General features: G+C 64.9%; 55 protein-coding genes and 1 pseudogene (1 of these 56 running past the window's edge). 22 read left to right on the top strand and 34 right to left on the bottom strand.

What is annotated here, in order from left to right; translation table 11 throughout:
• From dapD to K6301_RS00265, 4 genes are all read left to right on the top strand, one after another.
• Nucleotides 1-72: the final stretch of a 2,3,4,5-tetrahydropyridine-2,6-dicarboxylate N-succinyltransferase gene (gene dapD, locus K6301_RS00280; protein ID WP_247218522.1), read on the top strand. It extends 786 nt beyond the left edge of the window; the window shows 72 of its 858 coding nt (coding positions 787-858); its start codon lies off the left edge, out of view; its stop codon occupies nt 70-72.
• 6 nt (nt 73-78) lie between these two features.
• Nucleotides 79-462, top strand: coding sequence for a DUF805 domain-containing protein (locus K6301_RS00275; RefSeq protein ID WP_247218520.1), 384 nt, complete (start codon nt 79-81; stop codon nt 460-462).
• An 88-nt stretch (nt 463-550) separates the two neighbouring features.
• A complete protein-coding gene (gene dapE / locus K6301_RS00270; protein ID WP_247218518.1) occupies nt 551-1,744 on the top strand; it encodes a succinyl-diaminopimelate desuccinylase in 1,194 nt (397 codons plus the stop codon).
• Entirely contained in the window at nt 1,731-2,327 is a 597-nt protein-coding gene (locus tag K6301_RS00265; RefSeq protein WP_247218516.1) for a hypothetical protein, read from the top strand. Before dapE ends, K6301_RS00265 begins: the two co-directional genes overlap by 14 nt.
• On the opposite strand, the gene truA is transcribed toward K6301_RS00265, so the two are convergent.
• The 3 genes from truA to def all read right to left on the bottom strand — a co-directional run bounded on the left by truA (nt 2,328) and on the right by def (nt 4,625).
• Nucleotides 2,328-3,071, bottom strand: a complete 744-nt coding sequence (truA, locus tag K6301_RS00260) for a tRNA pseudouridine(38-40) synthase TruA (RefSeq protein ID WP_247218513.1) — start codon at nt 3,069-3,071, stop codon at nt 2,328-2,330.
• Entirely contained in the window at nt 3,071-4,012 is a 942-nt protein-coding gene (gene fmt, locus K6301_RS00255; protein ID WP_247218511.1) for a methionyl-tRNA formyltransferase, read from the bottom strand. The genes truA and fmt overlap by 1 nt, the downstream gene beginning before the upstream one ends.
• Before the next feature lie 88 nt (nt 4,013-4,100).
• Nucleotides 4,101-4,625, bottom strand: coding sequence for a peptide deformylase (def, locus tag K6301_RS00250; protein ID WP_134647991.1), 525 nt, complete (start codon nt 4,623-4,625; stop codon nt 4,101-4,103).
• 111 nt (nt 4,626-4,736) lie between these two features.
• Between def and K6301_RS00245 the strand changes: the two genes are divergently transcribed.
• The 3 genes from K6301_RS00245 (at nt 4,737) to K6301_RS00235 (ending at nt 9,502) form a co-directional block, all read left to right on the top strand.
• Nucleotides 4,737-5,930 (top strand): DNA recombination protein RmuC, encoded by a 1,194-nt coding sequence (locus K6301_RS00245; RefSeq protein WP_247218509.1) that lies wholly within the window; start codon nt 4,737-4,739, stop codon nt 5,928-5,930.
• Nucleotides 5,931-5,974: 44 nt separating this feature from the next.
• Nucleotides 5,975-6,874 (top strand): ribokinase, encoded by a 900-nt coding sequence (locus tag K6301_RS00240; protein WP_247218507.1) that lies wholly within the window; start codon nt 5,975-5,977, stop codon nt 6,872-6,874.
• A gap of 291 nt (nt 6,875-7,165) precedes the next feature.
• Entirely contained in the window at nt 7,166-9,502 is a 2,337-nt protein-coding gene (locus K6301_RS00235) for a methyl-accepting chemotaxis protein (RefSeq protein WP_247218505.1), read from the top strand.
• 70 nt (nt 9,503-9,572) lie between these two features.
• Here K6301_RS00235 and K6301_RS00230 read toward each other — a convergent pair whose 3' ends face one another.
• On the bottom strand, nt 9,573-9,932 hold the full coding sequence (locus tag K6301_RS00230) for a hypothetical protein (RefSeq protein ID WP_247218503.1): 360 nt from the start codon (nt 9,930-9,932) through the stop codon (nt 9,573-9,575).
• Nucleotides 9,932-10,873 carry a nucleoside hydrolase gene (locus K6301_RS00225; RefSeq protein WP_247218500.1) on the bottom strand — a complete coding sequence of 314 codons (942 nt, stop codon included), beginning with the start codon at nt 10,871-10,873 and terminating at the stop codon, nt 9,932-9,934. The genes K6301_RS00230 and K6301_RS00225 overlap by 1 nt, the downstream gene beginning before the upstream one ends.
• A 181-nt stretch (nt 10,874-11,054) precedes the next feature.
• On the opposite strand from K6301_RS00225, the gene K6301_RS00220 reads away from it, so the two are divergent.
• Nucleotides 11,055-11,486: an Hsp20 family protein gene (locus tag K6301_RS00220; RefSeq protein ID WP_134648003.1), complete on the top strand. Its 432-nt coding sequence runs from the start codon at nt 11,055-11,057 to the stop codon at nt 11,484-11,486.
• Nucleotides 11,487-11,618: 132 nt separating this feature from the next.
• Nucleotides 11,619-11,876: a BQ00720 family protein gene (locus K6301_RS00215; protein WP_134648220.1), complete on the top strand. Its 258-nt coding sequence runs from the start codon at nt 11,619-11,621 to the stop codon at nt 11,874-11,876.
• A 21-nt stretch (nt 11,877-11,897) separates the two neighbouring features.
• On the opposite strand, the gene trmB is transcribed toward K6301_RS00215, so the two are convergent.
• From trmB to trpS, 15 genes are all read right to left on the bottom strand, one after another.
• Nucleotides 11,898-12,599: a tRNA (guanosine(46)-N7)-methyltransferase TrmB gene (gene trmB / locus K6301_RS00210; RefSeq protein WP_247218498.1), complete on the bottom strand. Its 702-nt coding sequence runs from the start codon at nt 12,597-12,599 to the stop codon at nt 11,898-11,900.
• Between the two features lie 7 nt (nt 12,600-12,606).
• On the bottom strand, nt 12,607-13,845 hold the full coding sequence (gene metK, locus K6301_RS00205; RefSeq protein WP_247218496.1) for a methionine adenosyltransferase: 1,239 nt from the start codon (nt 13,843-13,845) through the stop codon (nt 12,607-12,609).
• Between the two features lie 170 nt (nt 13,846-14,015).
• Nucleotides 14,016-14,435, bottom strand: a complete 420-nt coding sequence (locus tag K6301_RS00200) for a helix-turn-helix domain-containing protein (protein ID WP_134648009.1) — start codon at nt 14,433-14,435, stop codon at nt 14,016-14,018.
• Nucleotides 14,436-14,583: 148 nt separating this feature from the next.
• On the bottom strand, nt 14,584-16,167 hold the full coding sequence (gene lnt, locus K6301_RS00195) for an apolipoprotein N-acyltransferase (protein WP_247218494.1): 1,584 nt from the start codon (nt 16,165-16,167) through the stop codon (nt 14,584-14,586).
• Between the two features lie 121 nt (nt 16,168-16,288).
• Complete coding sequence (locus K6301_RS00190; RefSeq protein ID WP_247218492.1) at nt 16,289-17,440, bottom strand: hemolysin family protein; 1,152 nt, start codon at nt 17,438-17,440, stop codon at nt 16,289-16,291.
• 13 nt (nt 17,441-17,453) lie between these two features.
• Entirely contained in the window at nt 17,454-17,960 is a 507-nt protein-coding gene (ybeY, locus tag K6301_RS00185; RefSeq protein ID WP_247218490.1) for an rRNA maturation RNase YbeY, read from the bottom strand.
• A 14-nt stretch (nt 17,961-17,974) separates the two neighbouring features.
• Entirely contained in the window at nt 17,975-19,027 is a 1,053-nt protein-coding gene (locus K6301_RS00180; protein ID WP_134648017.1) for a PhoH family protein, read from the bottom strand.
• Nucleotides 19,028-19,054: 27 nt separating this feature from the next.
• Nucleotides 19,055-20,446 carry a tRNA (N6-isopentenyl adenosine(37)-C2)-methylthiotransferase MiaB gene (gene miaB, locus K6301_RS00175; protein ID WP_247218488.1) on the bottom strand — a complete coding sequence of 464 codons (1,392 nt, stop codon included), beginning with the start codon at nt 20,444-20,446 and terminating at the stop codon, nt 19,055-19,057.
• Nucleotides 20,447-20,515: 69 nt separating this feature from the next.
• Nucleotides 20,516-21,304, bottom strand: coding sequence for a lyso-ornithine lipid O-acyltransferase (gene olsA, locus K6301_RS00170; protein WP_247218486.1), 789 nt, complete (start codon nt 21,302-21,304; stop codon nt 20,516-20,518).
• 57 nt (nt 21,305-21,361) lie between these two features.
• On the bottom strand, nt 21,362-21,787 hold the full coding sequence (locus K6301_RS00165; protein WP_134648023.1) for a Fur family transcriptional regulator: 426 nt from the start codon (nt 21,785-21,787) through the stop codon (nt 21,362-21,364).
• A gap of 38 nt (nt 21,788-21,825) precedes the next feature.
• Nucleotides 21,826-22,320: a GNAT family N-acetyltransferase gene (locus tag K6301_RS00160; protein ID WP_160870210.1), complete on the bottom strand. Its 495-nt coding sequence runs from the start codon at nt 22,318-22,320 to the stop codon at nt 21,826-21,828.
• Nucleotides 22,321-22,962 carry a tRNA (adenosine(37)-N6)-threonylcarbamoyltransferase complex dimerization subunit type 1 TsaB gene (gene tsaB, locus K6301_RS00155; RefSeq protein ID WP_247218484.1) on the bottom strand — a complete coding sequence of 214 codons (642 nt, stop codon included), beginning with the start codon at nt 22,960-22,962 and terminating at the stop codon, nt 22,321-22,323.
• 30 nt (nt 22,963-22,992) lie between these two features.
• Nucleotides 22,993-23,562, bottom strand: a complete 570-nt coding sequence (locus K6301_RS00150; protein WP_134648029.1) for a NifU family protein — start codon at nt 23,560-23,562, stop codon at nt 22,993-22,995.
• 97 nt (nt 23,563-23,659) lie between these two features.
• Nucleotides 23,660-24,151 carry a universal stress protein gene (locus tag K6301_RS00145; RefSeq protein WP_134648031.1) on the bottom strand — a complete coding sequence of 164 codons (492 nt, stop codon included), beginning with the start codon at nt 24,149-24,151 and terminating at the stop codon, nt 23,660-23,662.
• A 37-nt stretch (nt 24,152-24,188) separates the two neighbouring features.
• Nucleotides 24,189-25,256: a tryptophan--tRNA ligase gene (gene trpS, locus K6301_RS00140; protein WP_247218483.1), complete on the bottom strand. Its 1,068-nt coding sequence runs from the start codon at nt 25,254-25,256 to the stop codon at nt 24,189-24,191.
• Nucleotides 25,257-25,525: 269 nt separating this feature from the next.
• Between trpS and K6301_RS00135 the strand changes: the two genes are divergently transcribed.
• Nucleotides 25,526-26,005, top strand: a complete 480-nt coding sequence (locus tag K6301_RS00135) for a YcbK family protein (protein WP_370340561.1) — start codon at nt 25,526-25,528, stop codon at nt 26,003-26,005.
• Nucleotides 26,006-26,011: 6 nt separating this feature from the next.
• Here K6301_RS00135 and murJ read toward each other — a convergent pair whose 3' ends face one another.
• From murJ to mutS, 3 genes are all read right to left on the bottom strand, one after another.
• Nucleotides 26,012-27,604 carry a murein biosynthesis integral membrane protein MurJ gene (gene murJ / locus K6301_RS00130; RefSeq protein WP_247218482.1) on the bottom strand — a complete coding sequence of 531 codons (1,593 nt, stop codon included), beginning with the start codon at nt 27,602-27,604 and terminating at the stop codon, nt 26,012-26,014.
• Nucleotides 27,601-30,444, bottom strand: a complete 2,844-nt coding sequence (locus K6301_RS00125) for a [protein-PII] uridylyltransferase (protein WP_247220642.1) — start codon at nt 30,442-30,444, stop codon at nt 27,601-27,603. The genes murJ and K6301_RS00125 overlap by 4 nt, the downstream gene beginning before the upstream one ends.
• A gap of 94 nt (nt 30,445-30,538) precedes the next feature.
• Nucleotides 30,539-33,277 carry a DNA mismatch repair protein MutS gene (gene mutS, locus K6301_RS00120; RefSeq protein WP_247218481.1) on the bottom strand — a complete coding sequence of 913 codons (2,739 nt, stop codon included), beginning with the start codon at nt 33,275-33,277 and terminating at the stop codon, nt 30,539-30,541.
• Between the two features lie 115 nt (nt 33,278-33,392).
• Between mutS and K6301_RS00115 the strand changes: the two genes are divergently transcribed.
• Nucleotides 33,393-35,678, top strand: a complete 2,286-nt coding sequence (locus K6301_RS00115; RefSeq protein WP_247218480.1) for an NADP-dependent malic enzyme — start codon at nt 33,393-33,395, stop codon at nt 35,676-35,678.
• A gap of 81 nt (nt 35,679-35,759) precedes the next feature.
• On the opposite strand, the gene olsB is transcribed toward K6301_RS00115, so the two are convergent.
• The 5 genes from olsB to K6301_RS00090 form a co-directional block, all read right to left on the bottom strand.
• The gene (gene olsB / locus K6301_RS00110) at nt 35,760-36,638 is read right to left on the bottom strand and encodes a l-ornithine N(alpha)-acyltransferase (RefSeq protein ID WP_247218479.1); all 879 of its coding nucleotides are present in this window, start codon (nt 36,636-36,638) and stop codon (nt 35,760-35,762) included.
• 114 nt (nt 36,639-36,752) lie between these two features.
• Nucleotides 36,753-39,023 (bottom strand): hybrid sensor histidine kinase/response regulator, encoded by a 2,271-nt coding sequence (locus K6301_RS00105; protein ID WP_247218478.1) that lies wholly within the window; start codon nt 39,021-39,023, stop codon nt 36,753-36,755.
• Nucleotides 39,024-39,078: 55 nt separating this feature from the next.
• Nucleotides 39,079-39,570 carry a signal peptidase II gene (gene lspA / locus K6301_RS00100; protein WP_247218477.1) on the bottom strand — a complete coding sequence of 164 codons (492 nt, stop codon included), beginning with the start codon at nt 39,568-39,570 and terminating at the stop codon, nt 39,079-39,081.
• Nucleotides 39,567-40,421, bottom strand: a complete 855-nt coding sequence (locus K6301_RS00095) for a TrmH family RNA methyltransferase (RefSeq protein ID WP_247218475.1) — start codon at nt 40,419-40,421, stop codon at nt 39,567-39,569. Before K6301_RS00095 ends, lspA begins: the two co-directional genes overlap by 4 nt.
• Nucleotides 40,418-41,446, bottom strand: a complete 1,029-nt coding sequence (locus tag K6301_RS00090; RefSeq protein WP_247220641.1) for a class I SAM-dependent methyltransferase — start codon at nt 41,444-41,446, stop codon at nt 40,418-40,420. The genes K6301_RS00095 and K6301_RS00090 overlap by 4 nt, the downstream gene beginning before the upstream one ends.
• Nucleotides 41,447-41,649: 203 nt before the next feature.
• Here K6301_RS00090 and K6301_RS00085 point away from each other — a divergent pair, with 203 nt between their 5' ends.
• A complete protein-coding gene (locus tag K6301_RS00085) occupies nt 41,650-42,099 on the top strand; it encodes an SRPBCC family protein (RefSeq protein ID WP_247218473.1) in 450 nt (149 codons plus the stop codon).
• Nucleotide 42,100: 1 nt separating this feature from the next.
• On the opposite strand, the gene K6301_RS00080 is transcribed toward K6301_RS00085, so the two are convergent.
• The 3 genes and pseudogenes from K6301_RS00080 to sppA all read right to left on the bottom strand — a co-directional run bounded on the left by K6301_RS00080 (nt 42,101) and on the right by sppA (nt 43,816).
• Complete coding sequence (locus K6301_RS00080) at nt 42,101-42,445, bottom strand: LapA family protein (RefSeq protein WP_134648049.1); 345 nt, start codon at nt 42,443-42,445, stop codon at nt 42,101-42,103.
• A gap of 93 nt (nt 42,446-42,538) precedes the next feature.
• Nucleotides 42,539-42,847 (bottom strand): annotated as a pseudogene (locus K6301_RS00075) (integration host factor subunit beta); the annotation flags it as partial.
• Between the two features lie 18 nt (nt 42,848-42,865).
• Nucleotides 42,866-43,816, bottom strand: coding sequence for a signal peptide peptidase SppA (sppA, locus tag K6301_RS00070; RefSeq protein ID WP_247218471.1), 951 nt, complete (start codon nt 43,814-43,816; stop codon nt 42,866-42,868).
• A 196-nt stretch (nt 43,817-44,012) separates the two neighbouring features.
• Between sppA and lptC the strand changes: the two genes are divergently transcribed.
• From lptC to ptsN, 6 genes are all read left to right on the top strand, one after another.
• A complete protein-coding gene (gene lptC / locus K6301_RS00065; RefSeq protein WP_247218468.1) occupies nt 44,013-44,681 on the top strand; it encodes an LPS export ABC transporter periplasmic protein LptC in 669 nt (222 codons plus the stop codon).
• 7 nt (nt 44,682-44,688) lie between these two features.
• The gene (locus tag K6301_RS00060) at nt 44,689-45,246 is read left to right on the top strand and encodes an LptA/OstA family protein (RefSeq protein WP_246665537.1); all 558 of its coding nucleotides are present in this window, start codon (nt 44,689-44,691) and stop codon (nt 45,244-45,246) included.
• Between the two features lie 40 nt (nt 45,247-45,286).
• Nucleotides 45,287-46,075: an LPS export ABC transporter ATP-binding protein gene (gene lptB, locus K6301_RS00055; protein ID WP_134648230.1), complete on the top strand. Its 789-nt coding sequence runs from the start codon at nt 45,287-45,289 to the stop codon at nt 46,073-46,075.
• Nucleotides 46,076-46,215: 140 nt separating this feature from the next.
• Nucleotides 46,216-47,769 carry an RNA polymerase factor sigma-54 gene (gene rpoN, locus K6301_RS00050; protein WP_247218466.1) on the top strand — a complete coding sequence of 518 codons (1,554 nt, stop codon included), beginning with the start codon at nt 46,216-46,218 and terminating at the stop codon, nt 47,767-47,769.
• Between the two features lie 248 nt (nt 47,770-48,017).
• A complete protein-coding gene (gene hpf / locus K6301_RS00045) occupies nt 48,018-48,593 on the top strand; it encodes a ribosome hibernation-promoting factor, HPF/YfiA family (protein ID WP_134648059.1) in 576 nt (191 codons plus the stop codon).
• Between the two features lie 73 nt (nt 48,594-48,666).
• A complete protein-coding gene (gene ptsN / locus K6301_RS00040) occupies nt 48,667-49,128 on the top strand; it encodes a PTS IIA-like nitrogen regulatory protein PtsN (RefSeq protein WP_134648061.1) in 462 nt (153 codons plus the stop codon).
• A 79-nt stretch (nt 49,129-49,207) separates the two neighbouring features.
• On the opposite strand, the gene grpE is transcribed toward ptsN, so the two are convergent.
• Nucleotides 49,208-49,825 (bottom strand): nucleotide exchange factor GrpE, encoded by a 618-nt coding sequence (gene grpE, locus K6301_RS00035; RefSeq protein WP_247218464.1) that lies wholly within the window; start codon nt 49,823-49,825, stop codon nt 49,208-49,210.
• A gap of 90 nt (nt 49,826-49,915) precedes the next feature.
• Nucleotides 49,916-50,995, bottom strand: coding sequence for a heat-inducible transcriptional repressor HrcA (gene hrcA, locus K6301_RS00030; protein ID WP_247218462.1), 1,080 nt, complete (start codon nt 50,993-50,995; stop codon nt 49,916-49,918).
• A 148-nt stretch (nt 50,996-51,143) separates the two neighbouring features.
• Between hrcA and rph the strand changes: the two genes are divergently transcribed.
• Genes rph through hemW form a run of 4 tightly spaced genes read left to right on the top strand, consistent with a single transcriptional unit; the run spans nt 51,144 to nt 54,145 of the window.
• Entirely contained in the window at nt 51,144-51,860 is a 717-nt protein-coding gene (gene rph / locus K6301_RS00025) for a ribonuclease PH (protein WP_134648067.1), read from the top strand.
• Nucleotides 51,861-51,873: 13 nt separating this feature from the next.
• Nucleotides 51,874-52,290, top strand: coding sequence for a VOC family protein (locus K6301_RS00020; RefSeq protein WP_247218460.1), 417 nt, complete (start codon nt 51,874-51,876; stop codon nt 52,288-52,290).
• A gap of 9 nt (nt 52,291-52,299) precedes the next feature.
• Nucleotides 52,300-52,944 (top strand): RdgB/HAM1 family non-canonical purine NTP pyrophosphatase, encoded by a 645-nt coding sequence (gene rdgB, locus K6301_RS00015; RefSeq protein WP_247218458.1) that lies wholly within the window; start codon nt 52,300-52,302, stop codon nt 52,942-52,944.
• Between the two features lie 7 nt (nt 52,945-52,951).
• Nucleotides 52,952-54,145, top strand: a complete 1,194-nt coding sequence (gene hemW, locus K6301_RS00010; protein ID WP_425475355.1) for a radical SAM family heme chaperone HemW — start codon at nt 52,952-52,954, stop codon at nt 54,143-54,145.
• A gap of 123 nt (nt 54,146-54,268) precedes the next feature.
• Here the strand turns inward: hemW and dnaA are convergent, their stop codons facing one another.
• On the bottom strand, nt 54,269-55,720 hold the full coding sequence (gene dnaA / locus K6301_RS00005; protein ID WP_425475354.1) for a chromosomal replication initiator protein DnaA: 1,452 nt from the start codon (nt 55,718-55,720) through the stop codon (nt 54,269-54,271).
• Nucleotides 55,721-55,931 lie beyond the last annotated feature (211 nt).

Here is a 55,931-nt window from a genome sequence, read left to right as displayed (position 1 = left end):
GCCGTCATCGTCAAGCGCGTGGATGCCCAGACCCGTTCGAAGACCGGCATCAACGAACTTCTCCGGGATTAATTCCCTATGGCCGTAGAAGAGCAGCGACCGCGTCTCGCCTGGCTCTTCTTCGGCTGGTCGGGTCGCCTCAGCCGCGCGCCGCATGCGCTCGGCTGGGCTTTCTGGCTGATGGTCCTGTCGGCCTCCTTCACCCGCGTCCTTGCCGTGCCGGAGGACCATCCGTCCTTCGTCCCGTGGGTTCTCGTCTTCTTGGCGCTGGCGGTCGTCTCGACGATCTCCTCGCTGATGCTTTCGGTCAAGCGGGTGCACGACATGAACCTGCCCGCCCCTCTCGTCCTCTGCCTCTTCGTTCCCGCGCTCTCGTTCTTCGCGCTCTTCGTGTTTCTCGTCTGGCCCGGCACCCAGGGGCCGAACGACTACGGACGCCTGTCTGACCATCCGAAGGACTGAGCGCCGCGCGCTCCGGCCACGCGTGACAGCTTGCGAGCGATGGGCTACATCTCGATTCCCTCTGTTTCCGTGCCGTGATCGCATGCCCATGACCTCTGCCGACCCGATTGCCAATCTCGCCACCCTGATCCGCTGCCCGTCCGTGACGCCCGCCGAAGGCGGCGCGCTGACAGCCCTTGCCGCCATGCTGGAGCCGCTCGGCTTCACCGTGGAGCGCATGGTGGCTCGCGAGCCCGGCATGCCCGATATCGAAAACCTCTATGCCCGCATCGGCGCGGACGGCCCGCATCTGATGTTTGCCGGCCATACCGACGTCGTGCCTGTCGGCGACGAGGCTGCCTGGACGCATGATCCGTTCGGCGCGGAGATCGCCGGCGGCGAGATGTTCGGCCGCGGCGCCGTGGACATGAAGGGCGGCATCGCCTGCTTCGTCGCCGCCGTCGCGCGCCACATCGAGAAGCACGGCCCGCCGAAGGGCTCCGTTTCCTTCCTCATCACCGGCGACGAGGAAGGCCCGGCCGTCAACGGCACGATCAAGCTGCTCGAATGGGCAGCCGCCCGCGGCGAGCGCTGGGATGCCTGCCTGGTGGGCGAGCCGACCAATCCCGACCAGCTCGGCGACATGATCAAGATCGGCCGGCGCGGCTCCGTCTCCGGCACCGTGACGGTGCACGGCGTGCAGGGTCATGCCGCCTATCCGCACCTTGCCGACAATGCCGTGCGCGGCATCGTCGCGCTGACGGACGCCCTGATGGACCCCCCTTTCGACGCCGGCACCGAAAACTTCCAGCCGTCGAACCTCGAAGTGACCACCATCGACATCGGCAACCGCGCCACCAATGTCGTGCCGGGCAAGGCGACCGCCAGCTTCAACATCCGCTTCAACGACACCTGGACGGCCGAGACCGTCATGGCCGAGATCGTGCGCCGGCTCGATGCCGCTGCCGCCGACGAGAGGCTGCGGCCCGGCCGCAGCCCCGTGCGCTACGATATCGCCTGGGCCGAACGCCCCAGCCATGTCTTCCTGACGCGCAACAACCAGCTGATCGCCTCGCTGTCGGGCGCGGTGGAAGCGGTGACCGGCCACGCGCCGAAGCTGTCGACGACCGGCGGCACGTCCGATGCCCGTTTCATCAAGGATTATTGCCCGGTCGTCGAGTTCGGCCTTGTCGGGCAGACCATGCATATGGTGGACGAGCGGGTGGCCGTCGCCGATCTCGAGACGCTGACGTCGATCTACGAGACCTTCATCGAACGCTGGTTCGACAATGCCCGGTCTTGACGAGGTCCTGCACTATCTCACCGGCGTCGTTCTGCTGCTGCGCCAGAAGCAGGAAGGCTTCGGCTGGCTGGACCTGACGATGCGCGGCTTCACGCGGTCGTTCTGGGCGATCGTGTGGTGCCTGCCGGCCTTTGCCGTGATCTGGGCGTCCTGGCGGCTCTATTATCTCGCCGCCATGCCCGCCGATACGCCCGCCGGCTTCAATTTCCTGGTGAAGCTCGCCATCATCGACGTCGTCGGCTGGATGCTGCCGCTCGCGTTGCTGGCGGTGCTCGCCGGCCCCTTGGGCTACGGCAAGTATCTCGCAACGCTGGTGACCGCCAGCAACTGGGTCGCGATCCCCTTCGCCTATGCGGCCGCCATTCCCTTCGCGCTGACGCTCGTGCTGCCCACAAGCGCGCCGTTCGCCGGCCTGCTTCTCTATGTCGTCTTCGGCGCCAGTGTCGTGCTGCAGTACCGGCTGGTCTGGATGTGCGTCGGCAGGCAGGGCCTTCTGGCCGCGGCCATCACTGCGATCTTCGTGCTGCCGCCGATGATCGTCGGACAGGAACTGCAGCGCCTTCTCGGCACGATGCCGGTCTGATCAGTAATCGACAGCCATGAAGTAAAGGCCATCCGGGGGCGCGACGGGGCCGCAGGCCTTGCGGTCGCGCGCCTCCAGCGCCGCGCGCACATCGCCGGCCGTCCACTTGCCCTCGCCGGCCAGCTTCAGCGTTCCGGCAAAGGAACGGATCTGGTTGTGCAGGAAGCTTTGCGCGGACACACGCATCTCGATGAGATCGCCGCTGCGCGTCACCTCCAGACGGTCGATGGTGCGCACCGGGCTGTTCGCCTGGCACTGGGCCGCGCGGAATGTCGTGAAGTCGTGTTTTCCCACCAGCATCTGGCCGGCTGCATGCATGGCCTCGTGATCGAGGTCCCTGGCGACGAACCAGGCGCGGTTCGCCTCCAGCGCCAGCGGCGCCTTGCGCGAGATGATGCGGTAGAGATAGTGTCGCTTCTTCGCGGAGAAGCGGGCATCGAAATCGTCGGGCGCCCGTGCCGCGTCGAGGATGGCCACCCGCTCGCCGGCCATGCCGAGATGGGCGTTGAGGGCGTTGCGGAGCGTATGTTCCTTCCAGTCGCGCGTCAGGTCGGCATGGGCGACCTGCCCCATGGCGTGCACGCCGGAATCCGTGCGCCCCGCCCCGCGGATCGAGACGGTCTCGCCGGTCAGCGACAGGATCGCGGCTTCGATGGCGCCCTGGACGGAGGGGCCATTGTCCTGCCGCTGCCAGCCCACATAGGGCGTGCCGTCATATTCGATCACGAGCTTGTAGCGCGGCATCAGGCCAGGACCTGACCGGGCGCGACCGCCGTGCCGCGCAGGAAATCGGCGGCATCGAGCGGCTTGCCGCCGGCCTTCTGCAAGCGCATCAGCCGGACGGCGCCCTTGCCGCAGGCGATGGTCAGCGCATCATCGAGAACCGTGCCGGCGGGATGCACGGCGCTTTCATCGACGAGCGCGCTTGCCAGCACCTTCACCCGTTCCGGCTTGCCGGCGACGGGCAATTCGAACCACGCACCGGGAAATGGCGAGAGGCCGCGGATATGGTTGTGCACATCCTTAGCCGGCTTCGAAAAGTCGATACGGGTTTCGGCCTTGTCGATCTTTGCGGCGTAGAACACGCCCTCCTCGGCCTGCCGCGTCAGCGGCAGGTTGCCGGCTTCCAGCTTCGCCATGGCCTCGACCATCAGCGCGCCGCCTTCCTGCATCAGCGCATCGTGCAGTTCCCCGGCAGTCATGGTCTCGCCGATCGCCACGCGGGCGGTGAGCGCGACGGGGCCGGTATCGAGGCCCTTGTCCATCTTCATGACCATCATGCCGGTCTCGGCATCGCCCGCCATGATCGCCCGCTGGATGGGGGCCGCCCCCCGCCAGCGCGGCAGGAGCGAGGCATGGCCGTTGTAGCAGCCGAGACGCGTGCCGGTGAGGATCGCTTCCGGCAGCAGCAGGCCGTAGGCCACGACGACGGCGACATCCGCCTTCAGGTCGCGGAACGCCTCGAGCTCCGCGTCCTCACGGAAATTGACGGGTGTGCGCACGGGAATGCCCAACCGCTCGGCCGCCTGATGCACAGGGGATTTGACCAGCTCGAGGCCGCGGCGGCCGGCCGGGCGCGGCGGCTGCGAATAGACGGCGACGATCTCGTGGCCCGCCGCGGCCAGTGCCGTCAAGGTCGGGACGGAGAAGTCCGGCGTGCCCATGAAGATGATGCGAAGGGCCATCGGTCAGCCTCCGTGAAAGCGGTTCGGCAACACCGCAAGGCGGTCTCGCGCCTTGAACCGCGTGAAAACGAAGCCGCAGCAATCGCGCTCAGAGCGCCTTGCTGCCGCGCAGCTTGGCGGCCTTGGTGAACTTGCGGATCACCATTTCGCGCTTCAGCTTGGAAATGTGGTCGATAAACAGCACGCCGTTCAGGTGATCGATCTCGTGCTGGAGGCAGGTCGCCAACAGGCCGTCGGCCTCCGTCAGCTGTTCCTTGCCGTCCCGGTCGAGATGCCTGACCTTGATTGCTGCCGGACGCTCGACTTCCGCGTAATAGTCGGGGATCGAAAGGCAGCCTTCCTCGTAAACCGAACGCGCATCCGTGGCGGAGACGATTTCCGGGTTGATGAAGACGAGCGGCTGCTTGTCCTCGCCGTCCTTCGACACGTCGAGCACCAGCATGCGGCGCGCAACGCCGATCTGGATGGCGGCAAGGCCGATGCCCGGCGCGTCATACATGGTTTCCAGCATGTCGTCGGCGAGCTTCTTGACCTCGCCATCCACTGTCTCGATGGGCTGCGAGACCTGGCGAAGGATCGGATCGGGAAGGATAATCAGCGGCTTGATGGTCATGCGCCTCCTTAACCTGCTTTTTTCGGGCTTTCAATCGGCTTGCGCGACCGGAAAGCGGCTTTGTTCACGGTATGATCTGGTTTTTGCCGTCATCCATGGTATGGTCGCGGCATGATCGATCCTGCCCTTGATACGCTTCTCACCTCCACGCTCGACCGGCTCGGCGGAACCGGGCCTGCGCTGGCCCTGCTTCTCGCCGTTCTGATCCTGGTTTTCGGCCTGCTTTCGGCCCGCCGCAGTCAGGCGCGCCAGCGCGAGGCGGCAAGCCTCGCGGAGCTGCGCTTCGCCGAACTGCTCAAGGCGCAGACGGAGATGCAGGGGCGCGTCGCCGCCATGGCCGAGGTCTTCGGCGCCAAGCAGTCCGAGACCAACCAGGCCATCAACATCCGGCTCGACGGGCTGACGCAGCGGCTCGGCCAGTCGATCTCCGAACAGACGCGCGCGACCCATGAGAACCTGCGCCGCCTGCAGGAGCGGCTCGCGGTGATCGACAACGCCCAGACCAACATCCAGTCTCTGGCCAAGGACGTGGTGGGGCTTCAGGCCATTCTCTCCAACAAGCAGACGCGCGGCGCCTTCGGCCAGTCGCGCATGGAGACCATCATCGCCGATGCGCTGCCGTCCGGCGCCTATCAGTTCCAGGCGCAGCTGGCGAGCGGGGTGCGGCCGGACTGCACGATCCGCATGCCGAACGGCCAGCCGCCGCTCGTCGTGGACGCGAAATTCCCGCTCGAAGCATGGAACGCGATGTCGGACGCGCGCTCGCCGGAGGCCGCAAAGATCGCCGCTCAGCAGTTCCGCCGCGACATGGAAGTCCACATCCGCGATATTTCGGAAAAATACCTGATCGCTGGCGAGACGCAGGACACGGCCTTTCTTTTCGTGCCGTCCGAATCGATCTTCGCCAGCATCCACGAGAATTTCGAGGCCGTCGTGCAGCGGGCGCACCGCGCCCGCGTCGTCATCGTCTCGCCCTCGCTGCTGATGCTGTCCGTGCAGGTGCTGCAGGCGCTGTTGAAGGACCAGCGCATGCGCGAGCAGGCCCACGTCATCCAGGGCGAGGTCGCACGGCTGATGGACGATTTGACGCGGCTCGACGACCGGGTGCGCAAGCTGCACGGCCATTTCACCGCCGCACAGAAGGATGTGGACCTGATTTTGACGTCGACGGAGAAGCTTACCCGGCGCGGCGCGCGCATCGGCGAGCTGGAATTCGAGACCGTCACCGCCCTTTCGGAGAGCGCCGATACGGTTGCGGAAGGACGAACGGCGCCGCCGCGGCTGAGGGTGGTTGACGAGGACTGACTGCCTCGGGCAGTGTCCTGCGGAAACGACAAAGGGCTATTTTCATGATCACCGTCTTCGGCTCCATCAACATGGACCTCATCGCCACGCCGGAACGCCTGCCGAGACCCGGCGAAACGGTGATGGGAACCAGCTTCACCACCGCTGCCGGCGGCAAGGGCGCCAACCAGGCGCTTGCCGCGCGCCGCGCCGGGGCAATGGTGCGCATGGCCGGTGCCGTGGGTGACGACCGCCTGGGCAGCCAGGCGCTGGCGCTGCTGGCCGATGCCGCCGTGGACCTCAACGCGGTGCGCTATCCCGCCGAGGCGACGGGCACCGCCCACATCCTTGTGGCCCCTGACGGCGAGAACATGATCGTCGTCGTTCCCGGCGCCAACGGCACCGTCAGCGACGAGGACGCCAAGCGCGCTATCGCGGCCATGTCGCGTGGCGATTACCTGATGCTGCAGTTCGAAATCCCGACCACCGCGATCGAGGCCGCGCTGGCCGCCGCCAAGCAGAAGGGCGTCATCTCGATCATCAACATCGCGCCGTTCAATGCCGAGGCCAAGCGGCTGGGTGGCGCGGCCGACATCCTCGTCGCCAATGAAACGGAATTCGATCTTTTCGCCGGCAAGGGCGAGCTCTCCGATGAGGAGCGGGAAGCGGTCATGCGTCGCATCCACGGCGAGAACGGCCAGACCATCATCGTCACGCTCGGCGCGGATGGCGTCGTCGCCATCCGCAAGAACGAGATCTACCGGGCCGCCGGCCTCAAGATCGAGCCCGTCGATACCGTCGGCGCGGGCGACACGTTCTGCGGCTACCTGGCCGCGTCGCTGGATGCCGGACTTGGCTTCAAGGACGCACTGCGCCGCGCGGCCGTCGCCGGTTCGCTCGCCTGCCTGAAGCCCGGCGCCCAGCCGTCCATCCCCTTCGCAAACGCCGTCGACGCGGAAGTCTGACGCCATCGCGCGGCCCCGTTGCGGAGACCTTCGCAACGGGGACACCGCGTGTCGCTTTGCCTGCGACGCCCGGCAATTCAGCGATCCCGTAGACACTAGGGATCGAAATTTGGCTCTTTATTAATATTCTACAGAGTATTGAAATCCTCAAACCACCGGCGTTGCGAAAAGCGACCCGGGCGGTCCAGGACGCAGGTCGCGCGCCTCGCACTCCATGATGGAGCCCATCCCGACAATCGAACGTGCTTCTCCGCGGCAACCGCCGCGGACGCTTCCTATCGTGAGGATTTCATGTTCAAGCTTCAGGCCAAGTCGCTCGCGACGAAGCTCATTGCAGTGACCGGCGGCACCATCGCCCTGGTGCTGCTCGCCTCCAACACCGTGCTCATCCAGCAGAGCCAAGATCGCGTCGCCGGCCTCGTCTATTCGGAGGCGAACACGGAAGCGAAAGCCATCGCGTCCGACATCGCGACCGATATCGGGCAGCTCGCCAGCGCCGCGCGCTCGATGGCCGGCGTGATCGAGCAGGGCCATGCCAACGCTCACTTCGACCGAAAGGAAGTGGTCGATATCATCAAGGCCAATGCGGAGAAGAACGACTTCGCGCTCGGCAGCTGGTTTGCGGAAGAGCCCAATGCCTTCGACGGCAAGTCGCGCGAGACGGGCGAGTCGCTGGAGACCGGCACGTTCAAGGATGGCTCGTTCAATCCCTACTGGACCAAGCGCAAGGACGGCTCCATCGCGCTCTCCACCTTCGAATCCGATTACAAGGCCGAGTGGTATGCCCTGGCGGCGAATTCCGGCAAGGGCGCGATGACCCAGCCCTACAAGGAAAGCTCGACCGGCGAAGGCTTCACCATGGCCTCGATCGCGTTTCCCGTCATATCGGGTGGCAAGCGTATCGGCGTCACCGGCGTCGACGTCTCGCTGAAGACCCTCTCCGACAAGCTGAGCAAGCTGGCGCCGTTCGGCGAGGGGCGCGTGCTGCTGCTGTCGCAGACCGGCAAGTGGCTCGTCGCGCCGAATGCCGACCTCATCATGAAGCCCTATGAAGGCGTCGGCGAGGATGTCGTCAAATCCGCGCTCTCCACGGGCAAGCCGGGTCTCGTCGAGAACGTGACCTTCGACGAACTCGCCGCCTTCGATCGTGTCGTCTACCCCTTCGCGCTGCCGGACATCAACACGTCCTGGATCGTGCTCGTCGATGTGCCGCGCGCGGCGATCAACGCGCCCGTGCAGGATCAGACCTTCATGATGATCATCGGTGGCCTCATCGTTCTGGCTGCCGTGCTGACCGGGCTCTACGTCGCGGTGCGCATCTTCGTGCAGAAGCCGCTCGCCGGCCTTGTGCGCGACGTCGATGCGCTGAGCGGCGGCACCTATACGCAGCCCGTCACCGGGCAGGACCGGTCCGATGAAACCGGCGCCGTCGCCAAGGCGCTGGAAGGGTTCCGCCACCAGCTCGCCAATACCCGCACGCTGGAAGCCGAAGCCAGCCGCCAGCGCGAGCTGACGGAAGCCGAACGCAGCCGCTCGGAGACGGAGCGCGCGGAATCGAGCGCCCTGCAGCGCGAGATCGTCGCCCGCCTCGGCGACGGCCTCGCCCAGCTCTCCGAAGGCAACCTGGCCTTCCGCCTGTCCGGCGATTTCCCGGGTGAATACGGCAAGCTGAAGACCGACTTCAACTCCGCCATCGCCAGCCTCGAGGAGACGATCCAGACGGTCAACGCCTCTGTCGGCAATATCGGCGGCGGCACCAGCGAGATCTCCAAGGGCGCGGCCGATCTCTCACACCGCACCGAGCAGCAGGCCGCAAGCCTCGAGGAGACCGCGGCCGCCCTCGACCAGCTGACCTCGCAGGTCAATTCCAGCGCGGAGAATGCGCGGGTCGCGGCCAAGTCCGTTGAAACGGCGAACGAGGATGCCAGCCGGTCGGGCGAAGTCGTGCAGAAGGCGATCGATGCGATGCACGGCATCGAGAGCTCCTCGCGCGAAATCTCCAACATCATCGGCGTCATCGACGACATCGCCTTCCAGACCAACCTGCTGGCGCTCAATGCCGGCGTGGAAGCGGCGCGCGCAGGCGAGGCCGGCAAGGGCTTCGCCGTCGTGGCGCAGGAAGTGCGCGAGCTCGCTCAGCGCTCGGCCAATGCCGCCAAGGAGATCAAGACGCTGATCAACACGTCGGAGTCCCAGGTGCGCGATGGCGTCAGCCTCGTCGGCCGTGCGGGCGACGCGCTGGAAAACATCGCCCACCAGGTGAACCAGATCAACGATCTCATCCGCCAGATTTCCTCGTCCGCCTCCGAACAGGCCGTCGGGCTCAAGGAAATCAACGCCGCCGTCAACCAGATGGACCAGGTCACGCAGCAGAACGCCGCGATGGTGGAGGAAACCACCGCCGCCAGCATGGCGCTGAACGACGAAGCCCAGACGCTGAAGTCGCTCGTCGCGCGCTTCCGCGCCGGCGCGGCGGTGACGGCAAGCGTGCAGCCGGTACAGCAGGCGGCACGCCCGCAGGTCCAGCCGCAGCGTGCGGCCTACCAGCCCGCCCGCACCGCCAGCCGGCCGATCCCGCAGGTTTCCGGCAACACGGCATTGGCGCAGGACGATTGGGAAGAGTTCTGAGCCGCTCCCGCGATCAAAGCAAAAGGCCGGCGGAAACGCCGGCCTTTTTCGTTGGCGGTGGCTGCCTGGGCTACTTCGGCTGGGTCGGTTGCACCTGCAGCCGCCCGCGTGAGCGCGACCGCGTGGCGCTGGCCAGCCGTTGGGAGGCTTCCTTCAACTCGAGCTCGGAGAAGAGCGGCTGGTATTCCGGCCGCAGCATCAGCGCCTCCATGGAAAGCTCGGCCTTGCCGGCATCGAGCAGCCGTTCCAGGCCCGTCGTGCCGGGTTTGAAGACGAGTTCCTTCGCCGCCGCCACGCCGCCGTTGAGCAGCACGAAGCGGCGCAGCAGGACAGGACGGAAGCCGAGGCCGGCGAACCGGTCGTAGAGGCCCATCATCTCCTTGTGGAAACGGACCTCCACCGCAGGGCTGGCGACGCGCGAACCCCGCATCAGAGGCGCCCGACGCGCTCGGTGAGCAGGGCGAAGAACCCGTCGGCATCGACCTCCTTCATGACCCGGGCATTGTGCCTGCGGCCCGTCACCTGCCACCAGTCCACCACCGTCATGCCGGCCGTGAGCGGCGACGTCGTTTCAACCTCCACATTGCAATCACGGCCGGAGAACAGGTCGGGGTTCAGAAGATAGGCTATGACGGTCGGATCATGCAGCGGGCCGCCATCGGAGCCATATTTCTCCACGTCGAACCGCTCGAAGAATTCCAGCATCTCCACCAGGGCCCTGCCCGGGCGGTTGCCGATGGCGCGGAGCTTTTCGACGCGGCTCTTCAGCGTCAGCACCTTGTGGGTGACATCGAGCGGCATCATGACGATCGGAATGCCGGACTTGAAGACGGCGGCCGCCGCCTCGGGATCGACATAGACGTTGAATTCGGCCGCCGGCGTGATGTTGCCGCCCTCGAAGAAACCGCCGCCCATCATGACCAGTTCGCGCACCCGGCCTGCGATCTCGGGCGCCTTTTCCAGCGCCAGGGCGATGTTCGTGAGCGGGCCGAGGGTGCAAAGCGTGACGGTGCCCGCCGGCTCGCGCTTCAACGTCTCGATGATGAAGTCGACGGCATGCTGCGGCTGGAGCGGCATTTGCGGCTCATGCAGGTCCGGACCGTCCAGGCCGGTCTTGCCATGCACATGCTCGGCGGTCACCAGCGGACGGGCAATCGGCCCTTCGGCGCCGGCAAAGACCTTGATGTCGGTGCGGCCGCAGAATTCCAGGATGATGCGGGCATTCGTGGAAGTCCGCGACAGCGGCACGTTCCCGGCGACGGTCGTGATGCCGAGGATTTCCAGCTCGGGGCTGCCGAGCGCCAGCATGATCGCGGCGGCGTCGTCCTGGCCAGGATCGGTATCGATGATGATTTTCCTCGGCTCAGACATGCCGTTGCGTCCTCGTCTCTTCATGGTTTTCGCCAGCACCGCGCGGGCGAAGCGGCGACTATATTTGCGAAATCGCGCTTCGCAAGCGTCTTGCGCCGCAAGCGCACAGTCACCATATTGGTTCCGTCGGGATGCCGGTTTCGGGTCCCGTCTTGGTCGCTTGAAAGCAAGGACTGGACGTATGTCTCGCATGACCCCTTTCGCAAGCCCGCTGCTGCTGGGCTTCGACGCCATGGAAAAAACCCTGGAGCGTATCGCCAAGGGCAACGATGGCTATCCCCCCTACAATATCGAACGGCTGCGTTCGAACGACGCGACGGGTGCGCCAGAGCGCCTGCGCATCACGCTGGCCGTGGCGGGTTTCTCCGAAGAGGAGCTCGATGTCACGACAGAGGAAAGCCAGCTCGTCATCCGCGGTCGCCAAACCGACAGCAACGAACGGGATTATCTTTACCGCGGCATTGCCGCTCGCCAGTTCCAGCGCACCTTCGTCCTTGCCGAGGGCATGCGCGTGGAGGGTGCCGAGTTGAAGAACGGCCTTCTCTCGGTCGATCTCATCCGGCCGGAACCGCAGCGAATGGTAAAGAAAATTAACATTTCCGTATCAGACTAGATCATGAGCCGTTCCTGCGGCAACACCCCGCCGGACCGTCTCGAGCGTAACCTGATCGCTGACGCACCGAGCTCCCTTATGGACGCGGGCGCCCAGCGGCCGGCACTTGCCGGCATTGCCATGGAGGCAAAGATGGGACTGAAGACCATTACCCCCACCGTTTCGAAGGCAGATCTCGCACATCTGGGCGAGGGCGAAGTCGGCTACATCAGGAAGATGAAGGCGGATGAAGTTTCGCGCGTCTTTCCCGAGGCGCCCGAGATCGACCCCAGCCTCGACCTGTGGGCCCTGTTCGGCGCCGACGGCACGCCAATCCTGCTGACCGACAATCGTTCCAGCACCTTCTACAAGGCTGCCGAGGACGACCTGCGCACCGTCAGCCTCCACTGACCCCGGAACCGGAACCTTCCGTCAGAGACGGCGGAAGGTGAGGTAGGCGGACTTGCGGCCTTCGCGCTTGGCCTTGGCCTCGTAGCGCGTGCCCGGCCAGCCGGCATAGGGCGTCAGCCAGTCGGCCGCGTTTTCCGCGGTCCATACGAAGGCGGGATGCGCCCCGCAGTGCATCAGCGTCCAGTTGACATAGGTGTCGATGTCGGACGCGAAACAGAAGTGCCCGCCCGGTTTCAGCACGCGGGCAAAGCGATCCAGGTTGATCCTGGACACGAAGCGCCGCTTCCAGTGCTTCTTCTTCGGCCAGGGGTCGGGATAGAGAAGATCGATCTGATCGATCGACGCCGCCGGCAACCAATCCAGCAATTCCGTCGCATCGTCGTCGTAGAGGCGGATGTTCTTCGCGCCAGTGTCCTCGATGCTACCGATGAGCTTGGCCATGGAGTTGACGAAGGGCTCGACGCCGATGAAGGCGGTATCCGGCGTTTCCTGCGCGCGATGAATGAGATGCTCGCCGCCGCCGAAGCCGATTTCGAGCCGGACGCGCGCCGGCTTGAAATCATAGAGCGACGCGATGTCGGCCGGCGCCGGTGCCGAAAGGTCGACCTTCAGCGCCGGAAGCAGCGTCTCGAGATGATGCGCCTGCCGCTCCCTCAGCGGTTTTCCCTTGCGGCGACCGAAGAAGGCCTCGGTCGCGCGGCTGCGGCGCTCTGCATCGGTCATGGCGATCTCAGTTCTTCAGCGCTTCCTTGAGGGCCTTGACGAGGTCGAGGCGCTCCCAGGAGAAGGAGCCGTCACGGCCGGCCTTGCGGCCGAAATGGCCATAGGCGGACGTCTTGGCGTAGATCGGCTTGTTGAGGTCCAGATGGCGGCGGATACCGGATGGCGACAGGTCCATGACTTTGCGGATCGCGGCTTCCACTTCGTCCTCGCTCACCTTGCCCGTGCCGTGCAGGTCGACATAGATCGACAGCGGCTGCGCGACGCCGATGGCATAGGAAATCTGGATCGTGCAACGGTCGGCCAGGCCGGCGGCCACCACGTTCTTGGCGAGGTAGCGCGCGGCATAGGCGGCCGAACGATCGACCTTGGTCGTGTCCTTGCCGGAGAAGGCGCCGCCGCCATGGGGTGCCGCGCCGCCATAGGTGTCGACGATGATCTTGCGGCCGGTCAGGCCGGCGTCGCCATCCGGGCCGCCGATGACGAACTTGCCCGTCGGGTTGATGTACCAGACGCAATCGTCGGCGATCGCGATGTCGTGCAGGGCCTCGCGGATATAGGGCTCGACGACCTCGCGCACCTTCTTGGAATCCCAGCTTTCATCGAGATGCTGGGTGGACAGGACGATCGAGGCGACGTCTGCGGGCTTGCCGTCGACGTAACGCACGGTCACCTGGCTCTTGGCATCCGGGCCGAGCTTGCCGGCATCGCCCACGCCCTTCTTGCGGGCCTCGGCGAGCAGCTGGAGGATGCGGTGCGAATAATACAGCGGTGCGGGCATAAGCTCCGCCGTTTCGCGGCAGGCGTAACCGAACATGATGCCCTGATCGCCGGCGCCCTCGTCGCCCTGCCTGTCGGCGGCATTGTCGACGCCCTGGGCGATATCCGCCGACTGGGAATGCAGCAGCACGTCGATCTTCGCCGTCTTCCAGTGGAAGCCGTCCTGCTCGTAGCCGATGTCACGGATCGCCTTGCGCGCGGCGGACTTGAACTTCGACGGGTTGATGACGTCATTGCCGTCCTTGTCCTTCTTCAGAAGGCTCGGCGGCAGGCGCACTTCACCGGCGATGACGACCCGGTTGGTGGTGGCGAGCGTCTCGCATGCGATGCGGACCGACCACGGATCGACCTTCGACTTCACAGCCTCACGATAGACGAGATCCACGATCTCGTCGGAGATGCGGTCGCAAACCTTGTCCGGATGGCCCTCGGCGACGGACTCGCTGGTGAAGAGATAATTGCTGCGCATGCGGGAAGTCCCCTCAAAGAAAACAGACTTCGATGTTGTTATTCAGTTCATCGCCCAAAAACAAGAACAGAAGGACATAAGAATATCTTTATATCGAAATTTCCTTCTCCTGCGCGCACAAAAAAACGGCCCCGAAGGGCCGCCTTTTCAGACCATCTTGCTGAACGCGATCATTCGATTTCGGCTTCGGCTGCCAGCGCCTTGACGAGATCGACGAGCTTGCGGCGCACCTTGGGATCGGTGATCTTCACGAAGGCGCGGTTCAGCTGCAGGCCTTCGGAGGACGACAGGAAATCCACCACATAATTGGAGCTGGACGCATCGGCAAAACCGCTCTGGGAGTCAGCGGTGTCACCGGGTGCATCCTCGAAAAAGAATGAGACAGGCACGTTGAGAATGCTCGAAATGTTCTGCAACCGGCTTGCGCCAACGCGGTTCGTGCCCTTCTCGTATTTCTGGATCTGCTGGAAGGTGATGCCGAGGCTTTCGCCCAGCTTCTCCTGGCTCATACCGAGCATGGTCCTGCGAAGCCGAATTCTGCTGCCGACATGAATGTCGATCGGATTCGGCTTCTTCTTGTTTTCCATCATCACTTTGGTCCTAACGCGGAAATGGCCCCACCCCGACCGGCACCCTTACTGAATACTTAACGTCACGTTGTATGCGCGACCTCCGGAGAGTCCGACACTACAGCAGAACGACCGGTGGCGGGCACTATGCTATTTTAGGGGTTTTTGGTCAATTCAATCTGTTTCTAAAACCAATGCGTGAAATGCTCGCCACAAGAAAGAAAAGACCAAGAAGAGCGGGAAAGACCCAATCCCGCCACTTCGTCCACCGGCCCTGCGCAATCTTACCCGGAAGGGTTGCATCCACGAAACCCGTGACGTCGTAGGACAGGCCCGAGATCACCTCGCCCCTGGCATCGACGACGGCGGAAATACCGTTGTTGGCCGCGCGAATCAACGGCATGCCGCGCTCCACGGCGCGAAGACGCGCCTGCTGGAAATGCTGGTAGGGCCCGGGCGTGTCGCCGAACCACGCATCGTTCGTCACATTCAGCAGGGCAGCGGCCGCGTCGGATGCGGGACCGATCTCGGACGGGAAGATCGCCTCGTAGCAGATCAGCGGATAAAGGCCCGTGCCGAGGGCGTTCAACAGGGGATGCTCGCGTGCCGGGGAAAACCCGCCGGGCATGGCGACAGGGGATACGCCGAGGCTTTCGAAGACATCGGCAAAGGGCATGTATTCGCCGAAGGGCACGAGATGAACCTTGTCGGCCGCGCCGATGATCTGCCCCTTGCCGTCGATCGCGTAGATGGAGTTGTAGTAGCGCGGCGCCTTGCCGGATCCCGCACTTTCGGTGCGCACCGCCCCGGCGATCAACACCTGGTCGTCTTCCAGGACCTCGGCGATGCGCACGAGCGCATCGGGATTGTCCGTGAGGATGAAGGGAATGGAGGTTTCCGGCCAGACGATAATGTCCGGCCGCTTGCCCCCCTCGGCAGGCCTGGCCGCGCTCAGCGCCAGGTGCTTTTCGAAGATATCCGCACGGGCGGAATCATCGAGCTTCATGGCCTGGTCGATGACCGGCTGGACGAGGCGGATGACGGTCGCCTGGTTTTCCGGCAGCGGCAGGACATGAAGCGCATAGGCGCCATAGCCGAGATGGGCGGCAAACAGGATGACGGCGAGGCCGAGGCCGGCCACCCTTCCCCGCCGCGTGCCGAGCAGCGCGGGGGCGGCGAAGACGAAGACGGCGAGCACGTTCATGCCGGCGATGCCGACGAGGCCGGCGGATTGCATGAGCAGCGGGACCGGCATCATGCCATAACCGACGGCATTCCAGGGAAAGCCGGTGAACAGCGTACCGCGCAGCCATTCTCCCACACCGAAGGCGAAGGCGAGCGCGGCGATCCGGCCCATGCCGTCGGACCAGAAGAGCCGGGCGAGCGCTGTGGCAAAACCGTAATAGAAGGCAAGGAAGGCCGGGAGCCCCAGCACGGCGAGCGGCACGGCCCAGGCAAACGCATCCGCCTCCACCAGCAACGCATTGCCGAGCCACCACAGTCCGCCGACGAAATAGCCGAAGCCGAACAGCCAGCCGATGCGGAAGGCGGGCGCCAGGCGCCGGACGAAGCCCGCTTCGGGCGCGGCAGTCGCACCATCGAGCAGCCAGACGAGAAGCGTGAAGGAAACGAACAGCGCCGCGAGGAAGCCGAAGGGCGGCAGCGCCAGGACGCCGATCAGGCCCGCAAGAAATGCAACAAGCGCCCGTCTTTTTCCAGACAGGAGCATGACCGTGCCCGCAAGCCGCTCCATGCCGTCCCCTTCTTGTCGCTTTCCCCGAATCAGCCGCGCCAGTCTCCCAAAAAACCAGCGCCTTGTCCCGCGTCACGGCAGGACAAGGCGCAGATCATTTTCAAGATTATCTCAGGACGGCTCAATCCGTGCCGGTGCTGTCGGCCTGCGGCTCCGAAACCGTTGCGCGCTCCGGTGTCACCGCCCCCGCCTCGCCTTCCGGGCGGCGTTCCCGGCGGCGTACGGCGCTGGCGCGCTTGCGGGTGACACGCACGCGCTTCACGCGACGCGGGTCGGCATCCAGAACATGGAATTCGAAGCCCGGCACCGCCTGCACGACCTCGCCGCGCACCGGAATGCGTCCGAGCGATGCGAAGATGAGGCCGCCGAGCGTATCGGCATCCTCCAGCTGGTCGCGGATGTCGAAATCCGGGCCGATCGCTTCGGCCAGTTCCTCCAGCTCGACGCGGGCATCCGCGATGAACACGTCGTCGCCGGCGCGCTGGATCATGGCTTCTTCGTCGTCGTGCTCGTCCTCGATATCGCCGACGACCATCTCGACGATGTCCTCCAGCGAGGCGAGGCCGTCCGTGCCGCCATATTCATCGATGACGAGCGCCATCTGCGTGCGGTCGGCCTGCATGCGCGCCATCAGGTCGGCGGCCAGCATCGACGGCGGCACGAACAGCACCTGCCGGATGATGCCGGCTTCCGCGACGGTCTTGGAAAGATCGACGCGGCCGAGGTCGAATTCGGCCTTCGGCGTGCGAACCGGCTTCTCGCCGTTTGCGGGCGCGGCCTTGGCGCCGCTGCGGCGCTTGTTGCGGGCCTGCTTGGTGACATAGGCGAGCAGGTCGCGGATATGGACCATGCCGCGCGGATCATCGAGGCTTTCATGGTAGACCGGCATGCGCGAGCGGCCGGAATCCTCGAAGATCACCATCAGCTCGGCGATCGTGATGTCCTGGTCGACGGCCTCGATATCGGCGCGCGGGACCATCACGTCCTCGACCCGCACCTCGCGGAAGCGGAGAATGTTGTGCAGCATCGCCCGTTCTTCGGGCAGGAAGGCCGGCTCGCCGCCGCTCTCTTCCGTCATCAAGGCCTCTGCGAGGTCCTTGCGGAGGCTGGAGGCCCCTGTCATGCGCCAAAGCCGCGCTGCGCGGGACCAGAAGGATGTCCGGCCCCCGTTTTCCTGCTTCGGCGCGCTGGTACTACTGCCCGCCTCGTCCTGACTGGAGGCATCCGCCTCGTGCTTTTCCGTCGCTACGGACTGGTTTCTGAAGTCGCTCATTGGTCCAAACTGGTTAATCGGGATCGTCCCCGTAGGGGTCAGATAGGCCAAGCCCGGCAAGAATGCGAGTCTCAAGCCCTTCCATTTTTTCCGCCTCGTCCGCGTCGATGTGATCATAGCCGAAGAGATGCAGAAATCCATGCACCATCAGATGGGTGAGATGGTCGTCGAAAGACTTGCCGAGTTCGGCAGCCTCGCGGGTCAATGTTTCCTCTGCAAAAATGATGTCGCCGAGCATCGGTCCCGGCATTTTGCCCGGCGTCAGCGGGAAGGCCGGAAAGGACAGGACATTGGTCGGCTTGTCCTGGCTGCGCCACTGCGCATTGATGCCGCGGATCTCCGCATCGCTGGTGAAGACGAGCGAGACTTCCGGGGCGCCTGTCTTCGGAAAGGGCTGCCTTTCGGTTTCGCGCAGGAAATCGACGGCAGCACCGAGCACATGCGTGCTCATGTCGAACAGGCGTTCTTCGGAGGGCCATTGGCCCTCCTCTATGGAAATCTGGATGTCGAGCTGGCTCATCGGACGTGCCGACCTCAGCGGTCGATCTGCTCGCTTTCGTCGTGCACGGCCGTCGTCGCCTCGTAGGCCCGCACGATGCGTGCGACCATCGGATGGCGCACCACGTCGACATCCTTGAAGCGCACGACCGAGACCCCTTCGACGCCATGCAGGATCTGCAGGGCCTCGACGAGGCCCGACTTGACGCCGCGCGGCAGGTCCACCTGGCTCGGGTCGCCGGTGACGATCATGCGGCCATTTTCGCCAAGACGGGTCAGGAACATCTTCATCTGCATCGATGTCGTGTTCTGCGCCTCGTCGAGGATGACGGCGGCATTGGCGAGCGTGCGGCCGCGCATGAAGGCGAGCGGCGCGATCTCGATGACGCCGGCGGTGATGGCGCGTTCGACCTTGTCGCCCGGCATCATGTCGTAAAGCGCGTCATAGAGCGGGCGCAGGTAGGGATCGACCTTTTCCTTCATGTCGCCGGGCAGGAAACCGAGGCGCTCACCGGCTTCCACGGCCGGGCGCGACAGGATGATGCGGTCGACGGCGCCGCGCTCCAGAAGCTGGGCGGCATAGGCAACGGCAAGATAGGTCTTGCCCGTACCGGCCGGGCCGACGCCGAAGACCAGCTCGGAGCGCTCGAGCGCGCGGATATAGGTATCCTGCGTCGGCGTGCGGGCGGCGATCGTCTTCTTGCGGGTGGAGATCTGCGACATGGTCAGCTTGGCCTTGCGCTCCATGGTCGGCAGCGACAGCTGGTCGTCGGCTGCGATCGCCATGCGGATGGCGCCCTCGACATCGGAAAGCTCGATGGAGCCGCCCTTCTGGAGGCGGTCGTAAAGATAGTCCAGTGCCCGGCGGGCCTGGCTGGTGGCCACCACGTCACCGGAGATGACGACGGAGTTGCCGCGGGCCCGCGCATCGATGTGCAGGCGCTGCTCGATGAGCTTCAGGTGCTGATCGAACTGGCCGAAGAGCTCGCTTGCGTATCGATTGTTCTCGAAAGTCAGGACGAATTGATTTGCGTCGGTCTCGGTCTTCGACTGGCGCGGCGAGGACGTCATCAGTTCGTGTCCGTTCAAGCGGTCAAGCTCCTTGTGTGAAACCCGTCAACCGATCGCTTCGGCGAAGAGGCTGTTGGGCCCGGCATCGATGATTCGTACCCGGATAATGTCACCGATTTCAGAACCTTTTGCATCAATATTCACAGGCTGGAGCCAGGGCGAGCGGCCGACGAGCTGGCCGGGCATGCGGCCGGGCTTCTCCAGGAGCAGGTCGATCTCCTTGCCGATGCACGTCCTGGCGAATTCGCGCTGCTGGCGAAACAGCAAAGCCTGCAATCTTTCAAGGCGTTCGGCCTTCACGTCCTCGGCCACATGGCCGTCCATCTCCGCCCCCGGCGTGCCGGGACGGATGGAATACTTGAACGAAAATGCCTGTGCATAACCGACGGTTCCGATGAGGCGCATCGTATCCTCGAAGTCCTCATCCGTCTCGCCGGGGAAGCCGACGATGAAATCGCCCGAGATCGCGAGGTCCGGCTGGACGGCGCGGATGCGCTCGATGAGGGCGACATATTCGGCGGCCGTGTGGCGCCGGTTCATGGCTTTCAGGATGCGGTCGGAGCCGGACTGCACGGGCAGATGCAAATAGGGCATCAGCTTGGACAGGTCGCGATGGGCCTCGATCAGGCGGTCATCCATGTCGCGCGGATGGCTGGTCGTATACCGCAGGCGCGCCAGGCCCTCGATTTCGGCGAGGCGGTAGAGCAGGTCGCCCAGGCCCCACTCGGTTCCATCGGGCCCGAGACCGTGCCAGGCATTGACGTTCTGGCCGAGCAGGGTGATCTCGCGCACGCCGCCCTCGACGAGGCGCTCGGCCTCCGTGACGATCTGCGCGACCGGCCGGGAGACCTCCGAGCCGCGCGTATAGGGCACGACGCAGAAGGTGCAGAACTTGTCGCAGCCTTCCTGCACGGTGAGGAAGGCGGTGACGCCGCGCGCGCGGGTCCTGGCCTTTTCCGGCGCCGGCAGGTGCTCGAACTTGTCCTCGATGGCATAGTCCGTCTCGACGACACGCTCGCCGCCCTTGGCGCGACGCAGCGCATCGGGCAGGCGGTGATAGGTCTGCGGACCGACGACGAGGTCCACGGCCGGCGCGCGGCGCAGGATTTCCTTGCCCTCGGCCTGGGCGACGCAGCCGGTGACGCCGATCACCATCTCGCGGCCGTCCCTGGCGCGCGCCTTCTTCATCTCACGCAGGCGGCCGAGCTCGGAATAGACCTTCTCGGCGGCCTTCTCGCGGATATGACAGGTGTTGAGCAGCACCAGATCGGCCTCTTCCAGCACGTCCGTCGCCTGATAGCCGTCCTTCGACAGGGCGTCCGTCATGCGGTCGCTGTCATAGACGTTCATCTGGCAGCCGTAGGTCTTCACGAAGACCTTGCGGGTGTTCGGCGTGGCCACGGGGGCATCGGGGGCAGAGAGGGACTGTTCGCTCATGGCCGCTTCCATAGTGGAAAAAGCCCGGAGAATGAAGCGATTCTTTGTTTTCGCCGCTGCGGCCGCGCCCTATCGGCCGCGCAGGCGGGCGCCGAGCATGGCGCGGATGCGCGCCTCGACCGTGCGGCTCACCGCCTTGCGGTTGCTCGTGCGCGTGTAATCGACGCGCTCGCCGAAATCGACATCGACGTCCACGGCCCCGGCGCGCAGGATGCCCATGAGATGGGGCATGAGTTCGATATCGCCCGGCCAGGCGGCGATCGGGCGGTGGTAGCGGCCCATCGCCATGCCGTGCAGGCCGGTATAGGCAATGGAAACGGGCTGGATGTGCACGATGCCGTCGGGCGCATGCGGCACGGCGGAGGCGGCCGCACCGAAGAGCGAGGACTTCACCTCCAGCAGGCGATTGCCGTCGGAGGTCGTTCCCTCGGGAAAGAGCACGACGATCTCGCCGGCCGCCAGGCGCTCTGCGATCTCGTTGACCTGTTCACCGGTCTTCTGGCGCTGCTCGCGCTCCACGAAGATCGTCGCCTGGAGGCGGGCGAGAATGCCGAAGACCGGCCAGCCGCGCACCTCGGATTTGGCGATATAGACGACGTCGGCGACCGAGCCCAGCACCAGGATATCCTTCCACGAGGCATGGTTGGCGGCCAGAAGCAGCGGACGCTTCGCCTCCGGCACGCCATGCACTCGCACCCTGATGCCGAGCACCCGGCAGGCGACACGATGCCAAAGGCGCGGCAGAAAGCGGCGGATCTTCCAGTTGAAGCGCAGGCCGAGGAGCTGGAACGGCAAGAGCAGGAGCGTGACCGCAAGAAGGACCATCACGCCGATGGCGATGCGCAGCCAGGTGATCAAGCGCTCACCGGACCGATGTCAGGGAGAGAGGTCTCAAAGTGGGAACGGCGACGGACCTCACTCACCCTCCTTGAGCGGGATGCCGTATAGCTCCAGCCGGTGATCGACCAGCTTGAAGCCGTGCTCGCGGGCGATGCGCTCCTGCAGGGCCTCGATTTCCGGGGAGTGGAACTCGATAACGTGGCCATGTTTCAGATCGATGAGATGATCGTGATGCTCGTCCGGCACGGTCTCATACCGCGACCGTCCGTCGCGGAAATCATGGCGCTCGATGATGCCGGCATCCTCGAACAGTTTGACGGTGCGGTAGACGGTGGAGATGGAAATGCGCGAATCGATGGCCGAGGAGCGACGATAGAGCTCCTCCACGTCGGGATGGTCGGCGGAGCCCTCCAATACGCGCGCGATAACGCGGCGCTGTTCGGTCATGCGCATGCCGCGCTCGACACACAGCTCTTCCAGCGATTTCTCGACATACGTCATACGACCTGCCCTCGTTCTTCCGGCCTCCCGAAAGGGGACTAGCGAAGATCGCGCCGCATGACAAGCGCCGTGGAGCGGCCGCCATCGGCCGAGGCGTAATAGGCCTTGCGCTCGCCGACCTTGGCGAAGCCGAGCTTCGCATAGAGGCCGCAGGCGGCTTGATTGGCCGCATCCACCTCCAAGAAAATATCCTCCGCACCGCGCATCTTCGCCTCACGCAGCGCTGCCAGCATGAGCCGCCAGCCGAGACCGCCGCGCCCGAAGCGCTGGTCGACGCCGATGGTCAGGATTTCCGCCTCGCCGGCCGTGGCGCGCGCAAGCACGAACCCGCCCGCTGCACGCTCCGCCACGCCGGCCTTCAGAGCCAGAAAGCCGAAGACGGTGTCCTGCGACAGCAGCGAATGAAGTTCGCCGTCGTTCCAGGGCTGGGCAAATCGCAGCTTGTGCACGGCCGCGGCGAGCGCGACGTCATCCTTTTCGAGCGGGAAGATCTCGAAGACAGGCTTGCGGATGAAGTAGTCGCTGAGAGACATTCACGCCCTCCGGATCGCAAAGCCCGCCTGCGGCTTGGCATCGGGCCCACGCAGATAAAGCGGCTTCGGCTGGCTGGCCTCGGGATCGAGACGGGCGCCAAGCCTGGCGACGGTGGCGATGGAAACGCCGTCCGCCTCTGCTTCAGCATCTGCGCGCAGCAGCGCCGCAGCCGAGCCGCCGAGCGCTTCCCCCTCGCCCAGCGCGATGGCGCGGGCCTCCTCGACCGAGGCGATCGCCGGCGGCGTGGCCGCGCTGCCATCGGCTGCGAACCGCTGCCAATAGACCTCGTCGCGCTTGGCATCGATGGCGATGAGCGAGGGTCCCGGCCGGTCGGCGGCAAGGGCGGCAAGCGTCGAGACCCCGACGGCCGGCACGCCAAGCGCCAGCGCTAGACCGCGCCCAGCGGCGACACCCACGCGGATGCCCGTGAAGGAGCCTGGGCCGATGGTGACGGCAATGCGGTCGATATCGGGAAGATCCATGCCGGCCGCCTCGAGCGCGGCATCGACGAATTCCATCAGCCGCTCGGCATGGCCGCGGCCGATATCGGCGCCGGCGGCGCCGAGGACGGTGTCCCTGTCGGAATCATAGAGCGCGGCAAAGCAGCCTGTTCCCGCCGTATCGATCGCCAGGACGATCATGCCGGGCACCGGCGATGCGCGCGGCAGGCCTTATGCGACGGCTTCAACTTCCTGCACTTCCGGTACGAAATGGCGAAGAAGGTTCTGGACGCCGTGCTTGAGCGTCGCCGTCGAGGACGGGCAGCCCGAGCAGGCGCCCTTCATGTTGAGGTAGACGACGCCGTCGCGGAAACCCTTGAATGTAATGTCGCCGCCATCCTGGGCGACGGCCGGGCGCACGCGCGTATCGAGCAGTTCCTTGATGGTTGCGACGATGGTCTCGTCGCCCGCCTCGAAGAACTCGCCCTCGTCATCACCATTGCCACCGAAGGCGCCGCTGGCCAGCACCGGCTGGCCGGACATGAAGTGTTCCATGATGTTGCCGAGGATGGCCGGCTTCATGTGCTGCCAATCGGCACCGTCCTTGGTGACGGTGATGAAGTCATAGCCGAGGAAGACACCCGTGACGCCGGGAATGCCGAAGAGGCGGGCGGCAAGCGGGGACGCGGCGCGCGCTTCGGTCTCGTCGCGGAACTCGGCCGTGCCGCTCTCCAGCACCACCTTGCCCGGCAGGAACTTCAGGGTCGACGGGTTCGGCGTCGATTCGGTCTGGATGAACATCTTACTCTCCGTGCGGCCGGACAGGCTCGCGGCCATATTCTTTAGAAACGTTCAAAAGAAGATAAACCTTTTGGTCGTTCTCTTCAAGGTCGAGACCTCAGCTCAGCGCATCCAGTTCCTCGTCGCTCAGCTGGTCGGGGATGACCGTGACGGGGATCGGAAACGCCTGCGCGCGGCTGGCGAGCGACGTGACGAGCGGTCCCGGCCCTTCCTTTGACGATCCGGCGGCGAGAACGAGGATCGCGATGTCGCGGTCTTCCTCGATCAGGCTGTTGATCGCCTCGCTGGCCACGCCTTCGCGAATCACCGTTTCCGGCTCGATGCCGATGGCCTCGCGCAGCGCCTGGCCGGCCTTGGCGAGCACGGCCTCGGCCTCCTCGCGCGCTTCCGCCCGCATGATCTCCTCGACACCCAGCCATTGCTGGAAATCGCCATTGGCGATCACGTAGAGCAGCACGACGGCGCCGTTGGAATTCTTCGCACGCATTCCCGCATAGTGCACGGCGCGCTGGCATTCCGGCGTATCGTCGATGACGGCCAGAAATTTGCGGCGGTGGCCTTCCAGGCGGGAAAGTCGTCGAGAAACCATGCGGCCCCCTTCTCTCTAAGACGTTTCGGGGTCGACCTTACTGCACAAAACCGACGATGTCGCGGACTTCCTTCATGGTTTTTTCGGCCCGCGCGCGTGCCCTTTCGCCACCATCGCGCAGGATGGCGTCGATATGGCTCGTGTCGTCCATCAGGCGGCGCATCTCATCCGTGATCGGCGAGAGAACGTTGACCGAGAGATCGACCAGCGCCGGCTTGAAGGCCGAGAACTGCTGGCCGCCGAACTCGGCGAGAACCTCGGCCTTGGTCTTGTCGGCGAGGGCCGCATAGATGCCGACGAGGTTGTCCGCCTCGGGGCGTCCCTTCAGGCCCTCGACCTCGCTCGGCAAGGCGTCCGGATCGGTCTTGGCCTTGCGGATCTTCTTGGAGATCGTCTCGGCATCGTCGGTGAGGTTGATGCGCGACAGGTCGGAGGCATCGGACTTCGACATCTTCTTCGTGCCGTCGCGCAGGCTCATGACGCGCGGTGCCGGTCCGCCGATCAGCGGCTCGACCATCGGGAAATAGGCGTGCACCGGCTCCTCGCCGACCACGATATCCACGCCGGTGCCGGCCTTGCGGATGTGATTGCCGAAGTCGATGTTGAACTTCTGCGCGATGTCGCGGGTCAGCTCCAGGTGCTGCTTCTGGTCGTCGCCGACGGGCACATGCGTCGCGCGGTAGACGAGGATATCGGCGGCCATCAGGCTCGGATAGGCAAGCAGACCGAGCGAGACCTGTTCGGCATTCTTGCCGCCGGTCTTGTCCTTGAACTGGGTCATGCGCTCCATCCAGCCGATGCGCGCCACGCAGTTGAAGATCCAGGCAAGCTCGGCATGCTGCGGCACGGCGGACTGGTTGAAGACGATGTGCTTCTTCGGATCGATGCCGGCGGCGATGAAGGCGGCGGCAATCGAGCGGATCTGGCCGCGCATATCCTCGTGCACCAGCTGCGCGGTGATGGCGTGCAGGTCCACGACGCAATAGATGCAGTCGTTATCATCCTGCAGCGCCACGAACTTGCGGATCGCGCCGAGATAGTTGCCGAGGTGGAGATTGCCGGTCGGCTGCACGCCGGAGAAGACGAGGGGCTTGAATGCGCTCATGACGGTTTCCTTCAGGCGGGTGGAGGGCCTGGTCCTGTTGCACGCGCAGTCTCCGGCCCGGTCCTGCGGACGGATCTGCGATAGAAATACGCCGCGCTTATGCACGGCGCCGGGACGCCGATCAAGTGGGGCCGATCTCGCGGCGACACCTCTCATCAGGGAGTCCTTATAAATGACACTTTCCGGTTGTTCCTGGCTGCGGGGATTTGAGGGAAGGTCGATCCCGATCGGCCGTTTTGTGACGAAGGGGCGCAAAACGGGAGGACACCGTGCGAAGAAACGGTTCCATTCTGCTTGCCTGCATCGTGGCTGTGACATCGCTCTTCGCGACGGAGACCACGGCAGGCCGCAACGACAAGCACGCCGCCAGGACCGACAAGGACGTGGTGGCGAAAACATACAGCATCCAGACACCGCGCGTGCGGCACCGATGTTTCCCCGGCAAGCTCAGGGGTGTGCTGTCGCATATCGCCCGCGCGGTCGGTCGAAGGCCCCTCGTCACGTCCGGCCACCGCTCGAACGGGCGGCGCGGCTCCTATCACCGCAAATGCCTTGCGGCGGATATCCGCGTTCCCGGCGTTTCGGTAAACCGCATCCTGGCGGCCGCGCGCTCGGCACCCGCCATCGGCGGCCTCGGCACCTATTGCAACGGCATCGTGCATGTCGATGTCGGGCCGAAGCGGCGCTGGCATCATTGCGGCGGCGGGCTGGCACGGCTCACGACGCGCGCACGGCCCGCCTCGCGCTAGATTGGCCTACTCGGCGGACCCCTCGCCCGGCACGGCTTTCGCCTTGCGCTTCATGTTGCGGCGGATCATGCCGAGATCGGCGCCGCCGATGAGGAAGGCGACCGAGAAATAGACGACCATGGCGAAGCCGATCAGGAGGCCGAGCGCCGCCAGCTGTTCAAGGAGCGGCGAGGACGGCGCGAGCCGGTCGGCGAGGAAGCCGGAGGCGTATTCCAGCGACACCGCCATGACGAGCGTCGCGACGATGAGGCGCGCCACGCGCCAGGCAAGCGCCCGCTCCAGCGGCCAGTGACCGCGCCGGACCAGCGTCACGAAGAGAAGCAGCGCGGTCAGCCAGCCGGAAACGGCCTCGGCGGTGGCGATGCCGCGCTCGTGGAAAAGCGGGAAGAGCGAGACGGCCAGGATGCAGTTCACCACCACCGACAGCATGGTGATGCGCATCGGCGTCTTGGTATCCTCGCGGGCGAAGAAGCCGGGATTGAGCGCCTTGATCATCACGAAGCCCGGCAGGCCGAGGCCATAGATCGCGAGCGTCCCGGCAACGATAGAGGTCGTATCGGGGCTGAAGGCGCCGCGCTCGTAGAGAACCCGCACGATCTCGTCCGAAATGACCCAGAGCGCGCCCGCGGCCGGAAGGGTGAGGAAGAGCACGAACTCCATTGAGCGGTTCTGGATATTCGCCGCCTCGATCTGGTGCCCGCCCTTGAGCGCACGCGCAAGCTCGGGCAGCAGCACCACGCCGACGGCAATGCCGACGACGCCGAGCGGAAGCTGGTAGACGCGATCGGCATATTGCAGGGCCGCAATGGCGCCGTCCTTGGTGGAGGCGATCATCTGGCCGATCAGCTGGTTGATCTGGGTGATGCCGCCCGTCACTGCCGCCGGAAAGGCCAGCCACAGAAGGCGCTTGACGTTCGGCGTCATGCGCGGCCTGCGAAAGCCGATCCGGATGCCGGCGTGGCGCACACCCGCGTAAAGCACCGCCATCTGCAACAAGCCTGCGACCAGCACGCCCCAGGAGAGATACCAGGCCGTATCGAGCGGCGAGGCACCCTGCCAGAGCGCGTAACCCAGCGCGCCGATCAGCACGACATTCAGGAAAACGGGCGCAACGGCAGCGGCGAAATAGTGATGCAGCGAGTTCAGCATGCCCGACAGCATGGCCGTCAGCGACATGCACATGAGATAGGGGAACATGACGACGGCAAGCTTCACCGTCACGTCGAACTTCTCCGCATCGCCCACGAAGCCCGGCGCGATGATCCAGGCGACGATGAGCGGCATCAGCAGCTCCATCGCGATCGTCAGCAGAAGCAGGACCGTGAATAGGACGCCGAAGACCTCTTCGGAAAAGCGCTTAGCGCCATCGACACCGCCTTCCTCGATCTCCTTGGCGAAGAGCGGCACGAAGGCGGCGTTGAAAGCGCCCTCGGCAAAGAGGCGACGGAAGAGGTTCGGGAAGCGGAAGGCGGCATAGAAGGCATCCGCCATCGGCCCCGTGCCCAGCGCGGCCGCCATCAACGTCTCACGCGCGAAGCCGAGCACGCGGCTGCCGAGCGTCGCGCCGCCCACCGTCGCGAATTTCTTGACCAGACTCATTGCTCTGCCCTGACCTTTTTCGGCGTCGCGGGCACCGGCGCGATCATGCCGGATGGCATGCGGTCGCGCAGTTCGTCCGCCTCGTCCGCCATGACGGCCTTCAGCCGCGCGATGATATTGGCCTGCCGGTTGTCCGTCGTGATCTTCTGGCCGACCAGATCGGTGACGTAGAAGGTGTCGATGACCTTCTCGCCGAAGGTCGTGATATGCGCCGAGGCGATATCGAGCGACAGGTCGGACAGCACGGCCGTGACCTCCGACAGCAGGCCGGGCCGGTCGAGGCACTCGATCTCGATGACGGTGAACTTGTTCGACAGCGTGTTGGAGATGGTGACGGCCGGCGAGACGGTGAAGGTGCGGCTGCGCTTGCGGCTCTTGGTGCGCGTGGCGATGACCTCAGGCAGGCGCTTGCGGCCGGACAGCACGTCCTCGATCATCTTGCCGATGGTGCCGGCACGGCGCATCTCGTCGGAATCGTTGGGAAATTCGCGGTTGACGAGGATCGTGTCCAGCGCCCGCCCGTCGGATGTGGTAAAGATCTGCGCGTCGACGATGTTGGCGCCGGCCGCAGCACAGGCGCCGGCAATCACGGTTAGGAGCCGCGGATGGTCGGGCGACAGCACCGTGATTTCGGTGATGGCATGGAAGGAGTGGGTGCGCACCGTCGTCGCGAGCGTCTGGCGTGCCCGGTCGGCCTCGCGGATGAAGGCCGCATGGCGGACCTGATCCTCCAGCGAAACCGTCAGCAGATAGGGATCGTAGTTGAGGTTCGCATAGGTCTTGCGATCCTTCTGGCTCCAGTCGGCCGGCAATGCTTTGAGCAGCACCTCGCGCGCCGCCCGCGCCCGCTCCTTGCGCGACAATTCGGAGAAGCCGCCGGAAATCAGAAGCTCGGTCTCGTAGTAGAGCGTGCGCAGCAACTGGCCCTTCCAGCCGTTCCAGACGCCGGGGCCGACCGCGCGGATATCGCAGACCGTCAGCACGAGCAGCATCTTCAGGCGCTCCAGCGACTGCACCTTGTCGGCGAAGTCGACGATGGTCTTGCGGTCGTTGAGGTCGCGGGTCTGCGCGACCATCGACATGGTCAGATGCTCCTGGATCAGCCAGACGACCAGCTCCGTCTGCTTCGGGGAGAGGCCGAAACGCTGGCAGAGCTTGCGGGCAACCTTCGCTCCGGCCACCGAATGATCCTCCGGTCGGCCCTTGGCGATGTCGTGCAGCAGCACCGCCACATAGAGCGCGACGCGGTCCTCGATGGCCGGCATCACCTGGTAGCTGAGCGGATGGGCCTCCTTCTCGCGGCCCTGGTCGATGCTTGCCAGCACGCCGACGGCGCGGATCAGGTGCTCGTCGACCGTATAGTGGTGATACATGTTGAACTGCATCATCGCGACGATCTTGCCGAATTCCGGGATGAACCGGCCGAGCACGCCGGCCTCGTTCATGCGGCGCAGGCTGAGCGCGGGATCGCGCGGCGAGGTCAGGATGGACAGGAAGAGGCGGTTCGCCTCCTCGTCCTCGCGCAGGGCGGCATTGATAAGCTTCAGCGAGCGCGTGACCTGCTTCAGCGCATCGGGATGGAATTCCAGCCCGTTGATGTCGGCGATGTGGAACAGCCTGATGATGTTGACCGGATCGCGCTTGAAGACGTCAGGACCGGCAATGGTGATGCGGCCGCGGTCCTCGACGAAATCCAGCGTGCCGGGGATCTTGCGCGTGCGGTGGGTGAAGCGGCTGATCGCCGCGGTCAGGCCGGGCGCCTCCTTGGCCTGCTGGTCCTCCAGCGTCGCGCAGAAGATGCGCGTGAGGTCGCCCACGTCCTTTGCGACGAGGAAATAGTGCTTCATGAAGCGCTCGACGGCCGAGAGGCCCGGATGCGGCTGGTAACCGAGGCACTCGGCGATCTCGCGCTGGATGTCGAAGGACAGCCGCTCTTCCGCCTTTCCGGTCAGGAAATGCATGTGGCAGCGCACAGCCCAGAGGAAGTCGTCCGCCTTCTGGAAGAGCTTGTATTCCTGCCGCGAGAGCACGCCGAGCTTCACCAGTTCGGCCGGGTCGCGGATGTGGTAGAAGTACTTGGCGATCCAGAATAGGGTATGCAGGTCGCGAAGACCACCCTTGCCTTCTTTCACGTTCGGCTCGACGAGGTAGCGCGTGTCGCCGGCCTTGCGATGGCGCTCGTCGCGTTCGGCGAGCTTGGCGGCGATGAATTCCGGGCCGGTGCCGCGCACGATCTCGCGGTCGAAGCGCACGCCCAGCTCCTCGAAAAGCGCGACCGAGCCGCAGATGAAGCGCGCCTCGAGGATCGCCGTGCGGATGGTCATGTCGCCCTTGGAGAGCTGGATGCATTCCTCGATGTTGCGGGTGGCATGGCCGACCTTGAAGCCCAGATCCCACAGGATGTAGAGCATGAACTCGATGGCCGGCTCGCTCCAGGCGGCGGGCTTTGCCGGCAGCAGGAAGAGCAGGTCGATATCGGAGCCCGGCGCCAGCGTGCCGCGCCCGTAGCCGCCGACGGCCGTGACCGTGATGCGCGCGGCGGGCGATGCCTGGCCGGCGCTGAAGACATGGTTCAGCGTAAAATCGTGAAGGACCGTTATCAACTGGTCCTGAAGCCAGGAGATGCGCGCGGCGCATTGCAGGCCGCTGCCGTCTGAAAACAGCAGCTCGCGCGCCCGCTCCCGGCCTTCGCTGTTGGCCTTCTTGAACTCGGCCAGAAGCGCGCTGCGCATGCGGTCGCGATAATCGGCATTGGCGCTGGCAATGAATTCGCATCTTGCGCGCAGTGCAGGCACGTCGAGAAGGCCGGATTCGGCCGGTGCCAGAAGCTTCTTTTCCATCGGATTCCGGCTTGCGTCCCGCTTGTCGTCCATCGCCCGTTCGGTGCGCATGCCTATAGACCCTTTCGGCACGCGAGGACAATCACCCTAGCCGTTACCGGTTGCCAAGTTCTTTCTTCAGCGCATAAAGCGCATCCAGCGCCGCACGCGGCGTCATGTCATCCGGGTTGAGGTCCTTCACCAGTTCCTCGACCTTCGACGGGGCAGAGCTGCGCTGCACCTCCTCGCGGCGCACCGCGACCTGGAACAGCGGCAGATCGTCGATCAGCTGGCTTGCCGGGTTCTTGCGGTCCGCATCCTCGAGCTTTGCGAGCACATCCTTGGCGCGCGCCACGACCGAGGCCGGCAGGCCTGCAAGACGCGCCACCTGAATGCCATAGGAGCGGTCCGCAGCCCCCGGGCCCACCTCGTGCAGGAAGATCACGTCGCCGTCCCACTCCTTGACGCGCATTGTGGCGTTGGAAAGGCGTGCGAGCTTCTCCGACAGCACCGTCAGTTCATGGAAATGCGTGGCGAACAGGCCACGGCAGCGATTGGCCTCATGCAGGTGCTCGACGGCCGCCCAGGCGATGGACAGGCCGTCGAAAGTCGCGGTGCCGCGGCCGATCTCGTCGAGAATGACGAGCGAGCGGTCCGTCGCCTGGTTGAGGATCGCCGCCGTCTCGACCATCTCGACCATGAAGGTCGAGCGGCCGCGCGCCAGGTCGTCGGACGCGCCAACGCGCGAGAACAGCCGGTCGACCACGCCGATATGGGCGCTTTCGGCCGGCACGTAGGATCCCATCTGCGCGAGGATGGCGATCAGCGCATTCTGGCGCAGGAAGGTCGATTTACCGCCCATGTTGGGGCCTGTCAGCAGCCAGATCGCGCCGTGGCCCTTGCCGTCATGGGGCGAGAGATCGCAGGAATTGGCGACGAAGGCGGTGCCTTGCTGGCGGCGCAGCGCCTGTTCCACGACGGGATGCCGCCCGCCGACGATGGCGAACATGGTCGAGCCATCCACGACCGGCCGGCAATAGGCCTGCTCTTCCGCCAGGGCCGCCAGCCCGACGGACACGTCCACCACGGCAAGCGCGCGCGCCGCCGCCTTGATCGCCTCGGCTTCTGCCACCACCGCCTCGACGAGGCCGTCGAAGGCGGCAAGCTCTATGGCGAGCGCCCGGTCGGCGGCATTGGCGATCTTGGTTTCAAGCTCCGACAGCACCGTCGTGGTGAAGCGCATGGCGCCGGCCATGGTCTGCCGGTGGATGAACCGCGCCTTGGCCGCATCGCTGTCGGTCAGCGCCGCGGCGTTTCCGGCCGACACCTCGATGAAGTAGCCGAGCACGTTGTTGTGCTTGATCTTCAGCGACTTGACGCCCGTTTCCTCGGCATATTCCAGCTGGAGGCCGGCAATGACGCGGCGGGACTGGTCGCGCAGCGCCCGCATCTCGTCGAGCTCGGCATCGGCCGCCTCGCGGATGAAGCCGCCGTCGCGCTTCAGAAGCGGCAGCTCGTCGGCCAGCATGAAGGCCAGGCGGTGCGACAGATCGAGCGGCAGCGTGGCGATCGCGTCGCGCGCGGCGGCCAGCTCGCCCTCCAGCGCCTCGGACGCCATCAGGCGGGCGATCTCGGCGGAGGTGGAAAGCCCCTGGAGAATCGCGCCCAGGTCACGCGGACCGCCACGGCCGAGCGCGATGCGCGAAAGCGCGCGCGGCATGTCGGGCAGCTGCTTGAGGGCGCGGCGCAGGTCCTCGCAGAAAGAGGGCCGGTCGGCGAGCGTCGCAATCGAATCGAGGCGGGCGTTGATGGCGTCGGGGTCGGTCAGCGGCGACATCAGGCGTTCGGCGAGAAGACGCGCACCGCCGCTCGTGGCGGTGCGGTCGATCGCCTTCAGGAGCGTGCCGCTGCGCTCGCCCGACAGGGTGCGGACCAGTTCGAGATTGGCGCGGGTGGCGGGATCGATGAAGAGCGTCGAGGCCGAGCTTTCGCGCTCCGGCCGGCCGAGCGGCGGGCGCTCCGCGATCTGGGTCTTTTCGACATAGGCGACGGCGGCGGAGGCCGCAGCCATCTCGGCGCGCGAAAACGTCCCGAAACCATCGAGCGTGGAGACACCGAAATAGCGCGCGATGCGGCCTTCCGCCGTGGCGCTGTCGAACAGCACGGCCGGCTGCGGCACGGCCACACGGCCGAGAACATCGAGCACCGGGCGGAAATCGGGATCGTGGAACAGGGTGTCCGGCACGATCAGCTCGCGCGGGTCGATGCGCAGGATATCGGCCAGAAGCTGGCCCTGCGCGGTCTCCGACAGGCGGAAGATGCCGGTGGAGATATCGATCCAGGCGAGCGCCATGGAGGGTTCCGCCCCGCCGCGAATGCGCGCGACGGCCATCAGGTAGTTGGCGTCCGAGGGCGAGAGCAGCTTTTCCTCGGTCAGCGTTCCCGGTGTGACGAGGCGTACGACATCGCGGCGCACGACGGATTTCGAGCCGCGCTTCTTGGCCTCCGCGGGATCCTCGACCTGCTCGCACACGGCGACGCGGAAACCGAGCGCGATGAGCCGTTGCAGATAATCGTCCGCCGCATGGACCGGCACGCCGCACATGGGGATGTCGAGGCCCATATGCTGGCCGCGTTTCGTCAGCGTGATGCCGAGCGCGCGCGAAGCGTCCACGGCATCCTGAAAGAACAGCTCGTAGAAATCCCCCATGCGGTAGAACAGCATGCTGTCGGGATTGGCCGCCTTGATCTCGATAAACTGCTCCATCATCGGCGTGGCCGATGCGCGGCTTTCGTCGGAGGCGAGTTCGGCCGTCGACAGGATATCGTTCGGTCGTGCGATCTGGTCGTTCACGGAGAGTCAGTTCTTCCTAAAAAAGAGGTGTCACCCTAGCCATGTGCCGCTATAGAAAACAACACCTGCGTGGAGGTGTGGGCCTATCGCCCACAGGAGTATGAAGGGGGACAGCATGCCGGGAACCGACAAATCCGATCGCCAGAAGGCCAGCGTCACGGACATCGAAGCGCTGGATTTCCACTCGTCCGGCCGTCCGGGCAAGTTGGAGATCACGCCGACCAAGCCGATGGCGACGCAGCGCGACCTGTCGCTCGCCTATTCGCCCGGCGTCGCCGTGCCCGTGAAGGCCATCGCCGAAGACCCCTCCACCGCCTACGACTACACCACGCGCGGCAACATGGTCGCCGTCATCTCGAACGGCACGGCCATTCTCGGCCTCGGCAATCTCGGCGCGCTCGCCTCCAAGCCGGTCATGGAAGGCAAGTCCGTCCTCTTCAAGCGCTTTGCCGACGTCGATTCCATCGACCTCGAGGTCGATACGGAGAATGTCGACGAGTTCATCAATTGCGTGCGCTATCTCGGCCCCTCCTTCGGCGGCATCAATCTCGAGGACATCAAGGCGCCCGACTGTTTCATCATCGAGAGCCGCCTGCGCGAGCTGATGGACATCCCGGTCTTCCACGACGACCAGCACGGCACCGCCATCATCGCCGCCGCCGGCCTCATCAATGCGCTGGCGCTGACCGGCCGCGACTTCAAGACGACGAAGCTCGTCTGCAACGGCGCGGGCGCGGCCGCCATCGCCTGTATCGAACTCATCAAGGCGATGGGTTTCGCGCCTGACAACGTCATCCTCTGCGACACCAAGGGCGTGATCTACCAGGGCCGCGAAGACGGCATGAACCAGTGGAAATCGGCCCATGCGGTCAAGACCGACCGCCGCTCGCTGGCCGAGGCCATGGCCGGCGCCGACGTGGTGTTCGGCCTCTCGGCCAAGGGCGCGTTCTCCGAAGAGATGATCCGCTCCATGGCGCCGCGCCCGATCATCTTCGCCATGGCCAATCCCGATCCGGAAATCACGCCCGAGGAAGTCGCGCGCATCCGCGACGACGCCATCGTGGCGACGGGACGCTCGGATTATCCGAACCAGGTCAACAACGTGCTGGGCTTCCCCTATATCTTCCGCGGCGCGCTCGACGTGCGGGCGTCGACCATCAACGATGCGATGAAGATCGCCGCCGCCGAGGCGCTGGCCCATCTCGCGAAGGAAGACGTGCCCGACGATGTGGCCGCCGCCTATCAGGGCGTGCGCCCGCGTTTCGGCGCGCAATACATCATCCCGGTGCCCTTCGACCCGCGCCTCATCTCGGCCATTCCCGTCGCCGTGGCCAAGGCGGCGATGGAAACCGGCGTGGCGCGCAAGGACATTCCCGACCTCGACGCCTATGCGCGCGACCTGAAGGCGCGGCGCGACCCGATCGCCTCAACGCTGCAGCAGATCTATGCCCGTGTGCGTCGCCAGCCGAAACGCGTCGTCTTCGCCGAGGGCGAGGAAGAGCAGATGATGCGCGCCGCCGTGTCCTATGCCAACCAGCAGCTCGGCACCGCCATCCTCGTCGGCCGCGACGACCGGATGCGCGAAATCGCCGAGCGCGCCGGCATCGATCTCGACCGGCCCGGCATCCAGCTGCTCAATGCCCGCATCTCGACGCGCAACGACGCCTATATCGACTATCTCTATGCCCGCATCCAGCGGAAGGGCTTCCTCTACCGCGATGCGCAGCGCATGATCCATAACGACCGCAACCATTTCGCGGCCTGCATGGTGGCGCTCGGCGATGCGGATGCGATGGTGACGGGCCTCACCCGCAACTATTCCACCGCGCTGGAAGACGTACGCCGCTGCATCGATCCCAAGCCCGGCCATCGCGTCATCGGTGCGTCGCTGGCGCTCTGCCGCGGCCGCGCCGTGCTGGTCGCCGATACCGCCGTGCACGACATGCCCTCCTCGGAAGAACTGGCCGATATCGCGGAAGAGGCTGCAGGCCTTGCCCGCCGCCTGGGCTACGAGCCGCGCGTGGCGATGCTGGCCTACTCCACCTTCGGCCATCCGTCGGGCGAACGCTCCGAGCGGGTGCGCGAAGCGGTGAAGATCCTCGATCGCCGCCGCGTCGATTTCGAATATGACGGCGAGATGGCGGCCGACGTGGCGCTCAATCCGCGCATCATGGAGCAATATCCGTTCTGCCGTCTCTCCGGCCCCGGCAACGTGCTGGTGATGCCGGCGTTCCACTCGGCGTCGATCTCGACCAAGATGCTGCAGGAACTCGGCGGCTCCACCGTCATCGGCCCGCTTCTCGTGGGCCTCGATAAATCGGTGCAGATCGTCTCGATGGGTGCGAAGGATTCGGACATCGTCAACATGGCGACGCTGGCCGCGTATAATTCGGGCGGTTGAGGCAGTAGGCAGTAGGCAGTAGGCAGTAGGCGAAGCGCAACACATCTAACGGCTATTGGCTACTGCCTAACTCCTAATTCCTCAGCTCGCGAACCGTCCGGCATCCGCGCCATAGTAGTTGAGATAGCGACCGGAAATCTGGCCGATCGGCAGGACGATCAGCACATCCGTCGTGTTGAAGGCGTGGTCCACGACCGCGCCGCTGCCGATCGTCGCGCCGAGCCTCAGGTAGCCCTTCACGAGCGGCGGCATGGCCACCAGCGCCTTGCGCGCATCGATGCCTTCCGCCGGCATCAGGTCCATGACGCGGAAGAGTTCCGGCCGGGCCGAAACGCTCCAGTCGTCCTTGGCCTGCACATTGTGGTGCAGGAAGGAAAGCGCCAGCGCGTGCTCCTCCGGCACCGTGCCGTGGAAGGAGGCGCAGCCGAACATCACGTCCACGCCATGTTTCAGCGAATAGGCCCAGGCGCCCTGCCAAAGCAGCTCGACCGTGCGCTTGGTGCGATAGGCCGGCAGCACGCAGGAGCGGCCGAGCTCCATGAAACGCTTGTCGGGATGGCGGGCGACCAGCGCATCGACATCGAACTCGGACTGCGAATAGAACCCGCCGGAAACGGCCGCCACGTCCTGCCGCAGCAGCCGATAGGTGCCGACGATCTGTTCCTCGGCATCGCCCTCGATTGCCGTGTCGAGCACGAGCAGGTGATCGCAGACCATGTCCCAGGCGTCGATGTCGCGCTTGCGGCGCACGGCATCGTGCGAAAGCTGGGCGTTCATCTCCTCGACGAAGACGCGGTAGCGCACGGCCTGCGCGGCATCGATCTCGGAGACGGAGCGGGCCAGACGGGTTTCGAGATTGCCGATGCGGCCGAGCACGTCCGACGCCGGCCGTTCCGTTGCGGGGGCCGGCTTCTGGGCGATCTCCACGGGAGCGAGGGTCTGGGAGAGTTCGAGCGTCATGGCAGTCTACCCGTTGATGAGCTTCGCGACTTTAATCACGATTCTGCAACAGGATAATGACGTAAAGCCGGCTTGGATAGGGCAAAGCCGCCGGGGTGGCCGCCGGGGTGGCCGTCAGGCCTGCGACCGCCGGGAGAGCCGGCCGATTTCCCCCAGAAGGCGCGCGGGATCGGCGGGCTTGGCCAGCACCGCATCGGCGCCGATGGCAAGGAGTTCCTGCCCGAGGCTCGCGCGGCTATCGGCCGTCAGCACGATGACGGGAAGGCGGGTACCGCCGTCGTCGCGACGCACGATCCGCGCGATCATCTCCTGCGCCTCCCCGCCCGGCATGCCGAGATCGGTGACGATCAGGTCGGGTGTGAAGGGCCCGGCATCCGTCGCCCCGCCGAGCGCGGAAACGAGGGCTGGATAATCCGGCACGTGGCGTACCGTATGGCCGGCACGCTCCAGGACCGAGCGCACCAGCATGGCATTGACCGGATCGTCCTCCGCCAGCAGGATCCGGATGCCCGAGGAGGCCGCCGCACGCGGGTCCGGCGCCACCGGCGGCGGATCCTTCAGGATCGGGCGGTTGTCGTTGATCGCGTCGCGCACCTCGACCCCCTTCATCCGGCCGCGCAGCACCTCGACAAGCGAGCGTTCGCGCAGCGGCCGGATCAGCCAGGAATCATACCCCTCGCCCTTGCCGATGGCGCGGCTGCCGCGATCCTCGGGATTGACGAGATAGATGCGGCGGGCGGCGCTCTCGCGCAGATAGGCCATGTCGGCCAGCTCGCGGCGGAAGACCCCGGCCAGGCGGTTGTCCACGATGATATCGGTGAGGGTTTCTCCCCGCGCGGCCAGATGGCGCACGACGTTTTCGGCCTCCTCGACGGAGGTGGCGAGATGGCAGGCGCCGCCGAGCGCGCCGATGGTGCGCACCAGCGCCGCCGAGGCGGGGCCCGCCGGCGCGAGCAGGAAGACGAGGCTGCCGCGCAGCACGCTCTTGCGCGTGCCGCGAGAGGGGCGCATCCGCGCCTCGACCGGCATGCGGATGGTGAAGGTGCTGCCCCGGCCGGGGGCGCTCTCCAGCGTCAGTGCGCCGCCGGCCTCGGAAAGGATACGCGCCGAGATGGCGAGCCCCAGCCCCGTGCCGCCGCTGCGCTGCGCCGCACTGCCGGTCTGTTCGAATTCCTCGAAGATACGGGCCTGCTCGTCCGGCCGCATGCCGGGCCCCGTATCCGTCACCCGGATGACGATGGCATCGCCGTCGAGCACCGTTTCCAGCAGGACACCGCCCGTATGGGTGAATTTCACGGCATTGCCGACGACATTGTAGAGCACCTGGCGCAGGCGCGCGGCGTCGTAGAGAAGAAGGCCCGGCACGTCCGCGGAGACGAACGAGCCGATCTCGATCCCCTTTTCATGGGCGCGCGGCGACAGCATCTCCACGACGCTTTCGAGCATCGGACGCACCGGCTCTTCCGAAGGCCGCAGCTGGAAGCGGCCTGCCTCGATGCTGGAGAAATCCAGGAGGTCGTCGACGAGCTGCACGAGCGCGTGCCCGGACTGGCGCATGCCGACGAGGTAGTTCTTCTGCTCGGCGGTGAGCCTGGTCTGGCCCAGGAGATGCGACATGCCCAGGATGCCGGAAAGCGGCGTGCGGATTTCGTGGCTGACGGTGGCCAGCAGGCGGGACTTGGCGGCACTCGCCGCCTCCGCGCGCTGGCGGGCCTTCTCGCGCTCGCCTTCTGCCCGGCGCTCCTCCGTCACGTCGCGCGCAATGGACTGCACCACCAGTTCGCCGGACGCGGGATCGCGCACCGTGACATCGTGCCAGGAATAGATGCGCGTGCCGGACGCGGTTTGCACGTCGACATCGTAGCGATGCGCGCTTGCCTGCGAACGGAAGGAGAGGCCGAGCGCCTCCAGCGTGCGGCCTTCGACATCGGCGACGCCCGTCAGCGCACCCAGAACGGCATTGGCCCGCAGGATGCGCCCATCAAGGGTGCGGGTGACGATGATATCGCCCAGCACGTCATGGATCGCGGAAAGGATTTCGGAGGTTTCGCTGCGCTCCCAGCCGCGGTCGTGCACCGTCTCGACGCCGACGGCCGGCCGGCGGGACAGGAAGAGGAATGTCGCACCGGCAATGCCCGCAAGGCCAAGACCGGCAGCCGCGATGTAAAAGCCCGACGCCATGCCGGTGACGAGGACCAGCACGGCGCAAAGCAGGCCGACGCCGGCGATGACGGTGCGGATCGCCGCATGGCTTTCCCGCGCGGGTGCGGCGGACGTTGAGGCGTCCTGCGTCGCTTCTCCATCCGGACGGCCGCGAGCCGGCCGGGACGGCGCCTCGGCGAATTCGGCCTGAAGCCGGCTCTGTAGCTTGACGGGTTCGCTCATGGGATCCGCTTATCACGCGGACCGTTCAAATCGGCTTCAGCAAGTCGCTAAAAGTTTAGCGATCCCTGCGGCGCAGCAGAAGCAGCTCGTCGAGGATCACCAGGCCTGCGCCGATGGTGATGAAACTGTCGGCGAGATTGAACACCGCGAAGGACCACGTCTCCGTATAGAACAGGATATAGTCGATCACATAGCCGAAGAGCGCCCGGTCGATGAGGTTGCCGAAGGCACCCGCGATGATGAAGGCGTAGCCGGCATGGGCGAAGCCGCGCTCCTTCGGCGTCTGCCGCCAGAGCCAGGCGACAAAAGCCACGACGAAGAGGCGCAGCGTCACGATCAGCCAGCCCTCCAGACCTGACAGCATCGAGAAGGCGACGCCGTAATTGTAGGTGCGGTATAGCGCCAGCATAGGCACGACATGCACCGCCTCCTGGAAGGGAAGCCACATCTCGACGGCGAATTTCACCGCCTGATCGAGCAGCAGCGCCAAAAGGATGACGATGATGACCGGCACCGGCCGGGACATGAGGGGAATGCGGTTGGTCATGCGCGGTCGTCCAGCGTCAGCAGATGGCGGCGCGCTTCGAAGAGCATGACGCCGGTGGCTATGGCGAGGTTGAGCGAATCCGCAAGACCCGCCTGCGGAATGCGGGCCAGCGCATCCGCCTCGCTCGCCAGCGTATCCGGCAGGCCGGACTGCTCGTTGCCCATCAGGAGCACGACGGGCTTCGTCTTGTAGTCGACGGTGCGGTAATCGACGGCGCCGGCAAGATGGGTCGCAACGACGCGCACGCCCGCCCCCTTCTTCCAGGCGAGGAAGTCCGCCACGCTGGCCCTGGCCAGCGGCACGGCAAAGACCGATCCCATCGTGGCGCGCACGGTCTCCATCGAGAACGGGTCGGTGCTTTCGCCGACGAGGATCACGCCGCTCGCACCCGCGGCATCGGCCGTGCGGATGATCGTGCCGAGATTGCCAGGATCGCGAACGCGATCGAGCGCAACATAGGTCTCGCCGTTTCCGGGCCTCACGTCGCGCAGGTTCGTCCAGCGCTGGGTGAAGATGCCGACGACCATCTGCGGATTGTCGCGCCGCGTGATCGAGGCGAGCACCTTCTCGCTCACCTCCAGCACCAGCCCACCGCGCGCCACCGTCTTCGTCGCACATTGCACGACCTGCGGCTTGTCCTTGACGTTCTTGGCATAGACGAGCGTGCGGATCTCGAAGCCGAGCTCCAGCGCATCGATGACGAGCTTGAGGCCTTCGGCCATGAAGCTCTTCGTCTCGTCGCGGTGCTTCTTGTCGGACAGCGCCTTGATGTCCTTGACGATCGGATTGGCGAGGCTCGTGACCTCCTTGACCTGCCCGACGCGGCGCGTTCCCTGGTGATCGTGGCTCATGCGCTGATCCATCGGCTGAAGAGGGAGGTGGAGAGCGCGCGGCCGGCTTGCCGGCCGTCCGTGCCGCTCTCGCGGATGACGAGTTCGCCCGATTCCACCGTGCCGCCGGCGCCGCGCATCGTCTCGCGCATCAGCTCGTGGATCGAATAGAAGCTCGCGCGGATCGAATAGGCCGTCAGCACGAGGCCGATGGCTTTCGGCGACAGGATCTCGCGGCAGACATCGAGCATCAGCGGCAGATGGTCGAAGAGATGCCAGACCTCGCCATTGGGACCCCGGCCGAATTTCGGCGGGTCGGTGAGGATGATGTCGTATTTGCTGCCGCGGCGTTCCTCGCGCTGGATGAACTTCATCGCGTCCTCACAGATCCAGCGGATCGGCAGCTTGTCCATGCGGCCGAGCGCCTGGTTCTCGCGCGCCCAGCCGATCGCCTTCTTCGAGGCATCGACATGGGTGACTTCAGCCCCGGCGGCGGCGGCCACCAGCGAAGCCACGCCGGTATAGCCGAAGAGGTTCAGTACCTTGACCGGGCGGCCGGCGGTCTCGACCTTCTCCTTCATCCAGCTCCAGTGCGCGAGCTGTTCGGGAAAAACGCCGACATGGCGGAATGCGGTGAAGCGGCCATGGAAATCGACACCCAGGAGCTGCATCGGCCAGGTTTCGCCGAGCGCCTCCCGGGGAAACTTCCAGCGCCCCATGCCGTCCTCGTCCGTATCGCCGGTGAAGAGGGCATCCGCCTTGTCCCACAGGCTGTCGGGCAGGCTGCGCTGCCAGAGCGCCTGGGCTTCCGGGCGCACGATGCGATAGGGACCGTACTGCTCCAGCTTCTCGCCCGCGCCGCTGTCGATGAGGCGATACTGATCCGAACCCGCCGTTTCGAGAATGACCGGCACGCGCTCGGCCGGTTTTGGCCCGTCGCGGCGCATCAGCGGGCGCGCGGGCGCATCCGGCGCCGGGCGCGGCTCCTTCTTCGCGGCAGGCTTGGCGACGGTGGTCTTTACGGCCGGGGCCTTCTGCGTCTGCATCCGCGGGGATGCGTGCGGCTTGGCGGGTGCGGCGGGGCCGCTTTTCGGCCGGCGGTGTCTGTCCTTCACGATGGATCGTCCGTCGTCGGTTGGAAACTGGCCGGCAACGCCGGAAAACAAGCGGCTCCCATACCATCCCTCCCCCACTTGGCAAAGCGCTTTCCGATGACGATAACTTGAGACCACACAAGGGAGAATCGCAGATGGACCTGACCGGTGAGGAACGCATAGCCGCCCCGCGCGATGCGGTGTGGGCCGCTCTCAACGATCCAGACACGCTGAAGGCCTGCATTCCCGGCTGCCAGGAGATCGTCCGGCGCTCGCCGACGGAGCTCGACCTGACCGTGAAGTTCAAGATCGGCGTGGTTTCGGCCACGTTCAGCGGCGAAGTCACCCTCTCGAACCTCAACCCGCCCGAAAGCTACACGATCGCGGGCGAAGGCAAGGGCAGCATTGCCGGCCTTGCCAAGGGCAGCGCGGATGTGCGGTTGATCGAGGACGGCGCGGGCACGATCCTCGCCTATGACATCCACACGCAGGTTGGTGGAAAGCTCGCCCAGTTCGGCTCGCGCCTCATCGGTTCCTCGGCCAGAAAGCTGGCGATGCGCTTCTTCGCCGATCTGGAGGCGCGTCTGAACGGCAGGGCGGCCTAGGTCACTTTCCCGGCGAGGGCAGGACGGCCTGCGAGGCGATCGCTTCGGCGCGGGTGCGGTGCTTTTCGGCCTCGCTGTGCCACTTCACCGCCTCGTTGGCCTCGATACGGGCACGCTTGCGGTACTTGCCCTGGGTAAACCAGGTGATCAGCGCACCCAGCACAAGGCCGAGGATCGTGGCGAGGAACAGGTAGACGAAGAAGGGCGCGGTGACGGACAGCACGCTGTCTTCCGGCCGGAAGGGATTGAGCGCCAGGGTCACGGGCTGGCGATTGGCGACCGACAGAACGATCAGCAGGATGCCGATCGGGATCAGCACGACGACGTTGAAAACTCTCTTGACCATGACGTCACCTTTCCGGCGCGAGGCACCCGTGGGCGCCCTGCCTCCATTCCTGCGGCTCCGCGCGTAACCCCGCGGAACCCTTGGCTAATCGCCTCAATCGTCCTGGTCGGCCTGACCGGGATTGAGGCGTTCACGCAGTTCCTTGCCGGTCTTGAAGAAGGGAACCCACTTCTCTTCGACGAAGACCGCATCGCCGGTGCGCGGGTTGCGGCCGGAGCGCGAGGGGCGGTTCTTGACCGAAAAGGCCCCGAAGCCGCGCAACTCGACCCGGTTACCTGCGGCAAGCGCATCGGTGATCTCGTCGAGCACGGCATTGACGATATTCTCGACGTCGCGATGGTAGAGGTGTGGATTGCGAGCGGCGACAATCTGAACCAGTTCGGACTTGATCACTGTATCCCCCTCAAAAACTCTTGTTTTTCAATCATGGTCAACCTGCCAAACGGAGACAAGACCGTCAAGAAACAACTTTTGGCCGCCCAGTTTTTCGATCGTCGGCTGCAGGTCGAGCGGCATGCCGAGAAGCGAACGGACGAAATCGAGCGCGCCTGAACCGAGGAACGGGAAGCCGCTGCGGCCGGCCGGCGCATAGTCGATGATGGGAAGGTCGGCCGAGACCTTGCGCTCGGCGAGATAGGCGCGGATCGCCTCCGGCCCGCCCAGCGTATCCACCAGCTTGGCGGCGAGCGCCTGCCGGCCGGTGAAAATGCTGCCGTCGGCAAGGCGCAGCACCTCGGCGCGCGGCAGTTTGCGGCGCTCGGCGACCAGATCGACGAACCAGTCGTAGCTGTCCATCACCATGGCGCGGATCATGGTCTTGGCCTCTTCGCTGGCGGGATGGAACGGCGACGGCTCGGCCTTCAGCGGCGCCGACTTGATCTCCTCCAGGGAGACACCGACCTTGTCCATGAGGTCCTTCAACTGCGGATACTGGAAGAGAACGCCGATGGAGCCGGTAATCGAACTTTCACCCGCGATGATCGTGTCGCCGGCGGTTGCGATCATGTAGCCGGCGGAGGCGGCGAGCGTGCGCACATCCGAGACGACGGGCTTCTTTTCCGCCACCTTGCGCAGCGCCTTGAAGATGACCTCGCCGCCATAGGTCGTGCCGCCCGGCGAGGAAATCGTCACCACCAGGGCTTTCGCGCGGTCGTTGTTGGCGATGCGGTCGAGGCGCTCCAGCAGGTCCTTGTCGTCCTGGATGATGCCGGAAATCTCGACGCGCGCGATATGGTCGCCTGCGCCCGCATCCGGCCAGCGCCAGGCGACGGCCGCAAGGATGACGGCAAGCGCGATCAGGATGGCGACGACGCGCCAGAACGTGAGTTTGCGACGCAGTTGCCGGCGGTCGGCGATGGCGGAGTGATCCATTCCCTGTCCTCATTCCCTATGGAAGCCGACCCTGGGGTGACTTGCCGAAGGCCCTATCGATATGGCATTGGCCGTGCAAATGGCAATTCGTCGCTGAACTTTCTTGGCATCCATTGTTTGTTCAGGAATAATCGCCATATGGGAGCCGTTACCAAGGGCGACCCGATTTGCCGATACTCGAATTCAAGCAGGCAGGATGCTGAACAGCGCGGCAGACACACCGACGGGTGCGCAGAGCACAGGCAATTCCGTGGAGGCCTACCGCCTCGCGACGCGGCACTCCTCGCGCGTGCGCCTGCTGAAGATCGCCCTGCCTGTCGCCGCCCTCGTCATCGGGGCCGTCTTCGCCGTGGTTTCCATCGTGCGCACCTATCTCCCGTCCGACCTCCAGGTGGAGAGCGCATCGATCGAGGACGGCAAGATCGTGATGCGCAATCCGGCCATCGCCGGCCGCAACCAGGACGGCATTAGCTATTCCATGAAGGCCGAACGTGCGCTGCAGGACATGAAGCAGCCCGACGTCATCGAGCTTCACGACATCCTCGCGAAAATGCCGATGAACGAATCCACGGTGGCGGAAGTCGTCGCCCAGAACGGCATCTACGACCGCGGCCGCAACCTGCTCGACATGGTTGCACCCTTCACCATCCACCTCAATACCGGCCTCGATGCCGCCTTCCAGTCCGCCCAGCTCGATATCAACGGTGGCACGATGTCGACGGACAAGCCCGTCTCGATCAAATCCAGCGGCGCATCCATTGTTGCGCAGTCGCTGCGAATGACGGATAAAGGCAAGGTCGTCGTCTTCGAGGGCAAGGTCGTCGTCGATGTCGACCCGGCCGCTATCCGCAACAAAGAACAGTAAGAGCCCCATGTTCGCCACCCTCTCCGCCCCTGTCCGGGCCACCAGCCTTTTGGTTCTTGTCGCGGGCTTCGCGTTTGCCGCCGGTCCCGCCGGTGCCCAGCAGACGAGCCAGATGACGGGCATGCAGCTCTCCAACGACCAACCCATCCAGATCCAGAGCGACAAGCTCGAGATCCGCGACCAGGAGCGCAAGGCCGAGTTCACCGGCAATGTGAAGGTCGTGCAGGGCACCACCACGATGCAGGCGGGCCGGATGGTGGTCTATTACAAGTCGGGCGAAGGCTCGGTGGCCAGCGGCAATGCCGACATCGAGAAGATCGACGTCTTCGACAAGGTCTATCTCAAGTCTGACAAGCAGGAGGCGACCGGCGACACCGGCACCTTCAACATGGTCAACGAGACCATGCAGCTGAAGGGCAAGAAGGTCGTGCTCTCGGAAGGCGAAAACGTCTTCGTCGGCTGCCAGCTCAATGTGGCCATGCGTACCGGCGAGGCCACGCTCGATGCCTGCGGCGGCCGCGTGATGATCCAGCTGGATCCCAAGTCCCGCAAGCAAACGAACTGATATAGCGTTTTACCCAGTGGCTCCTTCCCTGCTCTCCCGTCTGACGCGCGCTCCGAAGAATGCTGCGCAGCATCACGCTCCGCACGCAGCGGATCTGGCACGCTATGAGGGCACCCTCATCGCGCGTGGGCTGACCAAGACCTATCGCGACAGGCGTGTCGTCAACGGCGTGTCGCTCGTGGTGCGCCGCGGTGAAGCGGTCGGGCTGCTGGGGCCGAACGGCGCGGGCAAGACCACCTGTTTCTACATGATCACCGGGCTTGTGCCTGTCGACGAAGGGTCGATCGAGATCAACGGACACGAGGTGACCACCATGCCGATGTACCGCCGCGCGCGGCTCGGCGTCGGCTACCTGCCGCAGGAAGCGTCGATCTTTCGCGGCCTGACGGTCGAGGAAAACATCCGCGCCGTGCTGGAAGTGCACGACAAGGACAAGGCGCGGCGCGAAGCCAAGCTCGACAGCCTGCTTGCCGAGTTCTCGATTTCCCATCTGCGCAAGTCGCCGGCCGTGGCTCTTTCGGGCGGCGAGCGCCGTCGTCTGGAAATCGCCCGCGCGCTCGCCACCGACCCGACCTTCATGCTGCTCGACGAACCTTTTGCCGGCGTCGACCCCATTTCGGTCTCCGATATCCAGGCGCTGGTGCGCCACCTCACCTCGCGCGGCATCGGCGTTCTCATCACCGACCACAATGTGCGCGAGACGCTCGGCCTGATCGACCGGGCCTATATCATCCATGCCGGCGAAGTGCTGACCCACGGCCGGGCGAACGACATCGTCAACAATCCCGATGTCCGCCGCCTTTATCTCGGCGATAACTTCAGTCTTTGAGACGACAGCGGCGATCTTCACCAAGTTCGTCGCTGTGACTTGACCAAACCCCCTAAAAAAGCAATTTTTGGGCCAGTTGGATTTTGCCACGTCCACCGTGGCGGACGGAAACTGTTTTTTCCGGGGAGTAACGCGTCCGAATGGCACTCGCAGCCAGCCTTTTTCTGCGCCAAAGCCAGTCGCTGGTCATGACACCGCAGCTGATGCAGTCGATTCAGCTGCTGCAGATGACGCATTTCGAGCTCAACCAGTTCATCGAGCAGGAAGTCGAGAAGAATCCGCTGCTCGAAATCGCACCGGCCGACGATGGCGGCGGTGGCGGGCCAAGTGACCATATTCTCGTCAATGACGACCGCGGCCCTGCCGAAAGCATGGGCAGTGAGGATGCCGGCCAGCCGGATCTCTACGACAATGCCACGATGGGCAGCGCGGGCGACGCCTCCGAAACCTTCGACGGCGGCCTCGACAATGTGTTTCCGGATGATGCCGGCCCGCGGGCCGCGGATGCCCCGGAGCTGATCGGCCAATGGAAGTCGATGCCCGGCAGCGAGGCGGGCGAAGGCTATGACCTCGACGACTTCGTGGCCGCACGAAAGACGCTGCGCGATATCCTGAACGAGCAGATCCCCTTCGCGCTCGCAAGTCCCGTCGACAGGCTGATCGCTCAGCATCTTGTCGACCAGCTCGACGATGCCGGTTATCTGCAGGGCAATATCGCCGAAACGGCGCTGAAGCTCGCCAAGCCGGTGGCCGAGGTGGAGCGCGTTCTCGCGAGCCTGCAGCAGCTGGAGCCGCACGGCGTGTTTGCCCGCTCGCTCAGCGAATGCCTCGCTCTCCAGCTGAAGGCGCTCGACCGGTTCGATCCGGCCATGGCCGCGCTCGTGGGCAATCTCGAGCTGCTCGCCCGGCGCGATTTCGCCACGCTCAAGAAGCTGTGCGGCGTGGGCGAGGAAGACCTCCTGGACATGCTGGCGGAAATCCGCAAGCTCGATCCCAAGCCGGGCACGCGCTACGAGACGGGCGCATCGGAAGCCGTGGTGCCCGACATCATCGTGCGGGCTGCCCCTGACGGCTCCTGGCACATCGAGCTCAACGCCGACACGCTGCCGCGCGTCCTCGTGAACCGCGACTATTACGCCAACGTCTCCAGCCGCACGCGCCGCGACAGCGAAGACCACGGCTTCCTCAATGAATGCCTCCAGACGGCCAACTGGCTAACCCGCAGCCTCGACCAGCGCGCCCGCACCATCATGAAGGTGGCCACCGAGATCGTGCGCCAGCAGGATGCTTTCCTCATGCACGGCGTCGATCATCTGCGCCCGCTGAACCTCAAGACGGTTGCCGACGCGATCAAGATGCACGAATCGACGGTGAGCCGCGTCACGTCCAACAAATACATGCTGACGCCGCGCGGCCTCTTCGAGCTGAAATATTTCTTCACCGTCTCGATCGGCTCGGCGGAAGGCGGCGATTCCCATTCCGCCGAAAGCGTTCGCCACCGTATTCGCGCCATGATCACGCAGGAGGACCCTGCCGCGGTGCTCTCCGACGACGACATCGTCGATGCCCTGCGCAAGGGGGGTGTGGATCTCGCGCGCCGCACGGTCGCCAAGTACCGCGAGGCGATGAACATCCCGTCCTCCGTGCAGCGGCGCCGGGAGAAGCGGGCGCTTGCCAGGGCCACGGCCTCGTAAAACAGGCCTGCACAAACCACCTTCCGGCGGCCGGAAGTTAACGATCGCTGAATCCGCCGATTGACTTCACCGGCCAGACGGGCTAATGCGCGCCCCAATTCCAATGGGAAGACAGGCCGGAATTCCAGACATATCCCCGTTTTCCTTTATCAGGCGATACCCGCGACATCACATGCGTGAAAAGCTTGGAACGTGGATGAGGTTGGAATAGACTGTTGCACGCAAATCACGAAAGAGAGGAAACCTCCATGAGTGTGCGTGTATCCGGTAAACATATGGAAATCGGTGAAACTTTCCGTCAGCGCATTGAAGAGCAGATGGGAGACGCCGTAACCAAATATTTCGACGGAGGATATTCGAGCCAGGTCACCGTAGAAAAAGCGGGATCGCGGTACAGCGCGGACTGCAAGATCCACCTCGATACGGGGATGGCCTTGCAGGCAAATGGCGAAGCAAACGATCCTCTGGCCGCTTTCCAGTCGGCCTCGGAACGGATCGAGAAGCGCCTGCGCCGGTACAAGCGCAAGCTCAAGGCACACCATAACGGCAACGGTCACGATGCCTTTGCAGAAGTAGCCTACACGGTGATGGATTCGGTCCCCGACGAAGACGACGAGCTTCCCGAGGACTACGCACCGACCATCGTTGCGGAAAGCACGAAGAAACTGAGGACGATGTCTGTCGCAAGTGCCGTCATGGCGCTCGACATGACGGACGATCCGGTTCTTCTCTTCCGCAGCGCCGGCTCGGAGCAGCTCAATATCGTCTACCGACGCAACGACGGAAATATTGGCTGGATCGACGCAGCCAATATCAAAGGCTGAGTGGGGGAACGTGGTGCCGCTGACCGGCACCACGTCTCTTCAACCCCTTCACGCAGCGCACGAGGACAAAAGCATGGCATTGGCAGGTCTACTGCAGCAGAGTGCGATTATTCCGGCGATGAAGGCCAATTCCAAGAAGCAGCTGCTTCAGGAACTGGCGACAAAAGCGGCCAAGATCACCGGGATTCCGGAACGTGAGATCTTCGACGTCATCCTTCAGCGTGAACGGCTCGGCTCGACCGGCGTGGGCAATGGCATCGCCATCCCGCACGGCAAGCTGAGGGCGCTTACCCAGATCGTCGGCCTTTTCGCGAGGCTCGAAACCCCCGTGGATTTCGAAGCGCTCGACGATCAGCCGGTCGATCTCGTCTTCCTGCTCCTGGCGCCGGAAGGCGCAGGCGCAGATCACCTCAAGGCCCTGTCGCGCATTGCGCGCGTGCTGCGCGATCCCGCGATGGTCGCCAAGCTGCGCGCCTCCGACAGCGAGAGCGCGATCTATGCCTGCCTCAGCGAGGAACAGGCATCCGCAGCCTGAGGCCGGCCATCTCTACATGAAAAAACCGGCGGCCTTTCGGCCGCCGGTTTTTGTTTGTGTCGTTGAACCTCTCGCGCGATCAGGCGTCCGCGGCATTCGCCTCGCCGGAGGGCGCCTTCGGGCCGCCCTTGGCCACACCGACCATGGCCGGGCGCAGCACGCGCTCACCGATCGTGAAGCCGGCCTGCACGACCTGAACGACCGTGTTGTTGGGGACATCGGGATTGGGCACTTCGAACATCGCCTGGTGGAAGTTCGGGTCGAACTTCTCGCCCATCGGATCGAGCTTGCGTACGCCGTGGCGTTCGAGGGCGCCGAGCATGGAACGTTCGGTCATCTCCACGCCCTCGGCCAGTGCCTTCAGGCTCGCATCGTTTTCCAGCGCATCGGCCGGGATGGCGTCGAGCGCGCGGCGCAGGTTGTCGGAGACCGCCAGCATGTCGCGGGCGAAACCGGCGACGGAATAGGACTTGGCGTCCTTCACATCGCGTTCGGTGCGACGGCGCAGATTGTCCATCTCGGCGGCGAGCCGCAGGTACTTGTCACGGAGATCGGCGTTTTCGGCGCGCAGAACGTCCAGCGGATCGGGCGTGGCGACAGCCTCCTCCTCGATGATCGCGTCTTCTACGGCTGCATCCGCGGCGAGATTGCTGTCCACCGCTTCGTCAGGTCCGTGTTTCTTGGTCTCGTCGGTCATGACGTACTCCGAATTGCAACTGTTGGGGTTTGGGCCCGATATCGAGGTTTAGACCCGAAAAATCAAGGGCTGAAGGGTGAATAGCGGCTCTCAGCGCGAAAGCCGCGACATCAGCTGCGCTGTATAGTCCACCATCGGCACGATACGGGAGTAATTCAGCCGTGTCGGGCCGATGACACCCACCGCGCCGACGATCTTGTCGTCGCCGTCGCGATAGGGCGCAACGATGAGGGACGAGCCGGACAGCGAGAACAGCTTGTTCTCCGAGCCGATGAAGATGCGGACCCCCGGGCCGGTCTCGGCGAGGTTCAAGAGCTCGATCAGGCTCTCCTTGCGCTCGAGGTCGTCGAAGAGCAGGCGCAGGCGATCGATATCGTCGGCGCCGGCCAGCCCTTCCAGAAGATTGGCCCGGCCGCGCACGATGAGCCGCGTCGCCTTGTTTTCCTCGAAGTCGCCCGACCAGACGGCAAGGCCGCGTTCGACGAGATCCTGCGACAGCCGGTCGAGCTCGCGGCTGATCTCGCCGCGCAGCCGCTCAAGCTGCGAGCGCGCTTCCAGCAGCGTGTTGCCGGCCAGGTGCGCGTTGAGGAAATTGGCGGCCTCGGTGAGCTGAGAGCTGGTGACGCCGGCCGGAAGCTCGATGATGCGGTTTTCCACTTGGTCGTGATCGCCGACGAGAACGACCAGCGCCTTGGTCGGCTCCAGGCGGATGAACTCGACATGCTTGAGAACGGCGTCGTTCTTGGTGGTGATGACGAGGCCAGCGCCGCGCGACATGCCCGACAGCGCCTGGCTCGCCTCGCTCATCATGGTCTCGACCGCCCCGTGCTTCTGGCCATGCGGGCGCACATGCCGCTCGATGGAGGCGCGGTCCTCCGCCGAGATATTGCCGACCTGCATGAAGGCATCGACGAAAAAGCGCAGGCCGAGCTGCGTGGGCAGCCGTCCGGCGCTGACATGGGGGGAGTAGATCAGCCCAAGCTCTTCCAGATCGCTCATCACATTGCGCACGGAGGCCGGCGAGAGCGACATGGGCAGGATACGGGAAAGGTTTCGCGAACCCAGCGGCTCGCCGCTTTCCAGATAGCTTTCCACGATGCGGCGGAAGACTTCCCCCGAACGTTCGTCCAGTGCCGCCTGAACGTCAGGACCCGGAGATCTCAAAACCATCGTCTGTCTGCAACCCTGTTACTCCCCCGGAATATAGTGATTTCCGAGGGCAGCGCAAAACGGATTTTCCAACCAGTTGCCGCACCGGCATTCCCTCGCCCGGCGAAACGGTCTAAAGCACTCCCACCATACCAATGAGGAGTTCGCAATGCGGCCGTCCGGCAGAAAAACCGATCAGATGCGCAAGGTTTCTTTCGAGCGCAACGTTTCCAAGCATGCCGAGGGATCCTGTCTCGTCAAGTTCGGAGACACGCATGTTCTGGTCACCGCAAGCCTTGAGGACAAGACGCCGCCGTGGCTGCGCAACAGCGGCAAGGGCTGGGTGACCGCCGAGTACGGCATGCTGCCCCGCGCCACCGGCGACCGCATGAAGCGCGAGGCCGCAGCCGGCAAGCAGGGCGGCCGCACGCAGGAGATCCAGCGCCTGATCGGCCGGTCGCTGCGTGCCATCGTCGATCTCGAAGCGCTCGGCGAACGCCAGATCACCATCGACTGCGACGTCATCCAGGCCGATGGCGGCACCCGCACCGCCTCCATCACCGGCGCGTGGGTTGCCCTGCACGACTGCCTGAAGTGGATGGAAGCCCGCAGCATGATCAAGACCGAAAAGGTCCTGAAGGATCATGTCGCGGCCATCTCCTGCGGCATCTTCGCCGCCCAGTCGGTGATCGACCTCGATTATCTCGAGGACTCCGCCGCGGAAACCGACGCGAACTTCGTCATGACCGGCTCGGGCGGCATCGTCGAGATCCAGGGCACCGCCGAAGGCAAGCCGTTCACCGAGGAGGAATTCGCCTCGCTGATGCTGCTCGCCCGCAACGGCATTGCCGAACTCGTCGAGATGCAGAAGCAGGCGATCGCCTGAGAGGGATTTGCCCATGGCCGCCGCGCTCGAAGGTATTCTCGAAACCGCGCTCTATGCGGACGACCTCGACGCGGCGGAAACCTTCTACGGCGGCCTGCTGGGGCTGCGGAAGATCACACGGCAGGCGAACCGCCACGTCTTCTTCCGTTGCGGCCCCGGCGTTCTCCTGATCTTCAATCCGCAGGAAACCATCGAGCCGCCGCCGCCCCACGCTTTCCCCGTACCGGTCCACGGCGCACGGGGCCCGGGCCATGTCTGCTTTCGCGTTCCCGGGCCGGAGCTTGATTTCTGGGTCGAAAAGCTCGTAGAAGCCGGCATCGCCATCGAAGCGGATTTTCATTGGCCGAACGGCGCCCGCTCCATCTATTTCCGCGACCCCGCCGGCAACAGCCTCGAATGTGCCGAGCCCGGCCTGTGGAACATCGCCTAGGGAAACCTCATGCGCAAGCTCGACACCAAGACGATCGTCGTCGCCAGTCACAATGCAGGCAAGATCCGCGAGATCGAGGACCTGATCGGTCCCTTCGGCTTCTCGGCGAAATCCGCCGCCGAACTGAACTTCGAAGAGCCCGATGAAACCGGCACGACCTTCGAGGAGAATGCCGCCATCAAGGCGCTCGCCTCGGCAAAGGCCTCCGGCCTGCCCGCGCTTTCGGACGATTCCGGCATCGTCATCGATGTCCTTGACGGCGCACCCGGCGTCTACACCGCGAACTGGGCGGAAACGGCGACCGGCACGCGCGACTTCGCCATGGCCATGGAAAAGGTCGAGAAGGCGCTTGCCGAGAAAGGCGCGACGCAGGCGAAGGACCGCACCGCGCGCTTCGTCTCCGTGCTCTGCCTTGCCTGGCCGGACGGTCATACCGAACTCTTCCGCGGCGAAGTCGAGGGCCATGTCGTGTGGCCGCCGCGCGGCACCAGCGGCTTCGGCTATGATCCCATATTCCAGCCGGAAGGCTACGAGACGACGTTCGGCGAGATGAGTGCGGAGGAAAAGCATGGCTGGAAGCCCGGCGACGCGGCCGCGCTGTCGCACCGCGCCCGCGCCTTCAAGATCTTCGTCGAAACCTGCCTGAAGGCGTAAACGACACATGACGGCAGTGCCCTTCGACATGCGGCCGAGCATCCTGACGGATCTCTCCGATCCCGGCTTCGGCGTGTATGTGCACTGGCCGTTCTGCGCCGCCAAATGCCCCTATTGCGACTTCAACAGCCATGTCCGCCACCAGCCGGTGGACCAGCCGCGCTTCGTGCAGGCGTTCCTGAAGGAAATGGCGACGATGCGCCGCATGACGGGCTCGCGCACCGTCACCAGCATCTTCATGGGCGGCGGCACGCCATCGCTGATGGCGCCGGAAACGGTGGACGCCATTCTCAACGGCATCGCGCGGCACTGGCATGTGCCCGACGGTATCGAGATCACCCTGGAGGCCAACCCGTCCAGCGTGGAGGCGGAGCGTTTCCGCGGCTATCGCGCCGCCGGCGTCAACCGCGTCTCGCTCGGCGTGCAGGCGCTGAACGACCGCGACCTGAAATTCCTGGGGCGGCTGCATGACGTCGCCGATGCGCTGAAGGCGATCAGGCTGGCGCGCGACATCTTTCCGCGCATGTCCTTCGACCTGATCTATGCCCGCCCGAACCAGACGGTGGCGGAGTGGGACCTGGAGCTCAAGGAGGCGGTCTCCTATGCGGTCGACCACCTTTCGCTCTACCAGCTCACCATCGAGGAAGGCACGCCCTTCTACGGCCTGCACAAGGCCGGAAAACTGATCGTGCCAGACGGTGAGCAGTCGGCCGTGCTCTACGAGGCAACGCAGGAGATCACCGAGCGTGAGGGCATGCCGGCTTATGAAGTCTCCAACCACGCCCGCCCCGGCTGCGAGAGCCGCCATAACCTGACCTACTGGCGCTATGGCGATTATGTCGGCATCGGCCCCGGCGCGCATGGACGCCTGACGACCGGCGGCGCGAAGATCGCGACGGCGACCGAGCGCAAGCCGGAAGCCTGGCTCGGCCTCGTGGAGGCCGAGGGTCACGGCATGATCGAGCAGGAGCTTCTGGAGCGAGAGGCGCAGGCCGACGAATTGCTCCTGATGGGCCTTCGCCTCAAGGAAGGCGTCGACCTTGCCCGCTGGCAGAGCCTGTCGGGCCGCGACCCGGACCCGGACCGCGAACAGTTCCTCATCGAACACGGCTTCATCGAGCGCATCGGCAATTCCCGCCTGCGCTGCACGCCGGCGGGGATGCTGATCCTGGATGCGGTGGTGGCGGATTTGGCTTGCTGAATAGCGAATAGCGAATAGCGAATAGCGAATAGCGAATAGCGAATAGCGAATAGCGGGATACCCGTAACGCGACGGGTGTCCATACTCTATTCGCTATCCTCTATTCGCTATTCGCCTTCATTCCTATTCGTTGATCAGACGCTTCAACAGCTCGATCTCGTGGCTGAGCTTGGTGTCGCCCGAGATCAGTTCCTCGATCTTGCGTACGGCATGCAGGACTGTGGTGTGATCGCGTCCGCCGAAGCGGCGGCCGATTTCCGGGAAGGACCGCGGCGTCAGCGTCTTAGACAGATACATGGCGATCTGGCGCGGCTTGACGATGACGCGGGTGCGGCGGTTCGAGACGAGTTCCTGACGCGACACATTGTAGTGCTTGGCCACGACGCGCTGGATATCCTCGATGCGCACGCGGCGCGGCTCGCCGGCGGCAACGAGATGGCCGAGCAGTTCGTCGACGCGCTCAATCGTCAGGTTCGGCTCGAAGGAACGACGGAAGAGCAGCTGGTTGAAGGCGCCTTCCAGTTCGCGGCCGCTCGCCGTGATGTTGCGGGCGACATGGCTCAGGATTTCAGGCGAGATATCGAGCGACTGGTCTTCCTGCTGGGCGGCCGCAAGGCGGCGCTTGAGGATTTCCAGGCGCATCTCGTAGTCAGGCGCTTCCATCTCGATGGCGACGCCGCCCTGGAGGCGCGAGCGCACCCGCGGATCGAGCGATTCCAGTTCCCACGGCGCACGGTCGGCGGCGACGACGACCTGCTTGGCGGAATCGAGCAGCATGTTCAGCAGATGGCAGAATTCGTTCTGGATCGAATTGCCCTGCAGGAACTGCATGTCGTCGATGATGAGCAGGTCGATGTTGCGCAGCGTTTCCTTCAGCGAAAGCGCATCGTTGTCGCGGATGGCCGTTGCGAAGCGCCACATGAAATATTCGGCGGTCAGGTAGACGACGCGCGGATTGCGGGCGCTGGAGAGCGCACCGAGCGCGATGGCCTGCAGAAGATGCGTCTTGCCGAGGCCGACGCTGGAATGGACGAAGAGCGGGTTGAAGCGCACGGCGCCGGCGCCGGCTTCCGCGATGGTGCGGGCAGCGGCAAGGGCGACGCGGTTCGACGTGCCTTCCACGAAGGCATCGAACGTGTAGCGCGGATCGAGCGGCGAGCCGAACAGCGGGCTCGTGTTCTGCGTGGCGCGCGGCTGGGCAGCGGCGGCGACCGATGCGACGGCGCTGGCGACCGCCTGCGGGCCGGAGGCGGTGCGACGGGCCTGCGCCTGCGGTGCGGGCTGCTCGACGACGGCATCCTCCACGGCGCCGGCGCGGGCACCGCGGGTGGCGGTACGCACCAGGATCTCCACCTTCAGGATCTCGGCGTCTTCCTGCTGGAAGAGCGAGGTGATGAGATCGAGATACCGGTTGTTGATCCACGACTTCAGGAATGTCGTGGGAACGGAAAGACGCACAAGGCTCTTGGAAACGGAGTGAATCTTCAGGCGTCCGAACCAGCTCGCATAGACGTCGGGACCGACCTGCGCCTTCAGGCGCGCGCTGACTCGGTCGAAAAGCGCGTCTTGCTTCATGTCGGATGGAACCCCCGCGTCCGTTGTTTGCGCTCCTGCTTGCGGGAGCGCTTGTCTTGCATTTTCCCCGTTTGCCAATGCACCAGCCGTCCTGGCCGAATTCATCTGCATCTTGCCGCCTTTCATGCTCTATTCGCCACGCCGGCAGCATTGCCGGCGCCTTTCATGTTTGCCATGCCCCGATCCGGGTGAGCCAATCGCCCCGTCCTTG

Origin of the sequence: Shinella oryzae (genome assembly GCF_023038235.1) — a bacterium.
Lineage (GTDB): Bacteria > Pseudomonadota > Alphaproteobacteria > Rhizobiales > Rhizobiaceae > Shinella > Shinella sumterensis.
Note: the sequence above shows the minus strand (reverse complement) of the source record. Positions and strands in the feature narration are given on the sequence as shown.

What these genes read in the sequence shown, in the direction of transcription:
- K6301_RS00275 (WP_247218520.1), top strand. Translation starts at nt 79, where the DNA reads ATGGCCGTAGAAGAGCAGCGACCGCGTCTCGCCTGGCTCTTCTTCGGC.
- dapE (WP_247218518.1), top strand. Translation starts at nt 551, where the DNA reads ATGACCTCTGCCGACCCGATTGCCAATCTCGCCACCCTGATCCGCTGC.
- K6301_RS00265 (WP_247218516.1), top strand. Translation starts at nt 1,731, where the DNA reads ATGCCCGGTCTTGACGAGGTCCTGCACTATCTCACCGGCGTCGTTCTG.
- truA (WP_247218513.1), bottom strand. Translation starts at nt 3,071, where the DNA reads ATGCCGCGCTACAAGCTCGTGATCGAATATGACGGCACGCCCTATGTG.
- fmt (WP_247218511.1), bottom strand. Translation starts at nt 4,012, where the DNA reads ATGGCCCTTCGCATCATCTTCATGGGCACGCCGGACTTCTCCGTCCCG.
- def (WP_134647991.1), bottom strand. Translation starts at nt 4,625, where the DNA reads ATGACCATCAAGCCGCTGATTATCCTTCCCGATCCGATCCTTCGCCAG.
- K6301_RS00245 (WP_247218509.1), top strand. Translation starts at nt 4,737, where the DNA reads ATGATCGATCCTGCCCTTGATACGCTTCTCACCTCCACGCTCGACCGG.
- K6301_RS00240 (WP_247218507.1), top strand. Translation starts at nt 5,975, where the DNA reads ATGATCACCGTCTTCGGCTCCATCAACATGGACCTCATCGCCACGCCG.
- K6301_RS00235 (WP_247218505.1), top strand. Translation starts at nt 7,166, where the DNA reads ATGTTCAAGCTTCAGGCCAAGTCGCTCGCGACGAAGCTCATTGCAGTG.
- K6301_RS00230 (WP_247218503.1), bottom strand. Translation starts at nt 9,932, where the DNA reads ATGCGGGGTTCGCGCGTCGCCAGCCCTGCGGTGGAGGTCCGTTTCCAC.
- K6301_RS00225 (WP_247218500.1), bottom strand. Translation starts at nt 10,873, where the DNA reads ATGTCTGAGCCGAGGAAAATCATCATCGATACCGATCCTGGCCAGGAC.
- K6301_RS00220 (WP_134648003.1), top strand. Translation starts at nt 11,055, where the DNA reads ATGTCTCGCATGACCCCTTTCGCAAGCCCGCTGCTGCTGGGCTTCGAC.
- K6301_RS00215 (WP_134648220.1), top strand. Translation starts at nt 11,619, where the DNA reads ATGGGACTGAAGACCATTACCCCCACCGTTTCGAAGGCAGATCTCGCA.
- trmB (WP_247218498.1), bottom strand. Translation starts at nt 12,599, where the DNA reads ATGACCGATGCAGAGCGCCGCAGCCGCGCGACCGAGGCCTTCTTCGGT.
- metK (WP_247218496.1), bottom strand. Translation starts at nt 13,845, where the DNA reads ATGCGCAGCAATTATCTCTTCACCAGCGAGTCCGTCGCCGAGGGCCAT.
- K6301_RS00200 (WP_134648009.1), bottom strand. Translation starts at nt 14,435, where the DNA reads ATGATGGAAAACAAGAAGAAGCCGAATCCGATCGACATTCATGTCGGC.
- lnt (WP_247218494.1), bottom strand. Translation starts at nt 16,167, where the DNA reads ATGGAGCGGCTTGCGGGCACGGTCATGCTCCTGTCTGGAAAAAGACGG.
- K6301_RS00190 (WP_247218492.1), bottom strand. Translation starts at nt 17,440, where the DNA reads ATGAGCGACTTCAGAAACCAGTCCGTAGCGACGGAAAAGCACGAGGCG.
- ybeY (WP_247218490.1), bottom strand. Translation starts at nt 17,960, where the DNA reads ATGAGCCAGCTCGACATCCAGATTTCCATAGAGGAGGGCCAATGGCCC.
- miaB (WP_247218488.1), bottom strand. Translation starts at nt 20,446, where the DNA reads ATGAGCGAACAGTCCCTCTCTGCCCCCGATGCCCCCGTGGCCACGCCG.
- K6301_RS00165 (WP_134648023.1), bottom strand. Translation starts at nt 21,787, where the DNA reads ATGACGTATGTCGAGAAATCGCTGGAAGAGCTGTGTGTCGAGCGCGGC.
- K6301_RS00160 (WP_160870210.1), bottom strand. Translation starts at nt 22,320, where the DNA reads ATGTCTCTCAGCGACTACTTCATCCGCAAGCCTGTCTTCGAGATCTTC.
- tsaB (WP_247218484.1), bottom strand. Translation starts at nt 22,962, where the DNA reads ATGATCGTCCTGGCGATCGATACGGCGGGAACAGGCTGCTTTGCCGCG.
- K6301_RS00150 (WP_134648029.1), bottom strand. Translation starts at nt 23,562, where the DNA reads ATGTTCATCCAGACCGAATCGACGCCGAACCCGTCGACCCTGAAGTTC.
- K6301_RS00145 (WP_134648031.1), bottom strand. Translation starts at nt 24,151, where the DNA reads ATGGTTTCTCGACGACTTTCCCGCCTGGAAGGCCACCGCCGCAAATTT.
- trpS (WP_247218483.1), bottom strand. Translation starts at nt 25,256, where the DNA reads ATGAGCGCATTCAAGCCCCTCGTCTTCTCCGGCGTGCAGCCGACCGGC.
- murJ (WP_247218482.1), bottom strand. Translation starts at nt 27,604, where the DNA reads ATGAGTCTGGTCAAGAAATTCGCGACGGTGGGCGGCGCGACGCTCGGC.
- K6301_RS00125 (WP_247220642.1), bottom strand. Translation starts at nt 30,444, where the DNA reads ATGGAAAAGAAGCTTCTGGCACCGGCCGAATCCGGCCTTCTCGACGTG.
- K6301_RS00115 (WP_247218480.1), top strand. Translation starts at nt 33,393, where the DNA reads ATGCCGGGAACCGACAAATCCGATCGCCAGAAGGCCAGCGTCACGGAC.
- olsB (WP_247218479.1), bottom strand. Translation starts at nt 36,638, where the DNA reads ATGACGCTCGAACTCTCCCAGACCCTCGCTCCCGTGGAGATCGCCCAG.
- K6301_RS00105 (WP_247218478.1), bottom strand. Translation starts at nt 39,023, where the DNA reads ATGAGCGAACCCGTCAAGCTACAGAGCCGGCTTCAGGCCGAATTCGCC.
- lspA (WP_247218477.1), bottom strand. Translation starts at nt 39,570, where the DNA reads ATGACCAACCGCATTCCCCTCATGTCCCGGCCGGTGCCGGTCATCATC.
- K6301_RS00095 (WP_247218475.1), bottom strand. Translation starts at nt 40,421, where the DNA reads ATGAGCCACGATCACCAGGGAACGCGCCGCGTCGGGCAGGTCAAGGAG.
- K6301_RS00090 (WP_247220641.1), bottom strand. Translation starts at nt 41,446, where the DNA reads ATGCAGACGCAGAAGGCCCCGGCCGTAAAGACCACCGTCGCCAAGCCT.
- K6301_RS00085 (WP_247218473.1), top strand. Translation starts at nt 41,650, where the DNA reads ATGGACCTGACCGGTGAGGAACGCATAGCCGCCCCGCGCGATGCGGTG.
- K6301_RS00080 (WP_134648049.1), bottom strand. Translation starts at nt 42,445, where the DNA reads ATGGTCAAGAGAGTTTTCAACGTCGTCGTGCTGATCCCGATCGGCATC.
- sppA (WP_247218471.1), bottom strand. Translation starts at nt 43,816, where the DNA reads ATGGATCACTCCGCCATCGCCGACCGCCGGCAACTGCGTCGCAAACTC.
- lptC (WP_247218468.1), top strand. Translation starts at nt 44,013, where the DNA reads ATGCTGAACAGCGCGGCAGACACACCGACGGGTGCGCAGAGCACAGGC.
- K6301_RS00060 (WP_246665537.1), top strand. Translation starts at nt 44,689, where the DNA reads ATGTTCGCCACCCTCTCCGCCCCTGTCCGGGCCACCAGCCTTTTGGTT.
- rpoN (WP_247218466.1), top strand. Translation starts at nt 46,216, where the DNA reads ATGGCACTCGCAGCCAGCCTTTTTCTGCGCCAAAGCCAGTCGCTGGTC.
- hpf (WP_134648059.1), top strand. Translation starts at nt 48,018, where the DNA reads ATGAGTGTGCGTGTATCCGGTAAACATATGGAAATCGGTGAAACTTTC.
- ptsN (WP_134648061.1), top strand. Translation starts at nt 48,667, where the DNA reads ATGGCATTGGCAGGTCTACTGCAGCAGAGTGCGATTATTCCGGCGATG.
- grpE (WP_247218464.1), bottom strand. Translation starts at nt 49,825, where the DNA reads ATGACCGACGAGACCAAGAAACACGGACCTGACGAAGCGGTGGACAGC.
- hrcA (WP_247218462.1), bottom strand. Translation starts at nt 50,995, where the DNA reads ATGGTTTTGAGATCTCCGGGTCCTGACGTTCAGGCGGCACTGGACGAA.
- rph (WP_134648067.1), top strand. Translation starts at nt 51,144, where the DNA reads ATGCGGCCGTCCGGCAGAAAAACCGATCAGATGCGCAAGGTTTCTTTC.
- K6301_RS00020 (WP_247218460.1), top strand. Translation starts at nt 51,874, where the DNA reads ATGGCCGCCGCGCTCGAAGGTATTCTCGAAACCGCGCTCTATGCGGAC.
- rdgB (WP_247218458.1), top strand. Translation starts at nt 52,300, where the DNA reads ATGCGCAAGCTCGACACCAAGACGATCGTCGTCGCCAGTCACAATGCA.
- hemW (WP_425475355.1), top strand. Translation starts at nt 52,952, where the DNA reads ATGACGGCAGTGCCCTTCGACATGCGGCCGAGCATCCTGACGGATCTC.
- dnaA (WP_425475354.1), bottom strand. Translation starts at nt 55,720, where the DNA reads ATGAAGCAAGACGCGCTTTTCGACCGAGTCAGCGCGCGCCTGAAGGCG.